General features: G+C 61.6%; 54 protein-coding genes (1 of these 54 cut by a window edge). 27 read left to right on the forward strand and 27 right to left on the reverse strand.

Annotation, left to right across the window (positions count from 1 at the left end):
* A partial coding sequence (locus JL39_RS32315; protein WP_210165754.1) for a hypothetical protein occupies positions 1-235 on the reverse strand: 235 nt, incomplete at its 3' end.
* 313 nt (positions 236-548) lie between these two features.
* Here JL39_RS32315 and JL39_RS25550 point away from each other — a divergent pair.
* The 7 genes from JL39_RS25550 (at position 549) to JL39_RS25575 (ending at position 4708) form a co-directional block, all read left to right on the forward strand.
* Entirely contained in the window at positions 549-815 is a 267-nt protein-coding gene (locus tag JL39_RS25550) for a hypothetical protein (RefSeq protein WP_081953037.1), read from the forward strand.
* An 84-nt stretch (positions 816-899) separates the two neighbouring features.
* Positions 900-1181, forward strand: coding sequence for a hypothetical protein (locus tag JL39_RS25555; protein ID WP_037157406.1), 282 nt, complete (start codon positions 900-902; stop codon positions 1179-1181).
* A gap of 479 nt (positions 1182-1660) precedes the next feature.
* A complete protein-coding gene (locus tag JL39_RS25560) occupies positions 1661-1951 on the forward strand; it encodes a hypothetical protein (protein WP_037157408.1) in 291 nt (96 codons plus the stop codon).
* A 319-nt stretch (positions 1952-2270) separates the two neighbouring features.
* A complete protein-coding gene (locus JL39_RS32020) occupies positions 2271-2441 on the forward strand; it encodes a hypothetical protein (RefSeq protein WP_161784803.1) in 171 nt (56 codons plus the stop codon).
* 88 nt (positions 2442-2529) lie between these two features.
* A complete protein-coding gene (gene amn / locus JL39_RS25565; protein WP_037157410.1) occupies positions 2530-4032 on the forward strand; it encodes an AMP nucleosidase in 1503 nt (500 codons plus the stop codon).
* Positions 4033-4091: 59 nt separating this feature from the next.
* On the forward strand, positions 4092-4322 hold the full coding sequence (locus JL39_RS25570; protein ID WP_037159635.1) for a type II toxin-antitoxin system VapB family antitoxin: 231 nt from the start codon (positions 4092-4094) through the stop codon (positions 4320-4322).
* Positions 4319-4708, forward strand: a complete 390-nt coding sequence (locus tag JL39_RS25575) for a PIN domain nuclease (protein ID WP_037157414.1) — start codon at positions 4319-4321, stop codon at positions 4706-4708. The genes JL39_RS25570 and JL39_RS25575 overlap by 4 nt, the downstream gene beginning before the upstream one ends.
* Here JL39_RS25575 and JL39_RS25580 read toward each other — a convergent pair whose 3' ends face one another.
* Positions 4709-5671 (reverse strand): lysylphosphatidylglycerol synthase transmembrane domain-containing protein, encoded by a 963-nt coding sequence (locus JL39_RS25580; RefSeq protein WP_037157416.1) that lies wholly within the window; start codon positions 5669-5671, stop codon positions 4709-4711.
* An 87-nt stretch (positions 5672-5758) separates the two neighbouring features.
* On the opposite strand from JL39_RS25580, the gene JL39_RS25585 reads away from it, so the two are divergent.
* Genes JL39_RS25585 through JL39_RS25595 form a run of 3 tightly spaced genes read left to right on the forward strand, consistent with a single transcriptional unit; the run spans position 5759 to position 9821 of the window.
* Positions 5759-6778, forward strand: coding sequence for a glycosyltransferase family 2 protein (locus JL39_RS25585; RefSeq protein WP_037157419.1), 1020 nt, complete (start codon positions 5759-5761; stop codon positions 6776-6778).
* On the forward strand, positions 6753-8297 hold the full coding sequence (locus tag JL39_RS25590) for a glycosyltransferase family 39 protein (protein WP_052183114.1): 1545 nt from the start codon (positions 6753-6755) through the stop codon (positions 8295-8297). Before JL39_RS25585 ends, JL39_RS25590 begins: the two co-directional genes overlap by 26 nt.
* Positions 8298-9821: a glycosyltransferase family 39 protein gene (locus JL39_RS25595; protein ID WP_052183115.1), complete on the forward strand. Its 1524-nt coding sequence runs from the start codon at positions 8298-8300 to the stop codon at positions 9819-9821.
* A 3-nt stretch (positions 9822-9824) separates the two neighbouring features.
* Here the strand turns inward: JL39_RS25595 and JL39_RS25600 are convergent, their stop codons facing one another.
* Positions 9825-11192, reverse strand: coding sequence for an aspartate aminotransferase family protein (locus JL39_RS25600; protein WP_037157422.1), 1368 nt, complete (start codon positions 11190-11192; stop codon positions 9825-9827).
* A gap of 83 nt (positions 11193-11275) precedes the next feature.
* On the opposite strand from JL39_RS25600, the gene JL39_RS25605 reads away from it, so the two are divergent.
* Complete coding sequence (locus tag JL39_RS25605) at positions 11276-12610, forward strand: glutamine synthetase family protein (RefSeq protein WP_037157425.1); 1335 nt, start codon at positions 11276-11278, stop codon at positions 12608-12610.
* Between the two features lie 4 nt (positions 12611-12614).
* Here the strand turns inward: JL39_RS25605 and JL39_RS31835 are convergent, their stop codons facing one another.
* On the reverse strand, positions 12615-13133 hold the full coding sequence (locus JL39_RS31835) for a hypothetical protein (protein WP_152601276.1): 519 nt from the start codon (positions 13131-13133) through the stop codon (positions 12615-12617).
* A gap of 233 nt (positions 13134-13366) precedes the next feature.
* Between JL39_RS31835 and JL39_RS30645 the strand changes: the two genes are divergently transcribed.
* The gene (locus tag JL39_RS30645; RefSeq protein WP_052183117.1) at positions 13367-15586 is read left to right on the forward strand and encodes a mechanosensitive ion channel family protein; all 2220 of its coding nucleotides are present in this window, start codon (positions 13367-13369) and stop codon (positions 15584-15586) included.
* 3 nt (positions 15587-15589) lie between these two features.
* On the opposite strand, the gene JL39_RS25620 is transcribed toward JL39_RS30645, so the two are convergent.
* On the reverse strand, positions 15590-16528 hold the full coding sequence (locus tag JL39_RS25620) for a diacylglycerol kinase family protein (RefSeq protein WP_037157428.1): 939 nt from the start codon (positions 16526-16528) through the stop codon (positions 15590-15592).
* 255 nt (positions 16529-16783) lie between these two features.
* Between JL39_RS25620 and JL39_RS25625 the strand changes: the two genes are divergently transcribed.
* The gene (locus JL39_RS25625; protein WP_037157431.1) at positions 16784-18025 is read left to right on the forward strand and encodes an MFS transporter; all 1242 of its coding nucleotides are present in this window, start codon (positions 16784-16786) and stop codon (positions 18023-18025) included.
* Between the two features lie 2 nt (positions 18026-18027).
* On the opposite strand, the gene JL39_RS25630 is transcribed toward JL39_RS25625, so the two are convergent.
* Entirely contained in the window at positions 18028-18423 is a 396-nt protein-coding gene (locus JL39_RS25630; RefSeq protein ID WP_037157434.1) for a helix-turn-helix domain-containing protein, read from the reverse strand.
* Between the two features lie 118 nt (positions 18424-18541).
* On the opposite strand from JL39_RS25630, the gene JL39_RS25635 reads away from it, so the two are divergent.
* Entirely contained in the window at positions 18542-19558 is a 1017-nt protein-coding gene (locus JL39_RS25635) for a zinc-binding alcohol dehydrogenase family protein (RefSeq protein ID WP_037157437.1), read from the forward strand.
* 64 nt (positions 19559-19622) lie between these two features.
* Here the strand turns inward: JL39_RS25635 and JL39_RS25640 are convergent, their stop codons facing one another.
* From JL39_RS25640 to JL39_RS25650, 3 genes are all read right to left on the reverse strand, one after another.
* The gene (locus tag JL39_RS25640) at positions 19623-20231 is read right to left on the reverse strand and encodes a L,D-transpeptidase (protein ID WP_037157440.1); all 609 of its coding nucleotides are present in this window, start codon (positions 20229-20231) and stop codon (positions 19623-19625) included.
* A 158-nt stretch (positions 20232-20389) separates the two neighbouring features.
* On the reverse strand, positions 20390-20905 hold the full coding sequence (locus tag JL39_RS25645) for an EF-hand domain-containing protein (protein WP_037157443.1): 516 nt from the start codon (positions 20903-20905) through the stop codon (positions 20390-20392).
* A gap of 201 nt (positions 20906-21106) precedes the next feature.
* Entirely contained in the window at positions 21107-22768 is a 1662-nt protein-coding gene (locus tag JL39_RS25650; protein ID WP_037157446.1) for an electron transfer flavoprotein-ubiquinone oxidoreductase, read from the reverse strand.
* Positions 22769-23041: 273 nt separating this feature from the next.
* Between JL39_RS25650 and JL39_RS25655 the strand changes: the two genes are divergently transcribed.
* The 3 genes from JL39_RS25655 to JL39_RS25665 all read left to right on the forward strand — a co-directional run bounded on the left by JL39_RS25655 (position 23042) and on the right by JL39_RS25665 (position 24674).
* Positions 23042-23830, forward strand: coding sequence for an SDR family oxidoreductase (locus tag JL39_RS25655; RefSeq protein WP_037157449.1), 789 nt, complete (start codon positions 23042-23044; stop codon positions 23828-23830).
* A gap of 208 nt (positions 23831-24038) precedes the next feature.
* Positions 24039-24383, forward strand: a complete 345-nt coding sequence (locus tag JL39_RS25660; RefSeq protein WP_037157452.1) for a hypothetical protein — start codon at positions 24039-24041, stop codon at positions 24381-24383.
* 87 nt (positions 24384-24470) lie between these two features.
* Complete coding sequence (locus JL39_RS25665; protein ID WP_037157456.1) at positions 24471-24674, forward strand: hypothetical protein; 204 nt, start codon at positions 24471-24473, stop codon at positions 24672-24674.
* A 38-nt stretch (positions 24675-24712) separates the two neighbouring features.
* Here JL39_RS25665 and JL39_RS25670 read toward each other — a convergent pair whose 3' ends face one another.
* Positions 24713-24910 carry a hypothetical protein gene (locus tag JL39_RS25670; RefSeq protein WP_037157459.1) on the reverse strand — a complete coding sequence of 66 codons (198 nt, stop codon included), beginning with the start codon at positions 24908-24910 and terminating at the stop codon, positions 24713-24715.
* Between the two features lie 261 nt (positions 24911-25171).
* Entirely contained in the window at positions 25172-25978 is an 807-nt protein-coding gene (gene blaOXA, locus JL39_RS25675; RefSeq protein WP_037157461.1) for a class D beta-lactamase, read from the reverse strand.
* A 104-nt stretch (positions 25979-26082) separates the two neighbouring features.
* On the opposite strand from blaOXA, the gene JL39_RS25680 reads away from it, so the two are divergent.
* Entirely contained in the window at positions 26083-26967 is an 885-nt protein-coding gene (locus tag JL39_RS25680; protein WP_037157464.1) for a LysR family transcriptional regulator, read from the forward strand.
* Here JL39_RS25680 and JL39_RS32675 read toward each other — a convergent pair.
* From JL39_RS32675 to JL39_RS32685, 3 genes are read right to left on the reverse strand one after another with little or no spacing between them, the layout of a single operon-like run.
* Positions 26964-28577, reverse strand: coding sequence for a type ISP restriction/modification enzyme (locus JL39_RS32675; protein WP_244446966.1), 1614 nt, complete (start codon positions 28575-28577; stop codon positions 26964-26966). The genes JL39_RS25680 and JL39_RS32675 overlap by 4 nt on opposite strands.
* Before the next feature lie 35 nt (positions 28578-28612).
* Entirely contained in the window at positions 28613-29221 is a 609-nt protein-coding gene (locus tag JL39_RS32680; RefSeq protein WP_348270572.1) for an N-6 DNA methylase, read from the reverse strand.
* Between the two features lie 15 nt (positions 29222-29236).
* The gene (locus JL39_RS32685; protein WP_244446967.1) at positions 29237-30067 is read right to left on the reverse strand and encodes a hypothetical protein; all 831 of its coding nucleotides are present in this window, start codon (positions 30065-30067) and stop codon (positions 29237-29239) included.
* Positions 30068-30293: 226 nt separating this feature from the next.
* On the opposite strand from JL39_RS32685, the gene JL39_RS25690 reads away from it, so the two are divergent.
* The 4 genes from JL39_RS25690 (at position 30294) to JL39_RS32025 (ending at position 33272) form a co-directional block, all read left to right on the forward strand.
* Positions 30294-31586, forward strand: a complete 1293-nt coding sequence (locus tag JL39_RS25690) for an Hsp70 family protein (RefSeq protein WP_037157467.1) — start codon at positions 30294-30296, stop codon at positions 31584-31586.
* Between the two features lie 256 nt (positions 31587-31842).
* Entirely contained in the window at positions 31843-32724 is an 882-nt protein-coding gene (locus JL39_RS25695) for a uracil-DNA glycosylase (protein ID WP_037157470.1), read from the forward strand.
* A gap of 181 nt (positions 32725-32905) precedes the next feature.
* Positions 32906-33097 (forward strand): hypothetical protein, encoded by a 192-nt coding sequence (locus JL39_RS25700; protein WP_037157473.1) that lies wholly within the window; start codon positions 32906-32908, stop codon positions 33095-33097.
* 22 nt (positions 33098-33119) lie between these two features.
* Positions 33120-33272 (forward strand): hypothetical protein, encoded by a 153-nt coding sequence (locus JL39_RS32025; RefSeq protein ID WP_161784804.1) that lies wholly within the window; start codon positions 33120-33122, stop codon positions 33270-33272.
* Positions 33273-33275: 3 nt separating this feature from the next.
* Here JL39_RS32025 and JL39_RS25705 read toward each other — a convergent pair whose 3' ends face one another.
* Positions 33276-34223, reverse strand: a complete 948-nt coding sequence (locus tag JL39_RS25705) for a DMT family transporter (protein WP_037157476.1) — start codon at positions 34221-34223, stop codon at positions 33276-33278.
* A gap of 301 nt (positions 34224-34524) precedes the next feature.
* Between JL39_RS25705 and pepN the strand changes: the two genes are divergently transcribed.
* Positions 34525-37173: an aminopeptidase N gene (gene pepN / locus JL39_RS25710; protein WP_037157481.1), complete on the forward strand. Its 2649-nt coding sequence runs from the start codon at positions 34525-34527 to the stop codon at positions 37171-37173.
* Positions 37174-37188: 15 nt separating this feature from the next.
* Here pepN and JL39_RS25715 read toward each other — a convergent pair whose 3' ends face one another.
* Positions 37189-37908, reverse strand: a complete 720-nt coding sequence (locus JL39_RS25715; protein ID WP_037157484.1) for a hypothetical protein — start codon at positions 37906-37908, stop codon at positions 37189-37191.
* 130 nt (positions 37909-38038) lie between these two features.
* Here JL39_RS25715 and JL39_RS25720 point away from each other — a divergent pair, with 130 nt between their 5' ends.
* Positions 38039-38503, forward strand: a complete 465-nt coding sequence (locus tag JL39_RS25720; RefSeq protein WP_200884006.1) for a helix-turn-helix domain-containing protein — start codon at positions 38039-38041, stop codon at positions 38501-38503.
* Positions 38504-38516: 13 nt separating this feature from the next.
* Here the strand turns inward: JL39_RS25720 and JL39_RS25725 are convergent, their stop codons facing one another.
* On the reverse strand, positions 38517-39068 hold the full coding sequence (locus JL39_RS25725) for a TetR-like C-terminal domain-containing protein (RefSeq protein WP_152601278.1): 552 nt from the start codon (positions 39066-39068) through the stop codon (positions 38517-38519).
* Positions 39069-39188: 120 nt separating this feature from the next.
* On the opposite strand from JL39_RS25725, the gene JL39_RS25730 reads away from it, so the two are divergent.
* From JL39_RS25730 to JL39_RS25740, 3 genes are all read left to right on the forward strand, one after another.
* Positions 39189-40388: an MFS transporter gene (locus JL39_RS25730; RefSeq protein WP_200884007.1), complete on the forward strand. Its 1200-nt coding sequence runs from the start codon at positions 39189-39191 to the stop codon at positions 40386-40388.
* Positions 40389-40738: 350 nt separating this feature from the next.
* On the forward strand, positions 40739-43078 hold the full coding sequence (locus JL39_RS25735) for an ATP-binding protein (protein ID WP_037157490.1): 2340 nt from the start codon (positions 40739-40741) through the stop codon (positions 43076-43078).
* A gap of 187 nt (positions 43079-43265) precedes the next feature.
* Entirely contained in the window at positions 43266-43706 is a 441-nt protein-coding gene (locus JL39_RS25740) for an HIT domain-containing protein (RefSeq protein WP_037157493.1), read from the forward strand.
* Here the strand turns inward: JL39_RS25740 and JL39_RS25745 are convergent.
* The 10 genes from JL39_RS25745 to JL39_RS25790 form a co-directional block, all read right to left on the reverse strand.
* Positions 43650-46613, reverse strand: coding sequence for a bifunctional [glutamine synthetase] adenylyltransferase/[glutamine synthetase]-adenylyl-L-tyrosine phosphorylase (locus JL39_RS25745; RefSeq protein WP_052183118.1), 2964 nt, complete (start codon positions 46611-46613; stop codon positions 43650-43652). The genes JL39_RS25740 and JL39_RS25745 overlap by 57 nt on opposite strands.
* 39 nt (positions 46614-46652) lie before the next feature.
* On the reverse strand, positions 46653-48044 hold the full coding sequence (locus JL39_RS25750) for an ATP-binding protein (protein ID WP_037159655.1): 1392 nt from the start codon (positions 48042-48044) through the stop codon (positions 46653-46655).
* A 21-nt stretch (positions 48045-48065) separates the two neighbouring features.
* The gene (locus JL39_RS25755) at positions 48066-48824 is read right to left on the reverse strand and encodes a response regulator transcription factor (protein WP_280107491.1); all 759 of its coding nucleotides are present in this window, start codon (positions 48822-48824) and stop codon (positions 48066-48068) included.
* A 74-nt stretch (positions 48825-48898) separates the two neighbouring features.
* Positions 48899-50473, reverse strand: coding sequence for a Do family serine endopeptidase (locus JL39_RS25760; protein ID WP_037157496.1), 1575 nt, complete (start codon positions 50471-50473; stop codon positions 48899-48901).
* Between the two features lie 149 nt (positions 50474-50622).
* Positions 50623-51078 carry a cytochrome c-type biogenesis protein gene (locus JL39_RS25765; RefSeq protein ID WP_037157499.1) on the reverse strand — a complete coding sequence of 152 codons (456 nt, stop codon included), beginning with the start codon at positions 51076-51078 and terminating at the stop codon, positions 50623-50625.
* Positions 51075-53063, reverse strand: a complete 1989-nt coding sequence (locus JL39_RS25770; protein ID WP_037157501.1) for a heme lyase CcmF/NrfE family subunit — start codon at positions 53061-53063, stop codon at positions 51075-51077. Before JL39_RS25770 ends, JL39_RS25765 begins: the two co-directional genes overlap by 4 nt.
* The gene (ccmE, locus tag JL39_RS25775; protein ID WP_037157504.1) at positions 53060-53530 is read right to left on the reverse strand and encodes a cytochrome c maturation protein CcmE; all 471 of its coding nucleotides are present in this window, start codon (positions 53528-53530) and stop codon (positions 53060-53062) included. Before ccmE ends, JL39_RS25770 begins: the two co-directional genes overlap by 4 nt.
* Positions 53527-54663, reverse strand: coding sequence for a c-type cytochrome biogenesis protein CcmI (gene ccmI / locus JL39_RS25780; protein ID WP_037157507.1), 1137 nt, complete (start codon positions 54661-54663; stop codon positions 53527-53529). Before ccmI ends, ccmE begins: the two co-directional genes overlap by 4 nt.
* A 154-nt stretch (positions 54664-54817) precedes the next feature.
* Positions 54818-55252, reverse strand: a complete 435-nt coding sequence (locus tag JL39_RS25785) for a membrane protein (RefSeq protein ID WP_037159662.1) — start codon at positions 55250-55252, stop codon at positions 54818-54820.
* 281 nt (positions 55253-55533) lie between these two features.
* Positions 55534-56664: the 3' portion of a HAMP domain-containing sensor histidine kinase gene (locus tag JL39_RS25790; protein ID WP_152601305.1), read on the reverse strand. 270 nt of this gene lie beyond the right edge of the window; the window shows 1131 of its 1401 coding nt (coding positions 271-1401); the start codon falls outside the window, past its right edge; the stop codon is at positions 55534-55536.

The raw sequence follows: 56664 nt of genomic DNA on the forward strand, positions 1-56664 counted from the left end.
CCCTCCGCCACTCCCTGAGAGGAATTGGAATGGCCGCACCACTGCCGGCGCGGCCATTCCCCGTTCCAGAACTCCAGACTTTGCCCGATTTTTTTGCCGGTGCATCGGTAAAGGGCACCGTGGCCGCAAAAACGGCATCGGTTGAAAGTCCACGAACTCCACCAATCCGGAACATCACAGTTTTGTGAAAACCTTGAATAGCACCGGCGCAATGATACCGCCGTACAAAAGACATAAAAAAGCCATATTTCGCTAAGGTCTACACGCCTAAGGCGCAATTCCTTACCATCCTTTTTATCATTTTGTTTTTCCAGACAATATTACCTTTCCAGAATGTAACCTAATCGGTTTATGCAGGGCGTCTGCGCAAAAATTAGCGCACTTAGCACTTTTAACGCGTATAAGAAGAATCGGATTTTTATCGTCAATGTTTCATTGACAGCAGTCGCCAAAATGGGGGGCTTTCAGATCGAACCGATCGGTCCGATATCATGGGTGCAAACAACAAAACTCTCATTTGAATTTTATGACGCTGAAAGGACATGACAATGAAGATCATTGCTTCCACCATTGCAGCTACTCTGATCGCTTCGGCTTCGTTTGCCGGTGCTGCTTTTGCTGGCAATGGCGACTACCATGAAGGCGTTTGGCCCGATCAAACGGTCCAGTCGGCCCACCAGATACAGTCCGACGGTTACGGTTATCCCGGTTCGATCTCCCGCGCCTATGGCGTCGACCAGCAGGGCGGCTGGGTGTTGGCAGAGGCAAGCCCGGATCGGGGCGACTATTACGAGGGCATCAACCGCCCGAACTGACTGCAGTTCATTCAAGACATCGAACAATGCCGCCGGCAAGGTCGCAAACTCAACGCCGGCGGACAACTCTGAAAGGATAAGACAATGACGAAGATCGCTTCTGCGTTCGCAGCCGTTCTCATCGCATCGGCTTCCTTTGCAAGCGTCGCTCTCGCCGGCGAGGGGGACTATTATGAGGGCCTTGACCGTAATGGCACCAGGGCCGCTCCTTCAACCGCTCCTTCCCGGGTCGACCGCTTCAGCACCGGCAGCATTACGAACAGCCGAACCTATTCGACCGGCATCGATTCCCGCCAGAGCACCGGCGACCTCCAGGCCCCTCCTGAGAGGGGCGACTACTATCCGGGCATCGTTCGCCCGGAATAAGGCCTTCCGACAGTCAGGGTTTGAAACGTGAGTGAAACCTGACTTCTGCGAAGGCCCCTGTGCCGCCGCCATCCGGGGACGTTCCCCCTGCCCCTGCCCCGGATGGCGGTTTGGCCTGTCATACATACGCAAATGCCAGCCACAGAGCGGCTGGCATTTGCAGTTCATTCAAGACACCGATCGGAAAACGGGTCGCAATCGTCTTCCGGTAAAGTGACAGCCGGACTCTGAAACCGGTTGTCGACTTCAAGATTAGGTGAAGCCCTCCAGCGAATCAATCACGAATAAATCCGCAAACCGTGATTTCCGGGCGGTTTTCCGTGGAAAATACTCACGTTTTCCGGGTCATCGCACCGGAAATCTGCAGCCTTTCCGTGTCGGTTTGTTGGAACGATCTCCCTCTCCATCGATTTGTACCTTCGTACGAGGCGATGCCGATATCGCTTCGCAATATGATGGGACCATGGAAAGGACAGGAAATGAAGACCTATCTGACCTCCGGTATTGTAGCTGCCCTCGTCGCTTCAGCAGCTTTCGTCGGTCCTGCCGGTGCCCAGGACTATGGCCAAGACTATAGCCAGGATTATATGATGACGGCTCCGCCCCAGGGCGACGCCCCGAACCTTGACGATACCTCCGTTGACAGAATGCCTACCGGCAGCATTCAGCCCGTCCGCCCCTGGGTAAGCAACGAAGGTGCGGATACGGACATAGATAATTCCCAGGATAGCGGCGATTTTTACAACGGCGTTATCCGTCCGCAGGACTAAGCATTTGATTCAAGATACCGAGCTCCGCGCAGGTCGCAGCCTTTGCGCGGAGTTCCCATAATGATAAAGCCGGTTTGAGACCGGCTTTATCATTATGGGTCGCGGTCCTGCCGCTCCCGCCGACAGCAATGCGTCCTCCAGGCCTCCTGTCCGCAACAAGGGTCGTGCGCTTCCTCGCCGATTGGCACGACATGCGTGGCAATCCTTCATGCGCCACGCCTTCGGTCCGTTAACGATGCTGAATTCCTGATGAACCGGTCTCTCAGGACGCGTTCAGTCTCCCGCCATTATCCTGCCTGCATTGGATCGGGAGTAGGCCATGTTCGTTCTTGCACGCCGCTTGACCATCGTGACGCTGATCATGACGATTTTCGCATTGTCCTTTGCCGCGCTTGTCGCGGAGCCGGGGCGCAGGGACCTGCGCGTGCATCTGGGCACGACGGCCCCGTGCTATCACTCCGCAACGCAGAACTGCGTCAAGGCGCTCTGACGGTAAACCGCGAAGAAGATCATGCGATCAACCATCGGCGAGCGCGTGACGTCGTTTGATTGTCAACGAGTTCCCACTATAATGGCGCATGAACACACGAATCTTTTCCATCTCCCCCCTTTCCTTCATCAGCCCGAGCCCGGCCGAACCGCGCGTTTTCGACAATGCCGTCGCGGCGGTCGATGCGCTCACCGAGCTCTATGAGCGCAATACGCGCTTCCTGATCGATGCATTCGATGCGCTCGCCAGGGGCGCGCCGGTGACCGGACGCTACCGCGCCTTCTATCCCCAGGTCAGAATCGAGACGACCTCCTTCGGGCACGCGGACTCCCGCCTCTCTTATGGGCATGTGGCCGCGCCCGGGATCTACACGACCACCATCACGCGTCCGAAGCTCTTCCGGCATTATCTCAAGGAACAGCTGGACCTCCTGATGCGCAACCATAGCGTTCCGGTCATCGTTTCGGAATCGGCGACACCTATCCCGCTGCATTTCGCCTTCGGCGAAAACGCCCATGTGGAGGCATCGGCAACCAGTTCGCTCGCCGACATCTCGCTGCGCGACATCTTCGACACGCCGGACCTCACCAACACCGACGACCTGATCGCCAATGGCGAATACGAGGCTCTGCCGGGAGAACCGGCGCCGCTTGCGCCCTTTACAGCGCAACGCATCGACTATTCACTCGCACGGCTGAGCCACTACACGGCAACCAATGCCGACCATTTCCAGAACTTCGTTCTCTTCACGAACTATCAGTTCTACATCGACGAGTTCGCCGCCTGGGCGCGCAAGCTGATGGCGGACGGGGGTGAGGGCTACACGGCCTTCGTCGAACCGGGCAACATCATCACGCCCGCCGGCAGCCACAAGCCGGAAACGGACGTAGTCGTACGCCTGCCGCAGATGCCAGCCTATCACCTGAAGAAGAAAGGGCATGCCGGGATCACGCTCGTCAATATCGGTGTCGGCCCCTCGAATGCCAAGACGATCACCGACCATATCGCTGTCCTTCGACCGCATGCCTGGCTGATGGTCGGCCATTGCGCCGGCTTGCGCAACAGTCAGCGGCTCGGCGACTACGTGCTCGCACACGCATACGTACGCGAAGACCACGTGCTCGACGACGACCTGCCGGTCTGGGTGCCGATCCCGGCGCTGGCCGAGGTGCAGCAGGCGCTGGAAAGCGCGGTCGAGGAAGTGACCGGCTACAAGGGTTTCGAGCTGAAGCGCATCATGCGGACCGGCACGGTCGCAACGATCGACAACCGCAACTGGGAACTGCGCGACCAGCGCGGCCCGGTGAAGCGGCTTTCACAATCGCGTGCCATCGCGCTCGACATGGAATCGGCAACGATCGCCGCGAACGGTTTCCGCTTCCGCGTGCCTTATGGGACGCTACTATGCGTCTCCGACCGGCCGCTGCATGGTGAACTGAAACTGCCCGGCATGGCGACGGCCTTCTACCGAACCCAGGTCAGCCAGCATCTGCAGATCGGCATACGCGCGGTACAAAAGCTCGCCGCCATGCCGATCGAGAGGCTGCATTCACGCAAGCTGAGAAGCTTCTACGAAACGGCGTTTCAGTGATGTTGTAAGCGAGGACGCCTTGGTGTATGATTTTTGAAATTCATACACATGAGATGGCTATGCGCACCAATATCGAAATCGATGACGCCTTGATCGCAGAGGCTATGGAATTGAGCGGCTTGCCGACGAAGAAAGCTGTTGTCGAAAAGGCGTTGCAGGACTTTGTCAGCCACCATAGCCGCAAGAAAGCGTGGGAGGAACTACGCGGGATGGGATGGGAAGGCGATCTCGACGCTATGCGTCGGGGCTGGAGTCCCGACACGGATGGTCATAAAGATGCTGCAGAATGATCGTTGTCGATAGCTCGGTTTGGATAGCCAGGCTCCGCAACATTGCAACAGCACAGACGGAAAAATTCGACGCATTGTCGGATATGAACGTGATCCTTCTGGGCGACATTATCCTGATGGAAGTGCTGCAAGGTACACAAAACGATCAACATGCCGCCAATGTTCGAAAACGCCTGGAGAAATTTGGCGTCATTACAATATTTTCACCGGATCTTGCCGTGAAGGCGGCAAGAAACTACCGACTGCTCAGAGCCCGTGGGAAAACCTTGAGCAAGACGGCCGACCTCATCATCGGCACTTACTGCATTGAGCATGGCCATAGCCTTTTGCATGCGGACAAGGACTTCCTGCCGATGGCAGAGCATCTAGGTCTGCAGATCGCCTGATCACCCAGTTTTCTTGGGTCTCGCCGCAAACAGCGACAGCGCCGTGCCGACGAGCGAGGAGACGATCACCAGAAGGTGGGTATTGACCGCGGCCCGGCCGAGCTCTTCCAGAGCCTCCCTGCCGGCATCGGCGCCGAAGGCGAGCGCGCCGGCCGTGATGCCGGCCGGATAGGTGCCGACGCCTGCCGGCGCATGCACCGGCAGCACGGAGGAAAGCTCGCCGCCGAGCGCACCGCCGAAGCCGGCGGCGATGGGCAAATCACCCAGAAGGCCCAGCACCCAGGCCAGCACAGCGATCTTCGTAAACCAGTTGATCAGCGTCGCGCCCCAGGCACGGGCAAAAGCCCAGGCATCGAACGGCAGGCCGGCTTCCACCTCTTCAACCAGTTTCTCTGCCCTGCTCGGCAGAAATTTCGCGGCCAATCGGAAAACCGGCTTGCGGATCGCAAAAGCCGCAGCCGGCAGGATCAGAAACAAGAGCCAGAGCCCCCAGGTCCAAGCCTTGCCGGTCTCAAGAGCGAACCCGGTGCCCGCGGCGGCCAAGAGCGCATGCAGGTCAAAAAGGCGCATGACGAAGAGCGCCGAGGTGCCGCGCGCCAGCGGCAGGCCGAACTCCCGCTTCATCAACAGCGGAAAGCTTGCCTCGCCGGTGCGGAACGGCAGCATGACATTTAAAAGGTTGTGGACCTGCACGAGCCTTAGAAGCGTGCCGAAATGCCCGCCGGTCTCCTTCGGGAAATAGTCGTAGATGCGCCAGGTGCGCAGCACATAGGTGCATAAAAGCAAGGCCAGAGCGATGAGGGCGGAAGTCCAGCCGGCGCCGTTCCAGAGCGACACGACGCCCTGCCAGCCCCAGACCCACTGGATGAACGCGGCATAGACAACGATGATCGCAACGGTTCCTAGCGTCATGGCGTGGCGAATTATCCATGCTCGGCGACTGGCAACCGGATAATTCTTCATATAGTAGGGTGCCCCATGTAAAAGTTCCGGGTTCCGGCAGCCTGACAGCATGCCGCGTCAAGCCCGAGGTTCTAGGAGAAACACAAGGTGCGTACAACAGCAGAGTCGGTCACAAGCCGCATCGAGGCGGCCGAACCGATCGAACTGTCCCTCGTCGTGCCGCTCTTCAACGAAGAGGAAAGCGTCGGACCGCTGATCGAGCGGATCGCAGCGGCAATGACCAGTTATCCCGCAAGCTGGGAGCTCATTCTCGTCGACGACGGCAGCACGGATGCGACGATCGCCAATGCGAAGAGCGCATTGAACCGCCCCGGCCTCGACCTGAAGATCGTGGCCCTGCAGCGCAATTTCGGCCAGACGGCAGCCATGCAGGCGGGCATCAACCAGGCACAGGGCCGGCTGATCGCCACGCTCGACGGCGACCTGCAGAACGATCCCAAGGATATTCCGGGGATGGTGGCCGAACTGGAGCGGCGCGAACTCGACCTGCTCGTCGGCTGGCGCAAGAACCGCCAGGACGGGCTTCTCCTGCGAAAAATCCCCTCCTGGATTGCAAACCGGCTGATCGGCCGCATTACCGGCGTACGCCTGCACGACTATGGCTGCAGCCTGAAGATCTATCGCGGCTCCGTCATCAAGCAGGTCAAGCTGATGGGCGAAATGCACCGGTTCATCCCCGCCTGGGTGGCTGGCGTCGTGCCGAGTTCGCGGATTGGCGAAATGCCGGTGACCCACCATGCGCGCCAGCACGGCGCCTCGAAATATGGCATTTCCCGCACGTTCCGGGTGATCCTCGACCTGCTCTCGGTGATGTTCTTCATGCGCTTCAAGGCGCGGCCGGGACATTTCTTCGGCTCGGTCGGCCTCGGCCTAGGCGCGCTGTCGGGCATCATCCTCGCCTATCTGTTCATCGACAAGTTCATCATGGGCAATGATATCGGCACGCGACCGCTGTTCATGATCGGCGTGATGCTGTTCCTATCGGCGGTACAGATGATCACCACCGGCATCCTCGCCGAGATGATCGCCCGTACCTACTACCGCGAAGACACGGCGGTCAGCTACATCATCAGGGAAGTCTATGAGGGCGATCAAGCGCATCAGTGACGCGCTTGCCCGCCGTCCCGACCTTATCCTCTGGCTGATCGCGGCCTATTACGTGCTCGCGATCGGCTTTCGGGTGCTGCGTTCCGAGGCGCTTGAAAGCGACGAAGCGGAACAGCTCTACCAGTCGCAATTCTTCCTGATGGGTTACGGGCGACAGCCTCCCCTCTACAACTGGCTGCAATACGGCGTCATCCAGCTTATCGGTCCGTCCATCTTTGCGATCTCGCTGGTCAAGAACCTGCTCCTCTTCTTCTGCTGCGTTCTCTACGGGTTCGCGGCCCGGCTGGTGCTGAAGGACCAGCGGCTCACGGCGATTGCGATGCTCGGGGTGATCGCCCTGCCGGCGGTCAGCATCCTCGCCCAGCGGGACCTGACCCACGCCGTAGCAACGCTCTTTGCCGTCGCGCTGTTCCTTTACGCCTTTCTTCGCACCCTGACACGCCCGAGCCTCGGCAACTATCTGCTCACCGGCGCGGCGGTCGGCATCGGCCTCATTGCCAAGTATAATTTCGTCATCGTGCCCGTCGCGGCGATCCTGGCGACCTTACCCGAACCCGATTTGCGCAAGCGCGTCTTCGACTGGCGTCTTATTCCGGCGCTTATCGTTGCAGCCCTCATATGTCTGCCGCACGGGCTCTGGGTGCTCGGCAATTTCACCGAGGCGACGGCAGGTACGATCAAGGTCATGCGGGACGACGCCACCGGGAATGCCGTCACTGATCGCCTCACCGGCCTCGGAACGCTGGTCATCTCGGTCCTGGGCGGCACGCTGCCGATCCTGGCCTTTTTCCTCATCGCCTTCCGCCGCCCGCTGCTCTCGACATGGCGGGCGACAAGCCCATGGACCCGCGTCATCGGCCGGACGATCTTCCTTTCGCTGATCTCAGTGGGGCTCATCGGCCTTGGCCTCGGCGCGACGACGATCAGCGAAAAGTGGCTCTCGCCCTTCCTGCTTCTCTTGCCGCTTTATCTCTGCCTGAAACTCGATGCAGCCGGCGCGGACACGACCGACGCGATTCCGCGGATGTTTCTTCCCGTTGCGGCCCTGGCGCTGGGATTCATCGCCTATATCTCGCTCGGCAACATGATAGGGCCACGCTTCGGCCAATATACCAAGGAGAATTTTCCGTCGGGTCCGTTCATCCGGGAGGTTCTGACGGAACAGCCCGGCACGAAGCCTGCCTATGTGATCGCCGATGATTCCTCCCTCGCCGCCAGCGCGCGGCTGGAACTGCCGGATGCGCGCGTATTGCTGCCGAGTTTCGAACAGACGCCGCCTCTGGACGAGGCCGAGAAAATTCTGCCGGGGCTTGTCATCTGGCGCGCGGTCCAAGGCAGTGGTGAAATTCCCGCCTATCTCAAGGCCTATATCGCCGGACAGGGAGGCGTGCCGGAAAATCTCTCACCTGCAACGCTGGCAGTCCCCTATCTGTTTTCCAACGGCCGGGACAGCGTGCTTTTCGGCTATGCCTGGGTGGGCGGAGCATCGCTTGATTCAACTTCATTCCGGAGAGACTAAGTGGGACCAGACCATGCGGAGACGGTAAGAGACGATGCAGTTCCCGGTAGCCGCGCCCTGCTGATCGTGCTCGCCGGCTATTTCCTGTTGAACTTTATCGTGCGGATGGCGCTGCCGCATTCTCTGGAGTTGGACGAGGCCGAACAGTCCTATTTTTCTCAATGGCTGCTGGCGGGATACAGTTCCCAACCGCCCCTCTACAACTGGCTGCAATATGCGGTCGTGCAAGTCTTCGGCCTTTCGCTGGTCACGCTGTCGCTGCTCAAGAACCTCCTGCTGTTTGCCTCCTACGGGTTCTATTGGCTGGCGGCGCGGCAGGTCCTGCGCGACAGGCAGCTTGCCGCCGTCGCGGCCCTCGGCTTGCTCACCATTCCGCAAGTGGCGTTCGAGGCACAACGCGACCTCAGCCACACGGTCGCGACCATCTTCGCCGCCTCACTGTTCCTCTACTGCTTCTTCCGGGCGCTCAACCGGCCCTCGATCGCCTCCTTCATCCTGCTCGGCATCGCCACGGGCATCGGCGGGATCGCCAAATACAATTTCATCGTATTGCCGATTGCGGCCTTCGCGGCGATCCTCAGCGATCGGCAATGGCGTTCGCGCCTTCTCGACTGGCGGGTCCTGCTTGCCGGCGCCGTGGCATTGCTGATCGTCTTGCCGCATGCGTTGTGGCTCGTCGATCATTTCGAGGCGACCAGCGGCCACACGATGCGCAAGCTTGTGGGCGACGACACCAATCCCATCGTTGCGATGTTGGAGGGCTTCGGTTCGCTTGCGCTTGCCTCGCTCGGTTTCGGCGCACTGACGACGGTCATCTTCGCAGCGGCCTATCGCGAGCGGCTGCGCGAGGTGATCCGGGCTCGAAACGACAGCACACGGCTTGTCGGCCGAATCCTGCTTTTCTCGCTCGCGTTGATCGTCCTGCTCATCCTGTTTGCCGGTGTCGAAAGAGTAAAGGACCGCTGGCTCACACCGATTCTGATCGTGCTACCGCTTTATTTCGTGGTGAAGATCGATGCCGCGGCGATCGGCCTGCAACCCGGCGTCAGGCGGATATGGGGAGTGGCTTTGGTTATCATGGCCCTCATCCCATCAATCCTCTTCGGCCGGGCTGCCGTGGCTCCGATCACCGGCACCTATCAATATTCCAATTATCCCTTTCAGGCGTTTTCGGAGGAAATCCGGCCGCTTACGGACACCGCTCCGACCCTGATCGTCGCGTCCGACGGGCAGTTTGCCGGAAACATGCGGTTCAATTTCCCCTCCACGCCGGTCACGACGCTCTCCACCCCGACCGATATCCGCTCGCTGCCGATGCCGCCCCACCGGCGCATCCTGTTCGTCTGGCGCAATTCCGACGGCAGCATGCCATCCGGCTTTCCCGCGGGCTTCGCGCAATATCTGCAGGAACGTGGCCTCGCCGGCACGGTGCCGCAAGCCAGGATCACCGCCCTTCCCTACAATAACGGGCGACCGGACGACCGATACCGGTTCGCGTACGCGGTGGTCGATATTCCCGGATAAGATCTATTCCCTCACCGTATCGCGCAGGTGATCGAGCGCGGCACGGAGCTTTTCGACCACCTCGTCGATCTCCAAGCGGCTGATGGTCAACGCCGGCGAGGCTAGCATGCGGTCGCCGGTGGCGCGCATGATGAGGCCGTTCTCGACGCAATGATTGCGGACCGTCGCACCGATATCGTCGGGTTTCGCATACCGCCGTCTTACCGCCTTGTCGGCCGCAAGCTGCAAGCCGCCGATCAGCCCGACGCTTTCGGCCTGCCCCACCACGTCATGATCTTCGAGGCTCTTCCAGGCCTCGGCGAAATACGGGCCAATGTCGTCGCGCACGCGCTCCACCAGCCCCTCCTCCTCGATGATGCGGATGTTCTCAAGCGCGGCAGCCGCCGAAACCGGATGACCGGAATAGGTGAAGCCATGGTAGAAATCGCCGAGTTCATTGACCATGACATCGGCGACCCGGTCGCTCACCAGCACGCCGCCGATCGGCAGGTAACCGGAGGAGAGACCTTTGGCGATCGGCGCGAGATCCGGCTCGACCCCGTAGTATTGGTGTCCGAACCAGGCGCCGAGACGACCAAAGCCGCAGATCACTTCGTCGACGACCAACAGGACATTGCGCGCCTTGCAGATACGGGCGATTTCCGGCCAATAGGTCTCGGGCGGAATGATGACGCCACCCGCTCCCTGGATCGGCTCGGCGACGAAGGCAGCAACGCGGTCCTCGCCGAGCTCGTCGATCTTTTCTTCCAGCTCACGGGCGACTTTCAGGCCGAATTCGGCAGGCGACAGATCGCCGCCTTCCGCATACCAATAGGGCTGGCCGATATGATGGATGCCCTCGATCGGCAGGTTGCCCTGCTCGTGCATCAGCTTCATGCCGCCGAGCGAAGCGCCCGCCACCGTCGAGCCGTGATAGCCGTTCTTTCTCGCAATGACCTCAGTCTTCTCCGGCTTTCCCAAGACTTTCCAATAGACCCGCGCCATGCGGAACCATGTATCGGTCGCTTCAGAGCCGGAATTGGTGAAGAAGACGCGCTTCAGCTTCTCGCCCGCATGCGAGGCGATCTTCTGGGCGAGCAGGGTCGCGGGCGGCGTCGTCGTGCCGAAAAACGTGTTGTAATAAGGCAGTTCCTGCATCTGCCGATAGGCAGCATCGGCGATCGATCTGCGGCCGTAGCCGACATTGACACACCACAGCCCGGCGAAGGCATCGAGATATTTCTTGCCGTTCGAGTCGTAGATATAGACGCCCTCGGCCCGCTCGATGATGCGCGTGCCCCTGGCGTTCAGTTCCTTCATGTCCGAAAACGGATGCAGATGGTGAGCGGCGTCGATCGTGGCGAGATTGGAAAGTGCAGGCCTGTCGTTCATGGGTATCTCTCTGCCTCAGATTGTGCCTCCGATTCTTATCGGCTACGAACGAAGCTCCGCAACACCCTTCAAAAGATATTCCCATGGCTGCAGAGACCGCCCCGCCCCATATCGAAATCCTCCTCGTCGGCATGAACGGCGATCTGCGCGGCAAACGCATCCCTGCGACCATGGAAAAGAAGATCTGGGACGGCGCCGTGCGTCTGCCGACCTCCACCCAGTCACTCGACATCTGGGGCGACGATAATGACGATATCACCGGCCTGTCGCTGACGATCGGCGACCCGGACGGCAACTGCATTCCTGATCAGCGCAGCCTGGTGCCTATGCCATGGGCGCCGGAGGGCTCCAGGCAGGTGCTTTCGACCATGCACGAGCTCACCGGCGAGCCGAGCTTCATGGACCCGCGCGGCATTCTCGCCTCTCTCCTGAAACGCTACGAAGAGCGCGGCCTCACGCCGGTGGTGGCGACCGAGCTCGAATTCTACGTGGTGCAGGACGACTGGCGCGAGACGGGAAAACCCCGGCCACCGGAGAAGCTGATGTATCGCGGCGAGCCGAACGGTTTCCAGCTCTACGACATGAGCGCCGTCGATGCGCTGGACGACTACCTGCAGACGGTCAGGACCTGGGCGAAGGCACAGGATCTGCCGGCGGACGCGACCACTGCCGAATTCGGTCCGGGCCAGTTCGAGATCAATCTTCTGCATCGCGCAGACGCGCTGGCGGCGGCCGACGACTGCATCTATCTGAAGCGCATCGCCGAGCAGGCGGCGATGAAGCACGGGCTCAAGTCCACCTGCATGGCGAAACCCTATGCGGATCAGGCGGGCTCCGGCCTGCATGTGCATGCGAGCATCGTCGATCGCGATGGCAACAATGTTCTGGATGCCAGGGGCGGCGATCCGGCGCGGCTGAAATCGGTCTCGGCCGGGATGCTGAACACCATGCGCGACGCGCAACTGATCTTCGCGCCGTTTGCCAATTCCTACCGCCGTTTCCAGCCGGGCTCGTTCGCGCCGGTCGATATCGACTGGGGTTTCGGGCATCGGGGAACCGCGATCCGCATTCCCGACAGGGATGGCCCGGCCGCCCGCATCGAGCATCGCGTCGCCGGCGCCGACGCCAATCCCTACCTGCTTCTGACGGCCATCCTCGGGGGCATGCTCATCGGGCTCGACGAAACGCTCGATCCCGGCCCTTCGACCGAACCCGGCAAGGAGCCGCCGGCAGGCACAAAAAGGCTGACGCACGATTTCTTGACCGCAGTGGAGGATTTTTCTGCGTCGCCCTTCATCAAGGACATCTTTGGCGAGCGCTACCAGAAGCTCTACGGCGATACCAAGCGCAAGGAAGCGATCACCTTCCTGCGCACCGTCAGCGACTTCGACTACCGGACCTATCTGCCGCGGATTTGAATCCTCAGTCCTCGGGTGATGCCAGGCAAGGATCGAGCATGATCCGCCGCGCGCCAAATCGTGCATAGCCGCCCGCGAAAAGGACGGGATCACCAATGTTGCGCCCTTCCTTGCTGTAGGTGACGCACATGACCTGAACGTCCTTCTCGTCACACATCACCAGGTATGCCAAAGTTCCGTCCCAATCCACCGCAACGAGCCTGCCGCTGATCGTCAGCGTGATGCGGTCGTCGGTCGGCGGCGCGTGATCGATCCAGTGTTTTATGGTCTCGCAGGTCGCAGGCCGGTCTGCATAGCCTTCGCCCATCCTGAACGGCCCATCCGGGTCTATCATCGTCTCCGCGAACGAAGCGGGAGGCAATCCGAACAGGAGCAGGGCGGCAATAGCGGCTCTGGCCGGAGCTTTACGGCACGACGAAAAAAACAAGCAGTTACTCCTTGATTGATCCCTTCGACTACCGATGCCGATTCGCGCAAATTTGAGGCCGACATCGGAGCGGCGTTTGCCACCGTTCCCGGCCATGCACAGCTTTGCCGGCGGCCACCCCAGAGGATCCGGTTTTCTTCCGGGAGACGGCAGCGTTATCCACATTCTCCAAGCCCAAACTTGCTGATATATTGGTCATTATTTCTATGTCGCACATAGTCCCCAGGGGTTGACGGGAAACCGGTTACACAATCTTTCTGCGGCGACCGGCGAAATAGGGTTGTCAGCCTTCCGGTGCGCTTTGCCCGGACGGCATCAGGGGACGTCGCATGGTGCAGGCAGGTGCATTTTTGAGAGTTTGCCGGATCGTGACGATCACGGTGTCGATGCTGTTGTGCGGAGCATCCGGCTCCCTCGCGCAGGAGAAACCGCTGACGCTGATCCTTCAGCAGAGCCAGAACGAGGCCGATATCAAGCGTGTCCTGGATATCGCCGCGCAGACCGGCCGTCCGGTGAGCGTGCAGGTCGAGAATGCGGAAGACGATCAGAAGGCCGGTTCCGCCGGACCGGCCATGGAACCCTCGCCGGAAATGGTCGCGACGAACATGGGCATGGCCTCCTGGGACACGCTTTCGAGCGCTGTGGTGCGGGGTTTCACGATCGCCGTTTCGGGGTTTTCCGGCTTTTCCACGGTGCTGGGCATGACCCGGAGCAACCTTGCTGCCGAGGGAAGCAATTACGGATGGCCCCTGTTCGTCGCCTTGCTGGCTATTGCCGCCGGCAGTGCCGCGGTAATGCTGTTGCGCTTCCTGGCCGCGAGTATCCTGCCTCGCAGGCATGAATCGCTAAGCGTTGCCGGAAAATTCCGGCGAGCGGCGTTGCGGGCGCTCGCCGATCTTCTTTCCATCGCCGTTTTCCTTGCATTAGCCAGATTTGTCCTGCTTGCGATGCTTGACCACGGCTCGATTTCCCTGCGCATCGCGAGGGGCGCGGTCACGGCCGTGCTGATTTCGACCATCTACGTCACGCTTGGCCGCTTCCTCTTCAAACCCACCGCGGCGAGCGATCCCCTCGTCAATATCGAGGGACCGAACTGGCATTTCCGAATGCTCGTCGCCTATGGGCTGATCGGCGCCGTCTTCGCAGAGACCATTCGCCTGTCGGTTTCGCTCGGGCTGAACACGGGCACCATGGAAGGGTGGCTCCTGATCGGCAATACGGCGCTTGCGATATTGAAGCTCGTCTGGTTCATCGGCGGACGGAAAGGTATTCGCGATGCGTTCATCGGCGCCAATCCGGGCTTCATCCGGCGCCTGGTCGGCAATCTTCTGCCGGACTTCTACGCATTGACGGCGGTGCTGATATGGATCACCGGCCTTATGGTCGCGGGCACGCCGGACAGCGCCCGCTGGAGTTTCGCGGCCGGGGCCACGCAAGTCCTCCTGCTGATCCTGCCGATCCTGGCGATGGGCGCCTATACGATCATGGACGAGTTTACCCGTCAGCATGAGCAGGCCGACGGCGCCGGACTATTGTCGTCGTTGTTGGCAAGCCTCCGGGTCGTCGTTTCCGGCGCAATCTGGATCGGCGGACTGCACTTGATCACGGCGTTGTGGCGCCCGCTGATGGCGGGAGAGGCGGCCGTCCTTGCCACCGACTGGATCGTCTGGCTCGAGCGCTTCAGCTTTGCCGTGGTGGCAAGCTGGGCCGTCTGCACGCTGATCTGGAAATATTTCGATTCGATCTCCCCATCCACGCAGATCGCGCTTCCGGGCCAGGAGGACGATCATGGCGAGAAGAAGATGACGAGCCGGTTGTCGACGGCCCTGCCCGTCGTCCGCAACCTGGCGCTCGGTGCCGTGCTTGCCGTTGGCGCCCTCCTGATCCTCAGCTCGCTCGGAATCGATGTCGCACCGCTTCTGGCCGGTTTTGGCGTCCTCGGCCTGGCGCTGTCCTTCGGTTCGCAGGCGCTGGTCAAGGATATCGTATCAGGCATCTTCTTCATCGCAGACGACGCCTTCCGTATCGGAGAATACATAGACACGGGCAAGCTGAAGGGCACCGTGGAGCAGATCACGGTGCGATCCATCCGATTGCGGCACCATAACGGGCCTATCCACACAATCCCGTTCGGACAGATCAGCTCCGTCACCAATTACAGCCGGGACTGGGGCACGATCAAGTTCGAGCTGCGCTTCGATCGCGAAGCCAACACCGAGACCATCCGGAAAGTGGCGAAGAAGGTGGGCCTGGCGATGCTCGAAGATCCGGAATTCGGGCCGGAATTCCTCGTTCCGCTCAAGATGCAAGGTGTCCAGGACATCACCGAAACGTCCATGATCGTCCGCTTCAAGTTCACCTCCCGTCCCGGAAATCCGAGCCTCATCAAGAGAGAAGGCATGAAACGGCTGATCGCCGCCTTCAAGGAGGCCGGCCTGGAATTTGCCTCGAATGCCGTGACGGTCCGGTCCAATGCAGCCAATCCGGCAGAAGCCGCCGCCGCCGCGCTCGCGCAGCAACCTGCCCCGGCTCCGGTCGTGGCGGCATAAGCCTCAGATACCGCTTCCTTGCTGCTCCACCTCCCCGCGGGGCAGAGGTTCATTGACCAGCACCTTCAGCTCGCCCGCATGGATTTTCAGGCGCACGTCGCGGTCCATCGGCAGAAGCTCGCCGTCGATGACGCAGCGGATATCATGGCGCTCGCGCGGGAAATGCAACTCCACCTCGGTCGCGGTCATGGCGGTGATGGCGACGTTCTCCTTGAACCGGCCGCGCAGGATATCGAAGGTGAGGCGCGCCACACCGGCGGGCTTCAGCGGGTCGGCGATATAAAAGCCGAGATGGCCGCGGGTGAGGTTGTCTGCATACATCAGCGGATCGGGACCAAATTCGTTATTGGACACCGAGATGGCCGAAACCTTGCGATGGCCAGTCTTGCCCTCGGCCTTGAACTCAACTTCGAACTCCGGCGGATTGAACATCACGCCGACTGCCGCCCGCACGCTCGCCCGCATCTTGCCCAGCCTGGAGCCAAAGGTCATGGAATTGCGGTAGCGCACCATGCGCGCGTGCATGCCGGCGGAGAACTGATGCACGAAACTTCTTCCGTTGGCGCTGGCAATATCGATATTTTCAGGCGTCGCGGCGGCCAGGGCATCGAGCGCCTGCCAGATATCGAGTGGCAGTTTCAGCGAGCGGGCGAAGAGATTCATTGTGCCCGCCGGCACCACCCCGAGCGCAATCCCGCTTCTCCAGGCAATGCCCGCCGCCGCGGAGATCGTGCCGTCGCCGCCGCCGGCGATCAGGCCCTCGATACCCGGCGTGGCCGCTGCCTTCTCCATAGTCTCCACAACTCTGTCGCCGGAGACCACATGGCATTCAATGTCGTGTCCCGCTCCTTCAAAAGTCCGGAGCGCATGGGCGCAGTATGCGTCCATATCGGTGGTTCGGAAGGTACCGCCATCGCGGTTGAAGACGGCAAACAGATTCATCTCATATCCTGGGCCGGGATCGGCGGCGGAACAACGGATCACCGAAGAAATGGTTGCGGACAAGAGGTTTATCAACACCACGCCGCCTCTCTGCGACGCACACACACAATCCCGTGATATGAGCGGAGGATCTACCGCAACGCACAATAGCATGCTAACTTTCAACACAGGTCGTTTCGATGACCGCTCGCCTCCAGAGCGGGTAGGTGTTTCCCACACCTCACCCGCGTCTTTTTTTCAAGCAGATTCATTTGCATGACCGACTCCGCCGCTTCTTTCGCTTCCGCACGCGACCGTTCGGAAACACGCGCCTCTGAGGCCGCTCCTGCCCTTTCACCGCTCGCGATCGCGCTGATCGAAATCGCGCTTGCGGTCGGCGGTTTCGGCATCGGCACCGGCGAATTCGCGATCATGGGCCTGTTGCCGGACGTGGCCGCCACCTACGATGTCAGCATCCCCATGGCGGGTTACGTCATCAGCGCCTATGCGCTCGGCGTGGTGGTCGGTGCGCCGATCATCGCTGCCCTTTCGGCGCGCATGCCCCGCCGAACCCTGCTTCTCTGCCTGATGGGCCTGTTCGCAGTGGGCAATATCCTGAGCGCGATCGCGCCGGATTTCTGGAGCTTCACGGCCCTGCGCTTCATCACGGACCTGCCGCACGGCGCCTATTTCGGCGTCGCCGCGCTCGTCGCCGCCTCCATGGTGCCCTTTCACAAACGTGCCCGCGCCGTGGGCCGCGTGATGCTGGGACTCACGGTCGCAACGCTGGTCGGCACACCGATCGCCACCTTCATGGGCCAGATGCTCAACTGGCGCACCGCATTCTTCCTCGTCGGCGGCATCGGGGCGGTAACAGTCGCCCTGCTCTGGTATTTCCAGCCGCGCGACCAGGTGCAGGAAGGCGCGAGCGTCAAGCGGGAACTCGGCGCCTTCGGCCGCCCGCAGGTCTGGCTGACGCTCGGCATTGCTGCCGTCGGCTTCGGCGGCATGTTCTCGGTCTTCAGCTATATCGCCTCGACGACCACCGTGACCGCCCGGATGCCGGTTGCCATGGTATCGATCGTGCTGGTGCTTTTCGGCATCGGCATGAACGTCGGCAACATTCTGGGCTCGCGGCTTGCAGACGTGTCGCTGAAAGGCACGATCGGCGGCGTGATGGTGTTCAACGTCATCGTCATGAGCACCTTCGGACTCTGGGCTCAGTACCCTGTCGTGCTCTGCCTCTGCGTTTTCCTGATCGGCTGCGGATTTGCGGCCGGCCCTGCCCTGCAGACGCGACTGATGGACGTCGCGGCGGATGCGCAGACGCTCGCCGCCGCCTCCAACCATTCGGCCTTCAACATCGCCAATGCGCTCGGCGCCTGGCTCGGCGGCCTCGTCATCGCCTGGGGCTGGGGTTTCGCCGCCACGGGTTATGTCGGTGCATTCCTGTCGCTGCTCGGCCTCGGCGTCTTCTTCGCGTCGGTCACACTGGAGAAGAAGAGCGGGACGGCCTGATCTCAGGCTGCCTTCGACGGCGTTTTCGCCTCCGGCATCACCATGTATTTCCGGCCGTTCTCGCAGATGACGTGCTCCTTGCCCCATAGACGCAACGCGGCGATGACCGGCTCCAGGCTGAGACCCAGCGGCGTCAGCTTGTAGTCCACGCGCGGCGGCACGACCGGAAACACGGTGCGTTCCACAAGCCCTGCCTCTTCCAGTTCACGCAACTGCTTGGTGAGCATGCGCTGCGTGACCGAAGGAATGCGGCGACGCAGTTCGTTGAAGCGCAGCGTTCCGTCTTCCAAGAGGTGGTAGAGGATCACACCCTTCCATTTGCCATCGAGGAAACTCAGCGTCGATTCCACCGGGCAGCCGGGGAAATTGTCGGTCAGCTTGGCACGTGGTTTCGACATGGCGACGATCCTTTCACGGTATACTTTTTGGCACTATACACCAAAAATGTGCATTCTTGCGCTCCTGAACCTTACGCGCCATCTAGTTTCCACGCAACGAAACCAAGGAGATTTTGAGATGCGCGCCGTCGGCTTCAACACACCCCAGCCCGTTACAGCCGAAACTTCCCTGCTCGATATCGAGCTGCCCGTGCCGGAAGCGAAGGGCCGAGACCTGCTGGTCGAGATCAAGGCGGTCTCCGTTAATCCCGTCGACACCAAGGTCCGCGCCTCGGCGACTGTCGAAGCCGGCCAATATCGGGTTCTCGGTTACGACGCGGCCGGCATCGTCAAAACCGTCGGGCCCGACGTCAAACTCTTCAAGCCGGGCGACGAAGTCTATTACGCCGGCGCAATCAACCGCCCGGGCACCAATGCGGAGTTCCATCTGGTCGACGAGCGGATTGTCGGTTTCAAGCCGAATACGCTGGGCTTCGAGGAAGCCGCTGCGCTGCCGCTGACGGCAATCACCGCCTATGAGGCGCTCTTTCATCGCATGAAGGTCGAGGACAAGGTGGCAGGCGCGTGGAATGCGGTTCTCATCATCGGCGGCGCCGGCGGGGTGGGTTCGATCGCCATCCAGCTCCTGCGCGAGCTTTCCGACGTTATCGTGATCGGCACCGGCTCACGGCCCCAGACCCAGCAGTGGATCAGGGAACTCGGCGCCCATCACGTGCTCGACCATTCGAAACCCATGGCGACGCAGCTTGCCGAGATGGCGATCGGCGCGCCCGCCTTCGTCTTCTCGACCACCCATACCGACCAGCACATCAAGGACATTATCGAGCTGATCGCGCCGCAGGGCCGGTTCTCACTGATCGACGACCCAAAGGAGCCGATGGACCTGCGCCCCTTCAAGAGTAAGGCGCTCTCCATCCACTGGGAGATGATGTTTGCCCGGCCCGTCTGGCAGACAGCGGACATGATCGAGCAGCACAAGCTTTTGAACCATGTCGCCGAACTGGTGGATGCGAAGAAGATCCGCACCACGCTTTCCGAGGTACTCGGCACGATCAGCGCCGCCAATCTCAAAAAGGCCCATGCGATGATCGAGAGCAACCGCACCAGGGGCAAGCTCGTGCTCTCCGGCTTCTGATCGCGCAGAAGCCCGCCGTGGCTGAAACGGCGGACTCTTGCCCGGCAGGCCTGCGGCCAGTCGATCAGGCCTGGATCACGACCACACGGGCACCGACCTTGACCCGTTCGTAAAGATCGATGACGTCGTGGTTCATCATGCGGATGCAGCCGCTCGACATGGCAAGACCGATCGATTCCGGCTGGTTCGTGCCGTGAATGCGGAAATGCGTGTCGTTGCCGTTGCGGTATAGATACATGGCGCGGGCGCCCAGCGGATTGTTCGGGCCGCCCGGCACGCCCCCGGCGAGCTTCCGGTAGCGGGCTTCCCGACGCTGCATGTTCAAGGTCGGCGTCCAGCTCGGCCATTCCGCCTTGCGTCCGACATAGGCGTTGCCTGCTAGCGCCAGACCGGCGCGGCCGACGCCGACGCCGTAACGGATCGCGCGACCTTCACCAAGGACATAAAAGGCGCGGCGAGCCGGCGTATCGACGACGACGGTTCCGGCGGGGTGCGCCGTTTCATAGGCCACTTCCTGGCGGCGAAGTTCCGGCTTGATCCTGTCGAGCGACACGGCCTTTAACGGGAATTCCTCGTTCGGCAAAGCCGCGTAATTCGCCTCTGGAACGGTGGAAGCGCAGCCGGCCAGCATCAGCGGCAGACCGACCAGAAAACCGCGACGGGAAATCGACATGAATGTGTCCTTGGTGCGTCGGAACGATGACCCAAGACTTAAGAATATTATGGTTAATAGACGTTTAATTCAGCCCGACGCGCCAGCAAACATCCTGCTCTTATCGCAAACCATGAAGAAACGGGGCACCGCAGTGCCCCGCGGTCCGCCGAGGTCGTTCAATTCCACTGCTGGCTACGCCATTCCCACGGCGTCACTTCTCCGTTCTTGTCGGCATCGGCCGCATCGTAATGGGCCTTGGCGCCGGCTATGAACTCGACCTGGGTCACGGTGCCGTTCTTGTCCTGATCCATTTCATCGAAACGCGTGAGCTTCGCCTTCTCGCGGGCAGCCTGCCGATCCTTGTTCCAGCCCATCTGCGGTCCCATCCGCACGGCCATGTATTCGTCCTTGCTCAGATCGCCATTGTCGTCAGCATCCATCGCGATGAAGACGTCCTCGGCGGCGGACGCAGCCTCCTCCGCAGTCACCTTGCCGTCTCCGTTCGCATCGATCATGGCGAATCGCCCGCGGCCAGGCGCGTGCATCATGGGGCCTGAACCCATGCCCATTCCCCAGCCCGGGCCACCGAAACCGCGCCCCCAGGGGCCGTCACCATAGGCTTGCGAATAGGCCGTACCGGCAAGGAGGCCTGTGCTCGCCACGACGACGATTGCTGTCAGTATCCGTTTCATCTCAGTTCTCCCTAGATCAACAGAACCGCGGCCCGACACCATGGACGACCGCATGCCGATGCTAGTCGGTTTGCGGGAACGGGCCTTGCGGCAGATCAAGGGAAAAGGCGGCCCGTTCCGGAGGCTGCGCAATTCGCCGGCGGGGACAGGCGGCGAGCCTGTCTTCCGCAGGGCAGCGGTCGCGAGAACTACCTGCGATGATCACATATTCTGGTAAAGCGGCCCTTCGCCGCCCTGGGGCGGGACCCAGTTGATGTTCTGGTTGGGGTCCTTGATGTCGCAGGTCTTGCAGTGGACGCAGTTCTGCGCGTTGATGACATAGGTCATCTCGCCATCCTTCTCCACCCATTCGTAGACGCCGGCCGGACAGTAACGCGCCGAAGGGCCGCCATAGACGTCGTGTTCGGAGCGCTTCTGCAGGTCCATGTCCTTGACCTTGAGGTGGACCGGTTGGTCCTCCTCATGGTTGGTGTTCGAGAGGAACACCGAGGACAAGCGGTCGAAGGTGAGCACCCCGTCCGGCTTCGGATAGTCGATCTTCTGATGCTTCGATGCGGGTTCCAGGCTCTCCGCATCCGTCTTGCCGTGCTTCAGCGTGCCGAACAAGGAGAAGCCGAAGAGCTGGTTCGTCCACATGTCCAGCCCGCCGAGCGCAATGCCGAGGCCCGTGCCGAACTTCGACCAGAGCGGCTTGACGTTCCTGACCCGCTTCAGGTCCGTGCCGATCGCGGTCTGCCGCCATTCGGTCTCGATCTCGATCGGCTCGTCATTGGCGCGGCCGGCGGCGATCGCCTCGGCGATCTTTTCGGCCGCCAGCATGCCGGACAGAACCGCATTGTGGCTGCCCTTGATGCGCGGCACGTTGACGAGACCGGCCGAACAGCCGATCAGCGCGCCGCCGGGGAAGGACAGTTTCGGTACCGACTGGTACCCTCCTTCCGTGATGGCGCGGGCGCCGTAGGAAAGACGCTTGGCGCCCTCGAACGTGGTGCGGATCGAAGGATGCGTCTTGAAGCGCTGGAACTCCTCGAAGGGGTAAAGCCAGGGGTTCTTGTAGTTGAGATGGACCACGAAACCGACGGCGACGAGATTGTCCTCCAGGTGATAGAGGAAGGAGCCGCCGCCGGTCTTCATGCCGAGCGGCCAGCCGAACGAATGCTGCACCAGGCCGGGCCTGTGGTTTTCCGGTTTCACCTGCCAGAGTTCCTTCAGGCCGATGCCGTATTTCTGCGGCTCGCGGCCGTCCTGCAGGCCGAAGCGGGCGATCAGCTGCTTGGCGAGCGAACCGCGCACGCCCTCGCCGATCAGCACGTATTTGCCGAGCAGTGCCATGCCGCGGGTATAGTTGGGGCCGGGCTCGCCGTTCCTCTCGATGCCCATGTCGCCGGTCGCCACCCCGATGACCGCGCCCTGTTCATCATAGAGCACTTCGGTCGCGGCAAAGCCCGGATAGATCTCGACGCCCAGTGCTTCCGCCTTTTCGGCGAGCCAGCGACAGACGTTTCCGAGCGAGACGATGTAGTTGCCGTGATTGTTCATCAGCGGCGGCATGGCGACGTTGGGCAGACGGATCGCGCCGGCAGGACCCAGGAACAGGAACTGGTCGTCGGTGACCGGCGTCTTGAAGGGATGGCCCTCCTCTTCCTGCCAGCCGGGCAGAAGCCTGTCGATGCCGATCGGATCGACCACCGCACCGGAGAGGATATGGGCGCCCACTTCCGACCCCTTTTCAAGCACCACGACCGTCAGATCCGGGTTGACCTGCTTCAGGCGGATCGCCGCCGCAAGCCCCGCCGGCCCCGCGCCCACGATCACCACGTCGAATTCCATGCTCTCCCGTTCGGGAAGTTCCTGTTCGTTCATATCCAACTCCGCTCGCCGGCCCCTCCCGGCGTCTGTTCAGGCACCTGTTGCGGCAGGCATCCTGTCTTGGCAAAAGCCGCCCCGCTTGTCGAGGCGGGAAAACGTCTTCAGCCTTGCCATTCGCGCAAATCGCCTTTCCGTTTCTTCAACTTACTTTTACGTTCACGTCAACTATAAGGCGCGAACCGAAGAAAGCAAGTTCGGCCTTTCGCGACCAAATGCCCCTGCTATAAAGGCCGACAGTCCGAAGACAGGAATGGAAGGAACAGCATCATGGATCTCGGTCTTACCGGCAAACGCGCTCTCGTGCTCGCCTCATCGCGCGGCCTCGGCCTCGGAATTGCGAAGGCGCTCGCGGCGGAAGGCGCGAACGTGCTGCTCGTCGGCCGCTCAGGCGACCGCCTCGCGGAGAACTGCAAGGCGATCAATGCCGAAGGCAAAGGCAAGGCCGAATGGGTCTGGGGGGATATTGCCGACGACAATTTCGTCGCAGCCATGGTGAATGCTGTCAGGGAGAAGCTTGGCGGTATCGACATCCTCGTCAACAACACCGGCGGCCCGACACCCGGCACGACGGAGGATATGACGGCCGACAAGCTCGACACCTTCTTCCAGTCCATGGTGCTGCGCGTCATCACGCTTACCAATGCGCTGCTACCGCAGATGAAGGAACAGGGTTTCGGCCGCATCCTGACGGTCGCTTCCTCCGGCGTCGTCGAACCGATTGCCAATCTCGCGCTTTCCAACACGCTGCGTTCGGCGCTGGTCGGCTGGAACAAGACGCTTGCGACGGAAGTGGCCAATTTCGGCATCACTGCCAACATGCTGCTTCCCGGGCGCATCCATACGGACCGTATCGATGAACTCGACGGTGCAAATGCAAAGCGCACCGGCAAGTCGCTCGAGGACGTGCGTGCCGCCTCGCTCAAGACGATCCCCGCCGGTCGTCTCGGCAAGGTGGAGGAATTCGCCGCCGCCGGCGCTTTCCTCTGCTCGGTTCCCGCAAGCTATGTCACCGGCACGACGCTGCGGGTCGATGGCGGCGCCTCGCGCTCGATCTGAGCATCGTCGTTCAATATTGATTCGAATTGAGGCCTTTCTCTTCGGAGGATCTCAATTCCCGTGACGTAGGAGACGAGCCGGCCCTGAAACCCACAGCATCGGCCCGAAAATCGGAATCGATTTTCGGAAAGCACGATGCGTAGATTCAAGGAGATAGAGCGTCCTTTGTGCGTCCATTCGGACGCACGGCGCTCTAGGGATCGCCGGCATGATCGAAAGCGTTCCGGAGGTATGCGAAGATTCTTCGCCGGACAGTTCTTCCGCGCCGCATGCGCCGGTCTCCGCCGCCGCGGCGATTGCGGAAATGCTTGCGGCGGGAGACATGCCGGGACGCGATGCCGGCGACCGGCCGGCGCGGCCGATTTCCGCGGCAGCCACGATCGCCAGACCGGCACCCCTTAACGCGAGGCCGCTCGGTGCCTTCGAGGATGCGGTCATCTTCAACCTGCTCGACAACCTCTCGCCTTCGAGCCGCATCGCCGGCTTCGTTCTGTCCGAAAGCGAGGAGCCGGCGCCAAGATCGCTGATCACGGCCTATTACGAAGACGCCTGATCGCCTTCCGATATCACGCAATCGCGTCTCGCGATCCGCCCGGCCCGGGCCTATGATCCGATGTTCCCTGACCCTCGGAGATTTCCCATGAAATTCGCACGACTGGCGCTTTCCGTGATCGGTGTCCTGCTGATTGCTCTCGGCCTTCTCTGGATCGGCCAGGGCAGCGGCATCTTTCCCTACCCGGCCCGGAGCTTCATGATCAACCAGACGCCCTGGCTCATCAACGGCGCGATCGCCGCCGTCATCGGGCTCCTCGCCATCGGGGGCGCACGGCGGTTTCTCCGATAGCGGCATAGATCCGCCTGTCGCGAGACGGTCAGCCGGGATCAGTCGCGATAATTCGACAACCACTTGACGCCCGCTGCGGCCACAGTGACGAACCCCATGAAGCCCGCCCAGGTTTCAACATAGACCGGTGGTGTGGCCGGCAACGTCCCTTCGATGTTGAAGTAGCCCAGGGTGAGCATGCCGGCGCACAGAACGAAAGCGAACGTCGCCCAAATCCATATCCGCAGGTATGACATTCATCTCCTCCTCCGCTGACGCGCGGCAGAAAAATAAACGAACGGCGGCGCCGGGAAAGTAAGCCAATCGACGTAAGTCCTTCAGGTGAAGCAAGGCGTGAGAGTAACCTTAACGAATAACCTGAATATCGAACTCCACTTGCATCGGCGGCCTCCGATGCCGTTTATGGTTGGCGCGCTGCAGCGCTGCCTAGGCGCTACGGGCGGTCGGGCCTGGGGGGCCCGGCCGCTTTCGGTTTTCAGCGCGAGAACTCTTCGAGATCAGAACCCCGCCGCCAGTTTCGGAAAGTCCTCGATCAGCCCGTCCCGCACCACGAAACTGATCGGTTCCTTCGGATACCGTTTGGTATCGACCAGCAGCCTTGCGAAGATGACGCGCCGTTCATCCTTCATCGCCCAGCCGACGAACCAGCCGAGCGGGCGGTCGCGATCCGTCTTGCCGGCCTTGTCGCGCAACCAGCCGGAACCGGTCTTGCCCTGGATGTCCCAGCCGTCGCCCGCTTCGAAATGCGGGGTGATGGCGAGCGTCATGTCGACGGCATGTTCGGAGATCGGCAGGCCGCCGGTCAGGAAACGGCGGATGAACTGCACCTGCTCGTCGGCCGAAATCTTCAGCGACGACATGAGCCAGGCTTCGGTCAGGCCGCCGGAGACATCGCGATTGCCGTAGCCGAAGCGCTGGATGTAATCGGCGAAGGCGCGTTTTCCGAGCTTGCGGGTCAGCTCCTGCGAATACCAGACGATCGAGTCCTTTTCCCAGATCAACGGATCGACATCTTTCTTCACCCGATCCGGCCCGCCGAACTTCGCCTGGTATTTCCAGCGCGGGTTTTCCGCATCGGTCAGGATGCCGGCGTCATATCCCATCATGGCCAAAGGAAGTTTGAAGGTCGATTGCGGATAAAAGCCCTGGTCGCAGGTGCCCTGACGATAAAGTGTCTCGCCGCTCTGCTCATCGATAATGACGGTGCAGCGGATCGGCTCCGCCGCCCCGGCCGACGCAAAATCGAGGAAAGCTGCGGTAATTCCAAGAGAAAATGCCAGAATAAGGGAATTTCTGAAAGCCATGGTCAAAGCTCCGGTTGATGGGACATGGTTTTCTAGGCCGGCTTGCGAGCCCCAATCAAACGATGATATCTGCGGCGAGCCATAAACTGAATTAGGGCATTGCCATGGTTAGGCCATATTTGCCGCTGAACGCGCTGCGCGCTTTCGAAGCCGCCGCAAGACATCTCTCCTTCACCCGGGCGGCGATCGAGCTCTGCGTCACGCAGGCTGCCGTCAGCCATCAGGTGAAGCTTCTGGAACAGCGACTCGGCGCGACGCTCTTCCGCCGCCTGCCGCGCGGGCTGATGATCACCGAGGAAGGACTGGCGCTCTTACCCTCGTTGCAGGAGAGTTTCGACCGCATGGCCGACATGCTGGAGCGGTTCGAGGGCGGGCATGTGCGCGAGGTGCTGAAGCTCGGAGCGGTCGGCACGCTGGCGGTCGGCTGGCTGTTGCCGCGTCTCCACGATTTTCGGGAAAGATATCCGTTCGTGGACCTCAGGCTTTCCACCAACAACAACCGTGTCGACATCGCCGCCGAAGGGCTCGACTACACGATCAAGTTCGGCAACGGCGCATGGCACGATATCGAGGCGGAGGCGCTGTTCGAGGCGCCGCTTTCCGTGCTCTGCATTCCGGCGATCGCAAAGCAGCTCATGTCGCCGGAGGACGTGACGCACCAGACGCTGCTCCGCTCCTACCGCGCCGACGAATGGCCGGGCTGGTTCGAGGCGGCGGGCGTCGCCTCGCCACCGATCCGGGGCATGGTGTTCGACAGTTCCGTGCTGATGATCGAGGCGGCCTTGCAGGGTGCCGGCGTGGCGCTCGCCCCGCCGCTGATGTTCTCCCGGCAGCTCAGCTCGGGCGCGCTCGAACAGCCTTTCGAGATCTACATTTCCAAAGGCAGCTATTGGCTGATCCGGCTGAAGTCGCGAAGCGTGACGCCGGCGATGGAAATGTTCCGCAACTGGCTTGCGGAACAGGCGGCGGAGACGCGGGGAACGGCCTAGGCGGCGTCCTCGGTCGCCCGGCGGGCGGATTTCATCGCCTCGGTGATCGCCACCGTCTCGACCGAAACGCGGGTGACGCGCATCAGGAGGTCGATGACCTTTTCCTTGTAATCGGCAAAACGGTAGGTGTTGAACTTTTCGCGGATGGTCGGGTCCTTCGGCGTCTTTTCCCGGTACTGGTCGAGGATCCATTCGAGCCCGGAGCGGTTGCCGAGCCGGTAGGTCCAGGCCTCCGCCGGGATGCCGGAAAGCTGGGTTTCGCTGTCGAGGCGGATGATGCCGCCCTCCCTGTCGGCCTTAAGGATCGCCTTCGGCGAAACGCCCGCCGCCCTCGCCTTCTCGTCCGGCGTATCCAGCCGGGCAAGCGGCCAGGGCTCGACGGTCTCGTAGCCGATATGCAGCTCCATCAGGCGTTTGCCCCAATCGGCCCATGCCCGGAAATCCGGATAGAAGGGAATGCGCGGAAACTCGCGCTTCAGGTTCAGCGCATATTTTTCGCGGTAGAGCGGATCGTGCAGCACGCCATAGACATAGTGAAAAATGTCTTCCTTCGAAATCTTCTCCGCCTTGCCGTAATGGCTCTGGAACTGTTTCAGGCCCCAGTCGGTGATGTTGTCGACCCGCTCGCCGGAGGATGTGTAGCGGTAGAGGGGGAGGCAACTTGCACCGGCTGCGGCACCGACAAGATGCATATCAACTGCGCACTCGCTGCCAGTCACCATGAACGGCTTCTGTGAGGTTGGATCAGTGAACACCAAGGCCCGGTTCGGACGCGCTCCATCTTCACCGAAGAGGGTCCGCGTCTGATTTAGCATTTCGATCAGCGGCGGGTAGAATACCAACTTCTGTTTGTCGAAGGGTCGATACAGGACCTCGATTTCCCGTGTTGCCTCCAGCGAAAGCCTGTCGCCACTGGACAGCGCCTTTTTCACGGAGCGCGTCCATTTGATGTCGCCTTCTTGAGAGCCCAATTCATCGAGGCTTCGTTGACCTGTCGTGATGGCACGCCGGTCTGCATCATAACGATCAACTAGGTATCCAACCTTATCGACCAGCGCCTTTGATGAGCGGTCGAACATCCATTCATCTCGATTGGTCACTAGGCCAAATGAAAAAAGGCGAAAAATTGCCTTTTCCTGCCCACGCGTCTTCGCAACCTTTGTCTTCTTATCCGCCACCGGGATCAATTCATCCCACTGGTTCTCCGCCAGATTGATCCAGTTCCCCTTTTTGTCCGGCTCGATCCTTTCGAACGCGAGCGTCGAGAGTTTCTGCGAACCCATAAACGCAAGCTTGTCCTCCGCCGTATCGAATTCCGGCCGGCGGGCGTAGAAGATCTTGCAGCCCTTCTGCTTGCGGCGCTTGACGAGAAAGGAAATGGCCACACCGGTCTGGATGCCGAAGACATTGTGCTTGGTGCCGGAAAGTTTCGGATTGGCGCGCACGTCGCCACCGAGATCGACCACGTAGATTTCGTGGAACTCGTCGGCCACCGTCTTGCGGAAGCCGTCGAAGGTGCGGCTGTCGATGAAGGAGCGGTTGGTGACGAAGGCGAGCACGCCGTCATCATGCATGCGGTCGGATGCCCAGCGGAGGAAGCGGGCATACATGTCAAAAAGTGCAATCTTGTTCTGTGCGGTGCTTTTCAGACCGTAGCTATCCCTAATTCGGTCATCGACCCGCTTATAAGGGCGGTTCGGGTTTCGCATATTGAAGTTTCTTGCCACGCATTATACGGCGGGTTGCCGATGATGACGGAAATCTTGCGCTTGTTCTGGCGGCGGACGCGCTCGACGTTCTCGTCCGAAAGCGCCGCGAACATGTCGTGCTGGTGGCCGGCGCGGATGCCGAGGCCCTCCACATTGTCCAGCGTGTCGACGAAGCAGAGGTTCGGATATTCGGCGAACTGGCCTGATATCGCCGCATAGGTCGCCTCGATGTTCAGGTTGGCGACGTAATAGGGCAGGATCGCCACCTCGTTGGCGTGCAGCTCGTTCTTGTATTTGTGGGCGAGCTTCCTCGGGTCGCCGCGGAAATATTCCAAGAGTTCGCAGATGAAGGTGCCGGTGCCCGTCGCCGGGTCGAGGATTTCCACGTGCTCGTCGACGAGGTTCCTGCCGAAATGCTTTTCGCAGAGCCAGTCGGCGCCCTCGATCATGAACTTGACGATCTCGTTCGGCGTATAGACGACGCCGAGGCGATCGGCCTTCTTCCTGTCGTAGACCTTGTAGAAATTCTCGTAGATCAGCTTCAGGAAGGTCTGCTTTTCCTAGTGGCTGGTGATCTGCGCGGCATTCGCCCGGATCGCCGCATAATAGGGTTCGAGCCCCTTCAGCGTGTCGCGCTTCACCGCGCCGGTGAAGAACTCCTCCTCCAGCGCGTAGAGTTCGTGGGCGATGTTGTTCTTCTTGTGGAAGTCGCTGTCGTTGAAGACGTGGGCAAAGATTTCCTCGGTCAGGATGTGCTGGATCAGCATTTCCCGGACATCCGCCTCGCCGAGCGTCGGGTTGATCGTCTCCTTGCAGGTTTCGAGGAAACGGGCGGCGGCGGCGCGGAAGGCGGCATTCTCCCGGTAGGCCGTGTCGATGCGCTGGCGCAGCGCCTCCAGCACGGTCGGCAGGTCGGCCTTGAACTTTTCCACCGCCTTGCGGAACTCGGCGATTTCCGGCCGCTCATAACGGAAGAACAGCGATACCAGCCGCAGCAGCCCGGCCGTATCGGTCATCGAGGCGCGGGTGACCTCCTGCCGGTTCTGGATCAGCACCGCAATTTCGGAATTCTCGAAGATGATATTGTCCTGCGGATAACCGCGGGCGAATTTCTTGCGGATCTCCTCGTCGAGGTCGTCCTTTGTGTCCTTCGCCTCCCAATAGCCGTGCGGCACGCGGATATCGTGCAGCACCGTGCCGTCAGGACGGACCGTCGTCTTCATCGTCGTCTCGACCGGATATTCCTCCAGGAAGACGAGCTTTTCGGAAGACGCCCAGGACTCCAGCAGCCGCCCGAAAGCCCGGCGGATGACCTGTTCGTTGGATAATCCCGAAAACTTCCTGAGCCGGTCGATCTCGGCAAGATATTGATTGATTAGCTGCTGGCTCATGTCACCCCCTGGAGCGGGGACATTAGAACGCGCCGGCTCCGAGCGAAAGCGCGAATTCTCGCACGGTACAACCGTTTTAAGCCCTGGTCCGGGGTTGCCATCCGCCTCCCCTTGTGCGATCACGCGCCCTCTCAAAAAATCCGGGGCGCGCAATCAAGCGCCCTTTTCGCGTTCGGGGCCTCCGGCTTCGGTTCAATGATCTTCGGTGGACAAAAGGAGCACGGCCATGGCACGGGCGCTCGGGCTTGATTTCGGCACGACGAATACGGTTCTGGCGCTTTCGGACGGCGCCGACGCCACGCATTCCATGCGCTTCACGAGCAGCGCCGGCGAGACCGACACGATGCGCACGGCGCTTTCCTTCATGAAGGACCCGGTGATGGGCGCACAGGCGTTGAAGGTCGAGGCGGGACAGGCGGCGATCCGCCAGTTCATCGACAATCCCGGCGACTGCCGCTTCCTGCAGTCGATCAAGACCTTTGCGGCGAGCGCCCTCTTCCAGGGCACGCTGATCTTCGCCCGCCGGCACGTCTTCGAGGACCTGATGGAGATTTTTCTGCGGCGGCTGAAGACCTATGCGGAGGAGAATTGGCCGAGCGACGTCTCGCGGGTCATCGCCGGAAGGCCGGTGCATTTCGCCGGGGCCAATCCGGACGCGAAGCTCGCCACCGAGCGCTACAACGCGGCGCTGACAAGGCTCGGCTTTCCGGAAATCCACTACGTCTACGAGCCGGTCGCGGCGGCCTATTACTTCGCGCAGACGCTGAAATCCGACGCGACCGTGCTGGTCGCGGACTTCGGCGGCGGCACGACCGACTATTCGCTGATCCGCTTCGAGCGCAAGGCCGGCAAGCTGATGGCAACCCCGATCGGCCATTCGGGCGTCGGCGTCGCGGGCGACCATTTCGACTACCGGATGATCGACAATCTCGTGGCGCCCGAGATCGGCAAGGGCACGTTCTTCAAGAGCTTCGACAAGGTGCTGGAAGTGCCCGCCGGCTACTACGCCAATTTCGGCCGCTGGAACCAGTTGTCGATCTTCAAGACCACGCGCGAATTCACCGATCTCAAATCGCTGGTGCGCTCGGCGCTCGATCCGGACAAGCTGGAGCTGTTCATCGACCTCGTCGAGCATGACGAGGGCTATCCGCTCTACCAGGCAATCTCCGCCACCAAGATGGCGCTGTCGGGCGCGGAAGAGGCGGAATTCCATTTCCCGCCGCTTGGGCGTGCGGGCCGGAAGACGGTGAAACGTGCCGATTTCGAAAGCTGGATCGCCGACGACCTGACGCGCATCGAAGGCGCGCTCGACGAGGTGATGGAGAAAACCGGCACGGTGCCGGGAGAGATCGACAAGGTGTTCCTGACCGGCGGCACGTCCTTCGTGCCGGCCGTGCGGCGCATCTTCACCCGGAGATTCGATGCCGGCAAGATCGAGAGCGGCGGCGAGCTGCTGTCGATCGCCCACGGCCTGGCGCTGATCGGCGAAAGCGACAACGTCGCACAATGGGCGGCGTGAGAGGGGCCGGAAGGTTTATCCTCCCTCATCTGTCGGGAATGCCCCTCATCCGGCTGCCGCCACCTTCTCCCCGCTCGGGCGGGGAGAAGGGATATGCCGCACCGGCGTCCCAAAACTCCAGTTGCGATCTGGGCACATCCCCTCTCCCCGCATGCGGGGAGAGGGTTAGGGTGAGGGGCAAATTCCCATACGGGACTGCTGCGCCGTCATCCGAAACCGGTTCCCCCTCCCCGGCGACATGCTATAGGGTAGTCCCATGAACGCCACACAAACCCTCGACGCCCAGGAGCTTGCCGCCCTTCTGCATTTCTATGCGGATTCGGGCGTCGAATGGCTCGTCGAGGATGAACCGGTCGATCGTTTCGCCCAGTTCGCAGCGCAGAAGGCCGCGCAGGCGGAGGCGAAAATGCCGGCATCGGCCCGCCAGCCGCAGCCGGTACAGAACGACCCGGCCCCCACGTCCCGAACGAGTGGCGCTTCCCCAGCTCCAAATCGCGCCGCCGCACGGCCTGCAGCCCCCGCCCCATCGGTCGCCGTTCCCGATAGCGAGGCGGTGGCCTCGGCCCGATTCGCGGCCGAAAGCGCCCGCTCGCTCGCCGAACTGAAGACGGCGCTCGAAGCCTTTACCGGCTGCAACCTGAAGAACGGCGCCCGCTCCACCGTCTTCGCCAGCGGCGACCCCTCTTCCGGCATCATGGTGATCGGGCCGACGCCGAATGCCGACGACGACCGCGACGGCCTGCCCTTCTCCGGCCGGCAGGGCCAGTTGCTGGACAGGATGCTCGGCGCGATCGGGCTTGCGCGCGAGGCCGTATTGCTCACCAACATCATTCCCTGGCGTCCGCCGGGCAACCGCATGCCTTCCGATGCCGAGCTCGAAATCTGCCGGCCCTTCCTCGAACGGCAGGTGGCGCTCGCCGAGCCGAAACTGTTGTTGCTGCTCGGCAACTTCCCGGCCCGCTTCTTCTTCGGCGCCAATGGCACGATCCATTCGCTGCGCGGAGAATGGCGCGACATCACCTTCGGGGGAATCGATGCGGCGGCGATCGCGACGCTGCATCCGCAGGAGCTTCTTGCAGCACCCGCCAACAAGGCGCTTGCCTGGCAGGACCTTCTGACCTTCAAAAAGCGGCTTTGAGGCCATCGACTGCCCGCATTTCGGGCAGAAGCTTGCGGAATTGCCACAAGATTACAAAAATATGAAAAACGCCATGCGCCTGACGCATGGCAGTGCGGCGTTCTGCTGCATTGCAGAATCAATGTTGCGCTGCAATATTGGCATCATGTCTTGGGAGGAACAGGTTTAAGGAACCAAGGCAATGACGACGCGCTTCCGCCCGATCCATTCGGGCTTCGAAACCCTCCGGATCGCAGGCCTTCAGCCGCGCTCGACGCAGGGTTATCACCGTTTCGGCTCAGCGACGAACGAGCAGATGACGTCCCGCGCGATGGCGCGCCCGACCGGCATCACGCGTCCGGCTGCCGTCTTCGCCGATTTCCGCGAACGCTGATAGCCAGGACAAGGAAGCAGCCATGACGGCCATCCTCCACCCGATCCGCACGTTGCGCGAAAATCTCTCCGATATCAGCGCAGCAGTGAACGCCTCGCGCGAATTCAGCCGCGCGGGTGCCGCCCGGTACGGCTCCGAAAAGATCAACCCGGTCACGGCCGCCATCCCGCTCTGATTTTCAGGTGCCCGCCCCTGGCGGCGATGCCTTGCGCGCCGCCTTCCGCTCCAGCCCGAGCTGGTGTTCGCGGTAGATGATGAAAATTCCCGCCGAGACGGTGATCGCCGTGCCGATGAGCATGCTGACCGTCGGCACATCCCCGAACAGCACATAGGCAATGCCGATCCCGAGCAGGATCGACGTGTATTCGAACGGCGCGACCGTCGAGACGTCGGCATTGCGGTAGCCCTCGGTCAGAAGAACCTGTCCCACTCCGCCGCAGAAGCCGGCGCCGATCAGGAAGAGCTTTTCCGACGTGGACAGTTCCACCCAGCCGAAGGGCAGGCTGACCAGCGAAAACACCGCCCCGCTCAGCGAGAAGAAAAGCACGATCGTCGCCGTTTTCTCTGTGCGCACGAGCTGGCGTGTCTGTATCATCGCAAACCCGGCCAGCACTGCCGATATGATGACGGAGACCGCGCCGATCGCCTGTTCGGACTCCATGCCGCCCTGTTCGAACATGGTCAGCTTCGGCCAAGAAATGATGACCACGCCGATCATGCCGATCAGAACCGCGGTCCACCGATAGACCCGCACCGTCTCCTTCAGGAAGATTGCGGCAAAGACGACGGCGAGCAGCGGCGTGGAATAGCCGATCGCGATCGCATCCGGCATGGGCAGATGCACCAGTCCATAGAACCCAAAACCCATGGAGAGAATGCCGAGAAAACCACGCTTCAGGTGCCCGAACGGGCTGTCCGTGCGAAATGCGCCCCGCAATTCGCCCTCGAATGCGAGGTAGGCCACGATGGGCACGATTGCGAAGGCGGAACGGTAAAAGGTGATCTGGCCGGCTGGAATATCAGGCCCCGCGGATTTGATGCAGGTCTGCATCATCACGAAAATCACCACGGAGGAGACTTTGAACATGATCCCCCGAAGGGGATTCAAGGCATCGGCGGCGGCCATCAACAACTCATTGAAATCTTAGGCCGCATCGAAAACGGAGCCTGCAATGAAAAGGAGGGGATTCAGTTTGTCGGCAGAGTAACGGAAAAGCGCTGTGCGCGGGATCAAAACTGATGATGGGTTGATCAATATCCGTGACCTGATGAAATATACCGAAACAAAATGAGGTTTAATTTAGCCAAAGTTTCAACAATCGTTTAGCATTGCATGCAAGTATGCGCGCGGCGTCGGGCAAAAGCCAGTGAACGGGAGCATTCATCACTCCCAATGCCATTTTTGAAGAGCCGGTTCAGGAAGCAACATGCGAACAGATACGGGCCAGATCGTTCATCTGGCAGATTACCGCCCCACCGATTTCGTCCTGGAACGCGTCGATCTGACTTTCGAGCTCGACCCGACCAACACCAAGGTGGAGGCGCGACTGATCTTCCACCGGCGCGAAGGTGTCGATCCCTCTGTACCCCTCGTCCTCGACGGCGACGAACTCACCCTTTCCGGGCTGTTGATTGATCAATCCGAAGCGCCAGCCAGCCGGTATGACGCGACGCCGGAAAGCCTGACGATCCGCGATCTGCCGGCCGAAACACCCTTCGAGGTCACCGTCACCACCTTCATCAATCCGGAAGCCAACAGCCAGTTGATGGGGCTCTACCGCACCAGCGGCGTCTATTGCACCCAGTGCGAGGCCGAAGGCTTCCGCCGCATCACCTATTTCCCGGACCGTCCCGACGTTCTTGCGCCCTATACGATCACCATCATCGCCGACAAGGCGGCCAATCCGGTGATGCTGTCGAACGGCAATTTCCTCGGTGGCGGCGATTACGACGAAGGCCGGCATTTCGCCGCCTGGTTCGATCCGCATCCGAAGCCTGCCTATCTGTTCGCGCTGGTGGCGGGCGACCTCGGCGTGGTCGAGGACACGTTCACCACCATGTCGGGCCGCGACGTCAAGCTCCGGATCTACGTGGAGCACGGCAAGGAGCCGCGCGCCGCTTACGCCATGGATGCGCTCAAACGCTCGATGAAGTGGGACGAGGAACGCTTCGGCCGCGAATACGATCTCGACATCTTCATGATCGTCGCCGTCTCCGACTTCAACATGGGGGCCATGGAAAACAAGGGCCTCAACGTCTTCAACGACAAATACGTGCTCGCCGACCCCGAGACCGCAACCGATCAGGACTACGCCAATATCGAAGCGATCATCGCGCATGAATATTTCCACAACTGGACCGGCAACCGCATCACCTGCCGCGACTGGTTCCAGCTCTGCCTCAAGGAAGGGCTGACGGTTTATCGCGATCACGAGTTCTCGGCCGACCAGCGCTCGCGCCCGGTCAAGCGCGTCGCCGAAGTGCGCCACCTGAAGTCGGAGCAGTTCCCCGAGGATGCAGGCCCGCTCGCCCATCCCGTCCGCCCGACGAAATATCGCGAAATCAACAATTTCTATACGACGACAGTCTACGAAAAGGGCTCGGAAGTCACCCGCATGATCGCGACCCTGCTCGGGAGCAAGGATTTCAAGGCGGGCATGGACCTCTATTTCGAGCGCCATGACGGTCAGGCGGTCACTGTCGAGGACTATCTGAAGTGCTTCGAGGATGCGAGCGGTCGCGATCTTGAGCAATTCTCGCTCTGGTATCATCAGGCAGGTACGCCGCTCGTTACGGCTTCGAGCAGCTACGACCAGAAAAAGGGGGCATTTACGCTGTCTCTGGAGCAGATGCTTCCGGCCACGCCCGGCCAGTCGAACAAGGAGCCGATGCACATTCCGCTGTCCCTGGCACTGATCCTCGACAATGGCCAGATTGCAGCGCCGACAGCCATCAAGGGCGGCGAAATGACCGGCGATGTTCTGCATCTTACAGAGCGCAAGCAGACCTTCACGTTCTCCGGCATCTCGTCCCGACCAGTTCTGTCGCTCAACCGCTCGTTCTCGGCGCCGATCAACCTGCATTTCGACCAGACGCCGGCCGATCTTGCCCATATCGCCCGCCATGACACCGACCTCTTCGCCCGCTGGCAGGCCCTCACCGACCTTGCGATGCCGAACCTCATGCAGGCGGCACGCGACGCCCGCGAGGGCAGGGAGATCACCTGCGATCCGGCGCTCACCGCAGCCCTTCTCGAAGCCGCCGGTGACGAGGCGCTGGAGCCCGCATTCCGCGCGCAGGTGCTGACGCTGCCGAGCGAGGCCGATATCGCCCGCGAACTCGGCGGCAACAACGACCCGGACGCGATCCATGCCGGAAGGCATGCGATCCTTTCGGCGATCGCCAGAGAGGGGAACAAGACCTTCCTGCGCCTCTTCGATGAGATGAAGATTGCAGGTCCCTATGCGCCGGATGCCGCAAGCGCGGGCAAGCGGGCGTTGAGGAACAGCGCGCTTGCCTACCTGACCTATGCGGAAGGGACACCCGCCCGCGCGGCGCAAGCCTTCGCCGCTGCCGACAACATGACCGATGTGGCGCAGGCGCTGACGCTGCTCGCCCACCGGTTCCCGGACTCTGCGGAAGCGCAAGGCGCGCTCGATACGTTCCTGAAGCGGTTCGACGGCAATGCGCTCGTCATCGACAAGTGGTTCTCGATCCAGGCGACGATTCCGGGCGCGGGCGCACTCGCCCGGGTCAAGGCCTTGATGGAGAACCCGCGCTTCGTATCGACCAATCCGAACCGCGTACGCTCGCTGATCGGCACTTTCGCCTTTGGCAATCCGACCGGCTTCAACCGACCGGATGGCGAGGGCTACCGGTTCCTCGCCGAGCAGATCCTTTCGATCGACCCGAAGAACCCGCAGCTTGCCGCCCGCATCCTCACTTCGATGCGGTCCTGGCGGTCGCTGGAGCCGCAGCGTGCGGACCATGCCCGCTCGGCGCTGGCAACCATCGAACGGGCCGAAACACTGTCGACCGACGTGCGCGACATCGTCGAACGCATGCTGAAAGGGTGAACCTGCGGCGCCAGGCTATTCCACATCGATGCCGTTGATGTCGATGGCGACCGCGACCCGGTCGAGGACGGGCCGGTTATCGGGGCCGATGGAATAGACGCGGCGCCTGGTGGGGAAGACGAGCCCCCCGAAGGTCCTGGGTTCGGTCGCATAGTTGGCGCTGGACGTTCCGCCCATGATCTCGACGCTGTAGTCATGCCGGCGCAAGATTCCGGCTGCATCGAAGTAAAAGATCTGCTCGGTGGAATGGCTGGCGACATCCGGCGGGAAGGTGACCCTCAGCCGTCGCCACGTCTCCCCTTGCTCATCCCAAGGCTCCATTTCATCGAGAATGAAACCGGGCAGCCCCAACAGGAACGGCGTCGTCAGATATGTCCACATCGCATATCCCGAAAAATAAGCGAGGTGCTGTGCGTCCCAGGGGGTCTGGATCACGTGCCCCTCGAAAGCCGACCGCGGGCGCTCCCGTTCTTCGAGAACCTCGTTCCGATCACCGAGGATGGCCGTGCGGGCAGGCTCATATTGGCTGTGATGACCCGGCTCGATGAACGGCGAAAACTCGGCATGCTGGCGATGCGGATCGATCGAAACGGCGACGTCCGACAGGACGCCCGGCCACCCTTTGAGATGCCACATCGCTCCCGCGACAGAAATCCTGGCCGTCAGCTTCCTGACTTCGCGCCAACGCTCCCACCCGCCATGCGCCGCAACGGCAAATTCCAGCAAATCGCTCATGCCCGTCTTCTCCTTTTAACAGCAAACCCGCGGATTCCGGTTTAATTTTGAAACCTGTCGACACATAATCCCATTTGGTTTAAATTTGCAACCAATCTTGCATGGTACTGCAAGTATCCTGGAGACGCAGATGAAGGGCAGGAAAACCAATTTGGAAGGAGCGGATTGCGGCATTGCACGCAGTCTTCAGATCGTTGGAGACTGGTGGACGCTTCTGATCGTTCGGGACGCCTTCCGCGGGCATCAGCGTTTCGGGGAGTTTCAAAAGAATCTCGGCCTCGCCAAAAACATCCTGTCGGCGCGGTTGAAAAAACTCGTCCAGGAAGGAATCTTCACCATCGAGGCTCACACGAATTCCCCATCGAGCCCGCGCTACATCCTGACGCCTAAAGGTGAGAAGCTCTACACCCTGCTTGTCGCGCTGTGGCAATGGGGAGAGGAAAACTGTTTTGAACCGGGTGAACTGGAGACCGAAATGGTGGACACGATCGATGGCGCACCGATCGAGAGGTTGCAAGTCAAGGCGGCCGACGGACGTCTTCTAGGCCCCCGCGATTTCCGCCTCGCCTCCAGGCCGTCGTCGGTGGGAGCGTAAGGGGCAGGTAGGATCACTTTCCGAAAAATCGCGCGACGAGCGCCCGGCAGTAGTCGGGCGTCAACTCCCTATCACCGAACAGGATGTGATAGACAATCGGTGCCACCACAAAATCGACAGCCTCGCCGAGATCGAAAGGCGTTTCGCCCCGTGCAGAGGCCCTTTCCCGCAGGGTCTCCAGATGATGATAGGTATATTGGCAGCATTTTACCGGAGCATTGCCTTCCAGGCTTCCGAGCACGTCCGCGAGCAGTGCGCGTCCTACTCTTGAGGACATTTCCTCCGCATATTGCAGGATGAAGGCTTCGAAATCGGAAGTCATCGCTCCCGTATCTTCAGGATCGGCGACCGGTCGCATGCGGTCGACAGCTACATCCGCCAGAAGTTCAGAAAGATCACCCCAGCGGCGATAGATGGTCGACGGAGTGACGCCCGACTTGTCGGCGATCATCGGCACGGTGATCTCGCCCCGGTCCATGTTCTTCAGCAGTTCCTGAACCGTGCGATGCACCGCCTCCTGGATCCGCGCGCTACGCCCGCCCTGCCGCAACATCTCCCTCGCCACTTTTCTTCTCCTTGCCGGCATTCCGCCGGAAAATCGTTCTTATTAATGCAAAGATATTGCATTAGTGCGGAAATGCAACTAAATGCCGTTAACGCTAAAGATTTGCGTTTAGGTGAACCTATGAGCAGTATCCTCCCCTCTGCAACGTCTCCATCCGCTTTCCGGATGACGGTCTACAGCTTCACATTCGCGGTGCTGATTTCGGTCTGCAGCAGTGCGCCAACTCCGCTCTATCACCTCTATCAGGAACTTTTTGACCTCTCGCCAGCGATGATCACACTGATCTTCGGGTCCTATGCCTTCGCGCTCCTTGCCGCGCTTCTGACGTTCGGCGGACTTTCCGATTACGTGGGGCGCAAGCCGCTGATCCTCGCTGCCCTCGTCATCAACGCTACCGCGCTGGTGATCTTCATGCTGGCCGAATCCGGCGCCATGCTGATGGCCGGCCGCATCGTCCAGGGCATCGCGACCGGCCTCGCCTTTCCGACTTTCGGCGCCACGATCCTCGACACCGACAAACGGCACGGGCCGATCCTCAACAGCATAACGGCCTTTCTCGGTCTGATGATCGGCACGCTTGCGGCCGGGACGCTCGTGGCCTTCGCGCCTGCGCCGACATATCTCATCTACGCGATCCTGTTCGTCGCGACCATCGCCGGCACTATCGCGCTCGCCTTCATGCCTGAAACCATCACCAGACGACCTGGCGCGCTCGCCGCAATGCGGCCGCGCATCAGCGTGCCACCCCGTGCCCGCGGAGCGCTCATCAAGGTCACGCCGGTCAATGTTGCCAGCTGGGCGCTTGCCGGCTTCTACCTCTCGCTTATGCCGACGCTGGTCGCGGTCGCGACCGGCATTACCTCGCCTTTCGTCGGCGGCGCAGTCGTCGCCACCTCCATGCTCAGCGCCACGGTCTCTGTCTTCGTTTTTCGCGCGCTCGCGCCGCAACGGGTTCTGTTCTCGGCTACGACCGGGCTGATGATCGGCGTTCTGATCACGCTGCTCGGCGTGGAGGAACGAGCCGTCGGGCTTCTCTTTCTCGGTACGGCGGTCGCTGGTCTCGGTCTTGGATCGATCTTTTCAAACATCCTGAAGATCGTTCTGCCGCTCGCTGAAAGCCATGAACGGGCCGGCCTGTTTTCCGCCTTCCTGGTGGAAAGTTATCTCGCCTTTGCGGTTCCCGCTATCATCGCCGGCCTTGCCGCACCGGCACTGGGTCTCTCCGCAACGGCCTACATCTATGGCGCGGTCGTCATCCTGCTTGCCGCGATTTCCATCGCGGCCACCCGCACCGGCCTCATCGAAAACCCGGCTGTCTGACCCGACGGCCGGCTCTTTCATCCGAAGAGGGACTATACTGGTTCCTCACCGGCCAGCCTTTTTGTTCGACGAGATCGTCGGCGCCATATTGGCCGGCCTGCTTCCGGTCGCGCTCAATGCCTATGACAAGGGCTGATCGCTCCGCCCCGCGCAAGTGATTTACCGCTCCTTTTGACAGGCAACCATACAGCGAACCGCCCGGCCGGCATGGGTCTCGTCCGATTCGCAATTGAATCAAAGTGTTAAAAAAATATTAGCAACCCTCTGGACACGAAGAATCACTAGTGATTCATTAGGTTAGATTCGGGCGAGCGGCGCCTCGAATCACACGAGGGACCACAATGAGGACGATGTCGGGCGTGCAGCGGGCAACCGCGGCCGAGGGGCGGCTGCGTTTCAAATTTCCGAGCTTCGCAGGTTTGGGGCGCATCTCTCCGGAGGAGGTGCGGCTTTCCGTCAAGCCCATCTCGCGGCAGTTGCCGCGGGTGGAACTGGTTCTGAAGCGTTCCATCCCCCTGCTCATCGTCGCCTTCCTCTCCGTCGTCGCAGCCTCGCGCGTTCTCGGCATCGTGGCGGAATACGGGCGGATGGAAGATTCCGCCCGGCAGTCGACGGCGCTGATGGCCGCCGCGGCTCGCGCTGCCTTCTCCGGCGAACCGGCCTTTTCCAGCCGTGACCGGGCCACGGCGGAAATGCGCCTCGGCTCCTTCCTGCCGCAGCAACAGCTGAAATCCGACACCTTCCTTCTCCTTGTCGACGAAGCCGGGCGTGTCTTTGGCGGATCGGGCGAGATCGCGGCCTATATCGGGCGGCGCCTCACATCCGTGCTGCCGGAAACCGCCGCGTTGCGCCGTTTCGGCGGCGACGATGGTGTGATCGAAACCTATTTCGGGGAAATTCCCCATTATGCGGCGATCCAGCCGCTCGGCAGCGAAGGAGCGCTCATCGTCGCAGCCCAATCGCTCGACGGCATTCATCGCTTCTGGCGGCGGGAAGTATCGCTCAACGTCACGCTTTTCACCGGCATTTCGGCGATCCTGCTCATCATCCTCTACGCCTACTACATGCAGGTCAAACGCGCCCGTGACGCCGACGATATCTTCGTCGAATCCAATCTGCGTATCGAAACCGCGCTGTCGCGAGGCCGCTGCGGGCTTTGGGATTTCGACGTCACCAACAAGCGCCTCTTCTGGTCCGGCTCCATGTACGAGATGCTCGGCCTGCCGCCCGGCAGCAATGTCATCTCCTTTGCCGACGCAGCACGGATGATGCATCCGAGCGACGGCAATATCTGCACGCTTGCCCGGGCCATAAGCCGCGGCAATGCCCGGCAGGTGGACCAGGTCTTTCGCATGCGCCACGCTGCGGGCCACTATGTCTGGATGCGCGCCCGCGCCCAGGTGGTGAAGACCGCCGCCGGCCGGACCCACGTCATCGGCATCGCCATGGACGTGACCGAGCAGCATCGTCTCGCCCAGCGATATGCCGAAGCCGACCAGCGGCTCGCGGACGCGATCGAATGCACGTCGGAAGCCTTCGTTCTGTGGGACAAGAACGACCGGCTCGTGATGTGCAACACCCATTTCCAACAGGCTTACGGGCTGCCGGATAGTGTGCTGGTGCCGGGCACCGAACGTGCCTCCGTCAACGCAGCGGCCGCCCGGCCGGTCATCGAGCGGCGCGTCGCCGACCCGGACGGCAGCGGCCTTTCCCGCACGACGGAAGTGCAGCTTGCCGACGAACGCTGGCTGCAGATCAACGAACGACGCACCCGTGACGGTGGCCTCGTCTCGGTCGGCACCGATATCACGCTCCTGAAGCGCCACCAGGAGCGGCTGCGCGACAGCGAGCGCCGGCTGATGGCGACGATCGGAGACCTTTCCTCTTCGCAAAAGAAGCTGGAGCGCCAGAAAGCCGAGCTTTCGATCGCCAATGCCAATTACCAGGCGGAAAAGGAGCGCGCCGAGGCCGCCAACAAGGCGAAGTCCGATTTCCTCGCCAACATGTCGCATGAACTCAGAACGCCGCTCAATGCCATCCTCGGCTTTTCGGAAATCCTGATGAACGGCATGTTCGGGCCGCTCGGTTCGCCGAAATATTCGGAATATTCCAAGGATATCTACGACAGCGGCAAGCATCTCCTGAACGTCATCAACGACATCCTCGACATGTCGAAGATCGAGGCGGGCCACATGCGCATCCAGTGCGAGGCGGTCGACCTGAAATCGCTGATCGAAGAAAGCCTGCGTCTGACCTCCATCTCGGCTCAGGACAAGGCGATCATCATCCGCCAGCGCCTGTGCGACAGCCTCGACATGGCCGGCGACCGGCGCGCGCTGAAACAGGTGCTGCTGAACCTCCTCTCCAACGCCGTCAAGTTCACCAACGAGGGTGGCAAGGTCGAATTGCGCGCCCGCAGGCTTGGAAAGGGCACGGTGCTGACCATTGCCGATACGGGCATCGGCATCCCGAAGGAATCGCTCAGCAAGATCGGCCAGCCCTTCGAGCAGGTGCAGAGCCAGTATGCCAAGAGCAAGGGCGGCTCAGGGCTCGGGCTTGCCATCTCCCGCTCGCTGATTTCGCTCCACGGCGGCACGATGCGCATCCGTTCCCAGGTCGGCAGGGGAACCGTGGTTTCGCTGCATATCCCCGACCGGCCGCTCCAGGCGGCACGGAAACGGTCGGCGTGAGACTCACATAATCCTCGATATGGCGGACGTGCGGCGTCCGTGCATCAGGCTATGTTGCAGGTTGTGGCTCAAAAGAATTCAGGGGCAACCGTGCGGAAGCGAATCCGTCTTAACGCCACCTGTTATCTGTCTGTTGTGGACTCCAGCTAACATTACAGCAAGACAAGGAATTGAAGCGAGGGGGAGTATGTCGCCAGAATGTCCGTTCTGCGTGGCAAACCGAAGCGGGAAGGACCAGCCCGTTTTCGCCAACGAAACCTGCTTCTTCCTCAAAAGTACAGATGAGGTTCTCCAGCATTCTGGCATGATCATCCCCTTCAGGCACGTCAACTCGCCATTCGATCTCACTCCTGCCGAGTGGATCGACACCTTTGATCTCCTGATTAGAGCCAAAGCCCATTTGGACCAGATAGAGCCTAGCGGCTTCAACTTGGGATGGAATGTAGGGCACGCAGCAGGGCAGGCAGTCGATCACGTGCATCTGCATGTAATTGCGCGCTTCGCCGACGAACCGCTCACAGGTCAAGGCATACGCTATCACCTCAAGCAGTTGAAGAACCGCCGACAATCGTCACTTGACGGCCCGGGGAGTAACAGTCCTCCCGAACACCTCCCGCACCGCCTTTGAAAGCCTCTTGATCTCCCCTTCCAGCGTCCCGATGTCCGGGCAGCCCCCTGCCCGGCAGACACGCTCCAGGAGACCTGCCGGCGCGTCTTTGGGATCGAAGGGACCGTCAACGCAGAGCCTTATGATCTGGGAAAGCTCGGTGAAGAGGCGCAGCGCTTCGAGGCAAGCGTCGAGATCGCCGGGCGGCATCAGCTTGCTGCCCAGCGTCTTCAGTGCCTCGGCCGTACTGAAGCCATAGGTATCGATGGCGACGCCGCTCGCCGGCGCGATGAGGCGCAGATATTGCGCAATGAACTCGATGTCGATCAGACCGCCGGGGATGAGCTTGAAATCCCAGATGTCGCGCGGCGGCTTTTCCTTTTCGATCAGCGCGCGCATCTCGGCCACATCCTTGGCGATCTTGCCGACGCCCCGCCTGGCCGAAAGCACTTCGCCGATCACATCCCTCGCCTCGTTCACAAGGCTTTCATCGCCGCAGACGAGACGGGCACGCGTCAGCGCCATATGTTCCCAGGTCCAGGCTTCCTCGCGCTGATACTTGCTGAAAGCGTTGATGCGCGTGGCAACAGGCCCCTTGTTGCCCGACGGCCTCAGACGGAGATCGACCTCGAAGATCACGCCTTCCGCCATGGGTGCGGAAAGTGCAGCGATCAGCCGTTGCGTGATGCGGGTGAAATAACGGGTGGAATCGATGGGCTTCGGCCCCTCGCTTTCCATTGCGTCTCCGTCGTAGTCATAGAGAAGGATGAGGTCGACGTCGGAACCGGCGGTGAGCTCGAAACTGCCGAGCTTGCCCATCCCCATCACCGCGACACGCCCGCCGGGATAGGCGCCATGCGTGGCCGTAATTTCCGCAGTGACCGCCTTCAGCGCGGCCTCGATCAGGAGATCGGCAAGATGAGTGAAGGCGCACGCCGCCTCGACGCCTGAGATCGCTCCGGTGAGCAGCCTGATCCCGATCAGGAAACGCTGTTCGGCAGCGAAGATGCGCAGCCGGTCGAGCAGTTCCTCGTAAGCCCTTGCACCGCCGATGAAGGTCGTCAGCCGCTGCGAGAGATATCCCCGGGTCGGCAGCTCGGCCATCAGGCCGGGGTCCAGCATGCCGTCGAAGACATGCGGCTTGGAGGCGACGATATCCGCCAGCCTTGGTGCCGACGACATGATCGTGACGATCAGTGCCAATAGCGGCGGGTTGTTGCCGATCAACGAGAAGAGCTGGATTCCGGCCGGCAGGCCTTTGAGAAAATGATCGAAGCGCAGCAATGCCTCGTCGGCCCGCTTGCTTTCCCCAAATGCCTTGAGCAGCGCCGGCATGAGCTCCGTCAGCCGCTCGCGCGCCTCGACAGATTGCGTGGCGCGGTATCGGCCGTAATGCCAGGTGCGGATGACGCGGGACATGTCGGCCGGCCGTTCGAAGCCGAGCGAAGCGAGCGTCTCAAGTGTGCCGGGATCATCCTGCTGTCCCGTGAAGACGAGGTTGCCGTCACCGCCCGAAAGCTTCGCCTCCTGTTCGAAGAGCCGTGCGTAGCGTCTTTCGACCGTCCGCAGCACCTCTTCCAGCCTGGCCGAAAAGCTCGCCGCATCGGCAAAGCCCAGCATGAAGGCGATGCGCTTCAACTCGGCATCCGTCTCCGGCAGGTTATGGGTCTGCTCGTCATGCACCATCTGGATGCGGTGCTCGACATCCCGCAGGAACCAGTAGCATCCGGTGAGTTCCGCGGCGATCTCCGGCGCGATCCAGTTCGCCTCGGCAAGGGCGGCAAGCGCCGCCTCCGTCTCCCGGGCGCGCAGCGGCGGCATGCGGCCGCCGGCGATCAATTGCTGGGTCTGGGCGAAGAACTCGATCTCGCGGATGCCGCCGCGGCCGAGCTTCACGTCATGGCCCTTCACGGCGATCGCGCCATGCCCCTTGTGGACATGGATCTGCCGCTTGATCGAATGGATGTCGGCGATCGCCGCGTAGTCGAGATATTTGCGGAAGACGAAGGGGATCAGAAGCCGCAGGAAATTGTCGCCGGCAGCAATGTCGCCCGCAACCGGCCGGGCCTTGATGAAGGCCGCCCGCTCCCAGTTCTGCCCCCTGCCCTCGTAATAGATCAGCGCCGCATCGAGCGAGACGGCAAGCGGCGTCGAACCGGGGTCGGGGCGCAGGCGCAGATCGGTGCGGAAGACATAGCCGTCCGCCGTGCGCTCCTGCAGGATGCGGATCAGCCGCCGCATCATCCGCCCGTAGATTTCCGAAGCGTCGAACGGATCGTTCAGGATGCCCGCTTCCGGATCGTAAAAGACGACGATGTCGATGTCGGAAGAATAGTTGAGCTCGCGGCCGCCGAGCTTGCCCATGCCGAGCACAATAAGGCCCGAGCCCTTGCTCGGTTCAGCAGGATCGGCAAGCTTCAGCTTGCCGCTCTCATGGCCGGCGAGCAAAAGATGGTCGATTGTTGCCGCGACGGAAGCATCGGCAAAGGCGCTCAGCCAGCGGGTCGTGTCCCGAGCGGAAAAGATGCGCGCAAGATCGGCGAGCGCGACCAGAAAACTCAAACCCCGCCGAGCCGTCCTGAGTGTCGTCATCACCTCGTTTTCCGAGGGTGCCTTGCCGTCTTTCGGACGCCATGAATTGCGCGCCGAATCGATCAGTTGTTCCAAAGCCGGCTCAAGCGGCTCACCTATCGCTGTAGCGAGAAACGCGGGAGAAATGACGGCCGTGTCGCGCAGATAGGGCGAAAGCGTGAAGGCTGCGGCGATGAAATTCCTGAGCGGGCTTTCCTTCGCGAGCAGATCGGCAACCGCCGGCTCGGTCTTGCCCATATCCTTCAAGGCGGCCGTCGCCGCCTTCAACTCCGCCTGGTTCAGCGGGCGTATCACATCCGCCTTGACCGCATCGAGCCGGCTCAGTTTTCCCGACACCGAAATCCTCCTCGAATCTCTCCCTCGCTCTATACCCACTTAGGGCTTCGGGACCGGAAAGACCATGGTGACGGTCAGGCCGGGCGCTTCCGTATTCTCCTTGTGCGTGGAGGAAAGTTCGAGCGAACCACCATGCAGTTCCATCACCGCCTCGACGAGCGAAAGGCCAAGCCCGGTGCCCGGCTTGGAGCGGCTTTCGTCAAGACGGACGAACCGCTTCAGCACCTCGTCGCGCTTTTCGGGCGGAATGCCCGGCCCGTTATCGCAGACAGAGAGCCGAAACGTGCCGTCTTTTTTTGCAAGCTTCACGCCGACCTTCGGCTCGCCCTTGCCTCCGGCGGCATATTTGATCGCGTTGTCGAGCAGATTAAAGATCGCCTGACCGATGAGCTCGCGGTTGCCGCGCACGATGAGGCCCGGCTCCAGCGCGGTCGTGAGAGAAAGGCCCGCCTCCTCCGCCACCGGCTCATAGAGCTCGGCGCTGTCGGCGGAAATCGCCGAAAGATCGACGTCGGACATTTCCGCGGCGATCGACCCGGCTTCCACGCGAGAAATCATCAGCAATGCATTGAAAGTTCGGATGAGCTGGTCGGATTCCGCGATGATGCCTTCCAGGGCGGAGCGGCGCACGTCCTCGCGCTTCTCGGCCAGCGCATCGGCCGCCTTGTTGCGCAGCCGCGTCAGCGGTGTCTTCAGGTCATGGGCGATGTTGTCCGAGACCTGACGCAGGCCTTCGTTGAGTTTCTCGATGCGGCCGAGCATGGCGTTCAGCGAATCCGACAGCCTGTCGAATTCGTCGCCGGATTTTCCGACCGGCAGGCGCTGGGAAAGGTCGCCGGCCATGATCTTCTGGCTTGCCGCCGACATGCGGTCAATGCGCTTCAGCGCGTTGCGGCCGATACCGAACCAGATCACCAGCGCGCCGAAGCCCATGATCGCCAACGCCACCATCAAGGCCCGCCGCACGAGACCGCGGAACCGGTTCGGATCCCCCAGATCGCGGCCCACCATGACCCGGAGGCCATTGTCGAGGAGCAGCACATTGGCCACGGCCAAGTGCCTCCGCGAACCGGCGGCCTCCGAATAAGGTTCGTAGCTGAAAGGAAATTTAGTCCAACCCTGCTCGTCAAGCACGCCCGGCTGCACGGAGGCGACATTGCCCGCCAGCATCTCGCCGTTCGGACCGGCGATCACATAAAGATTGGCACCCGGCTGGCGTGCGCGGCGCTCCATCATCCGCAGCAGAAGATTGATGCCACCGCGCTCATAGGCGCGCTCGATATCCTGCACCTCCTCCTGTAATGTCTGACGCGTCTGCTGCGCGAGCAGCCGTTCGGACATCGCCGTCACGTAAAAGACGAGAAAAGCGGCGCATAGTGCGAAGAGCAGAATATAGAGCGCCGACAGCCGCACGGCTGTCGAGCGAAACATCAGGCGGGCACGTGCGAGCAATTAGGCCTCGTCCTTGATCATGTAGCCGGCGCCGCGGATCGTCTTCAGAAGCGGCTTGTCAAAGTCCTTCTCGATCTTCGAGCGAAGCCGCGAGACATGCACGTCGATGACGTTGGTCTGCGGGTCGAAATGATAGTCCCAGACGTTTTCGAGCAGCATGGTGCGGGTGACGACCTGGCCGGCATTCTTCATCAGATATTCGAGCAGGCGGAATTCGCGCGGCTGCAAAAGCACTTCCTTGCCGGCGCGCTTCACTTCGTGGGAAAGGCGGTCGAGTTCCAGGTCGCCAACGCGGTAGACCATGTCCTGTTCGGGCGTGCCTTTCCGACGTCCCAGCACTTCCACCCGGGCAAGCAGTTCGGAAAAGGCATAGGGCTTCGGCAGGTAGTCGTCGCCGCCGGCGCGCAATCCCGTCACGCGGTCATCCACCTGGCCGAGGGCGGAGAGGATCAGCACGGGGGTGTTGATGCCACGCTTGCGAAGCTCGCTGATGACCGACAGACCGTCGCGGCGCGGCAGCATGCGGTCAATCACCAGCACGTCGTAGGAATTTTCCGTGCCCATGAAGAGGCCGCTTTCGCCGTCGCTTGCATGGTCAACCACGATCCCGGCCTCGCGAAAGGCCTTGGTCATGTAGGCAGCCGCCTCCAGGTCGTCTTCGATCACCAGAATCTTCATGTGCGGAACAATAGCGTCACCGCCCGTTTTTGCACCATTGGATTCGGCAGTTTCGGCAGAATAACGGACGCTCGTCTCCATCTCTTTTCCCTTCCAAAGGAAAAGGGCGCCGGCCGTTGCCGGCGGCGCCCCGCTTCAATACGACCAAAAAGGGATTAGCCCTGATCGATCGGCAGGGCGATGAAGCGGCTGTTGCCGCTGCCTTCGACCTGGAACAGCGCACGGGTGCGGCCGTCCTTGCGGGCCTCCTCGATCACCTTGCCGATATCGGCGGCACTCTCCACCTTGCGATTGTTGACCGAGACGATCTTTTCGCCGCTCTTCAGGCCGCGGGCGGCAGCCTCGGAGTCAGGATCCACCTCCGTCACCGAGAGGCCGGAACCGTCCTCGGCCGGGGCAACGGTGATGCCGAGATCGGCAAGCGCCTTCTCGCTGGACGGGGCCGGAGCGTCGGGCTGCTTCGGTTCGGCGGCGGCAGCTTCGTCGCTTGCGAGGTTGCCGAGCGTGACCGGGATCGTCTGGGCCTTGCCGTCACGCCACAGTTCGACATCGACCTTGGTGTTCGGACCGAAGGCCGCGACGCGTTTGGCGAGGTCACGGGCATCCTTGATCGGCTGGCCGTTGACGGCGGTGATGACGTCGCCTTCCTTGATGCCGGCCTTCTGGCCCGGCGAACCTTCCTGCGGGGCGACGACGAGGGCGCCGGAGGCTTCCTTGAGGCCAAGCGATTCGGCAATGTCCTGATTGACCGGCTGGATCTGGACGCCGAGCCAGCCACGCTCCACCTTGCCGTCCTTGATCAGGTCGTCGACGACGTCCTTGGCCACCGAGGCGGGGATTGCAAACGCGATGCCGACATTGCCGCCGGAAGGCGAGAAGATCGCCGTGTTGATACCGACCACTTCGCCCGAAAGGTTGAAAGTCGGGCCACCCGAATTGCCACGGTTCACGGCCGCGTCGACCTGGATGTAGTCGTCATAGGGACCGGAGCCGATGTCACGACCGCGGGCCGAGACGATGCCGGCCGTTACCGTGCCGCCAAGGCCGAACGGGTTGCCGACGGCGACGACCCAGTCACCGACGCGCACCTTCGAATCGTCCGCGAAGCTGACATAGGTGAACTTGCGGCTGGAGGCGTCGACCTTCAAGACCGCGAGGTCGGTGCGGCTGTCCTTGCCGACGAGCTTGGCTTCAAGCTCGGTACCGTCGTTCATGACGACCGTGTAGGCCGAACCGTCGGAGACGACGTGGTTGTTGGTCACGAGATACCCGTCTTCGGAAATGAAGAAGCCGGACCCCTGGGCGGTCGGGCGAAGACGGTGCGGGCGGTTGCTGTCCGGGCCGCGCGGGCCGCCCCGTTCGGCGCGGTCCTGGTCGCGGTCGCCGGGGCCGCCCGGCATCTGGCCGCCGAATTCGCGGAAGAAGCGTTTCAGCGGATGATCGTCCGGAAGCTGGTCGAAACCGCGGCCGCCGAAATTGAAGGAGAAATTGCTGCTGTCGTCGGAAGCGACCTGCGTGTCGGACTGGACACGGACGGAAACGACGGCGGGCGAAACGGCGGAGACGACGTCCGCAAAGCTCGGTGCCTGCGGCGCGGTGACGCTGACCGGAGCCGCGAAGGACTGCACGACCTGAGCCGGGATGCCGCTCGACAGCATGACCGCTGCAAGACCAGCCACGGTGGAGGCCTTCAAAACGGTCTTCAGGGAGGGACGTCCGATATTGCGCATCTTTAGAGTTACCTTCTTTTCTTCAGTCGTGATGTTGGCCGGAGGTCTGGCCAGGCGGTGGATGACGAAGATATAGGCGGCAACACGTTAACTGCACGTGGCGGACGAATGAAATATTGGTAATGTTCGCCCTTGGCTGTGTCAGGCGGCTATTTTTTCAGGAACTCTTCGAGTTTCGACTGCTCCTCCGGCGTCAGCGCCGCAACCGTCCGCTGGCTGGGACGCGTGCGGACGAAAACGAAAATCGCAATGGCGCCAATGAGAAGCAGCAGGATCGGCGTTGCCCAGAGGATCATTGTCTTGGTGCTGAAGCGCGGCTTCAAAAGCACGAACTCGCCGTAGCGCGATACGACGTAGTCGATCACTTGGCTGTCCGTATCGCCGTTGCTCAAACGCTCGCGCACCAGCACGCGCAGGTCGCGGGCAAGCTCAGCATTCGAATCGTCGATCGACTGGTTCTGGCAGACCATGCAGCGCAGTTGCGCCGAGAGGTTCCTCGCCCGCTGTTCGAGAACGGGATTGGAGAGAACCTCGTCCGGATTGACGGCAAAGGCTGGCAGCGCATTCAGAAACAGGAAAAGCGCGATGAAAAGCCTGCGCATCACTCCGCTGCCTCCAGTGCCGGTTTCACCGGCTTCGCCTTCCGCCTTGGAGCCCCGACCCGAAGCCTGCGGTCCGACAGCGACACGAAGCCGCCGAACATCATGATCAGCGCGCCGCCCCAGATGCACAGGATGAACGGCTTCCACCAGATGCGCACGACGATGCCGCCGCCTTCCATCGGATCACCGAGCGAGACATAGAGTTGGCTGAGCCCGAAAGTCAGGATGCCCGCCTCGGTCGTCGGCATGCGCCGGGCCGTATAAAGCCGCTTCGACGACCAGGTATCCGCAACCTGGACGCCACCGCGGCTGACCGTGAAATGCCCGCGTTGCTCCGTGAAGTTCGGGCCGACCGCGTCTCGCATGCCGTCGAAGGTCAGCGAATAACCGCCGGCATCGACAGAAGCGCCGGGTTTCATCTCGACCACCGTTTCGGTGCCGAAGGTCGTCGCGGCGAAAATCCCCAGAACCGTCACGCCGAGGCCGAAATGGGCGATCGCCGTGCCGAAGACGGAACGCGGCAGGCCAGCAAGCCGCCGTAGACCGACCGACAACCCGACCTTCGAAAAATTGCCTCTATACCAGAGATCGGCGAGCGCGCCGAACATGCCCCAGAAGCCAAGCGCGAGCCCGAAGATCGCCATCACCGGACCGCCGTTGTGAACGTAATAGAAGGCAAGGCCTGCGAACAACGCCAGCGCGGCAAAGATCCAGAGCCTCTGCAGCGCGCCGAGCAGGTCGCCCCGCTTCCAGGCGAGCATCGGCCCGAAGGGCACCACGACCAGAAGCGGCAGCATCAAAAGCCCGAAGGTCATGTTGAAGAAGGGCGCGCCAACCGAGATTTTTTCGCCGGTCAGCGTTTCGAGCACCAGCGGATAGAGCGTGCCGGTCAGCACGGTTGCGGTCGCGACCGTCAGGATCAGGTTGTTCAGCACCAGAGCGCCCTCGCGCGAGATCGGCGCGAAAATCCCGCCCGCTTTCAGCATCGGCGCCCGCCAGGCAAACAGCGTGAAAGCGCCGCCGATGAAGATCGCCAGGATGCAAAGGATGAAGATGCCGCGCGTCGGATCGGTCGCGAACGCATGCACGGAGGTCAAAACGCCGGAGCGGACGAGGAAGGTGCCGAGCAGCGACAGCGAGAATGTCATGATCGCCAGAAGCACGGTCCAAATCTTCAGCGCCTCGCGCTTTTCCATGACAAGCGCGGAGTGGAGCAACGCCGTGCCGGCGAGCCAGGGCATGAACGAGGCGTTCTCGACCGGGTCCCAGAACCACCAGCCGCCCCAGCCGAGCTCATAATAGGCCCAGTACGAACCCATGGCGATGCCGGCCGTGAGGAAGGTCCAGGCGGCGAGCGTCCAGGGCCTGACCCAGCGCGCCCAGGCGGCATCGATGCGCCCTTCCATCAGGGCCGCTACGGCGAAGGAGAAACAGACGGAAAAGCCGACATAACCGAGATAGAGAAGCGGCGGATGCACCGCGAGCCCGAAATCCTGCAGCACCGGATTGAGGTCCTGCCCCTCGGCAGGGGCGGGATCGAGGCGCAGGAACGGGTTCGAGGTCAGCAGGATGAAGAGCAGAAAAGCGCCGGCGATCCAGGCCTGCACGGCGAGCACATTGGCTTTCAGACTGTCCGGAAGGTTCCGCCCGAAGACCGCCACCAGCGCGCTGAAAAAAGTCAGGATCAGCAGCCAGAGCATCATCGAGCCTTCGTGATTGCCCCAGACACCGGAATATTTGTAGATCAGCGGCATCAGCGAATGGGAATTCTCCCAGACGTTCTTCACCGAAAAATCCGAGACCACATAGGCCCAGGTCAGCGCAATGAACGACAGGGCGACGAGCGCGAAGACCGTCAGCGTCCCGGTTGTGCCGAGCGCCATCATCGCCGTGTCGCCACGCCGGGCTCCAATCGCCGGCAGGACCGAAACAATCAGGGCAGTGGCAAGCGCGAGCACAAGCGCGTAGTGGCCGATCTCGATGATCATCGGGTCGCCGCCTCCTTGCCCTCTTTACCTTGGCCCTCGTTCCATACGCCATCGGCTTTCAGCCGGTCGGCGACTTCCTTCGGCATGTAGTTCTCGTCATGCTTGGCAAGCACGCTGTCGGCAACGAAACTATGCGTCACCGCGTCGAAGGTTCCCTCGGTCACCACGCCCTGCCCTTCGCGGAAGAGGTCCGGCAGGATGCCCGTATAGGTGACGGGCACGTCGCCCGTGCCGTCCGTCACGGTGAAACTCACCGTCGAACCCTGGCCGCGCTTTACGGAACCTTCCGCCACCAGCCCGCCGAGCCGAATACGCGTGCCCGGCTTGACCTCCGTCTTGGCGAGGTCGGCGGGCATGAAGAAATAGGCGACCGACTGGCTGAAGGCGAACATGACGAGCAGCACGGCGACGATGATGAAGCTCATGCCGCCGGCGATCACCGCAAGCCGTTTCTGTTTGCGCGTCATTGGGTCGTTCCTTCCACGGCGAGCCCCATCTCGTTCGCCAGCGCCACCAGTTCGCCGGAGGATGGAAACTGTTTAAGCCCGCTCTTCAGCGCTTCCTGGGCTTTCTCCTTGTCGCCAAGCACGGTATAGGAGCGTACCAGTCTCAGCCAGCCTTCGAGATTGTTCGGATCCTCTTTCAGCCGCGCCGCAAGGCTGTCCACCATGCCGCGGATCATCGCCTGCCGGTCGTCCTGCGACATGGTCCCGGCTGCGGCCATGTCTTCCTGCGTCGGATTGCCCGGCGCCTGCGCCGTACTCTGATCGGGCGCGACCGTGCCGCCATTCTTGGCAATATGCTGGTTCACGAGCTCGAGCCATGGCGCGCCGGCCGGCGAATCCTTGGCGATCGCCTCGAACACGCTCCGCGCCTCCGCCGCCCGCCCCGCCTGTTCGAGCCCGAGACCGACATAGAAGCGCGACCGCGGATTATCCGGTTCGAGCCTCACCGCCTCTTCGAACGCAGAACGTGCATCCTCCGTGACGATGCCGTCATTGGACGCCACCAGCGTCTCGCCGAGACCGGCCAACCGGGTTGCGCTGGGGCCAAGCAGGCGGATCGCATTGCGATAAGCCATTTCGGCGTCACCCAGCCGCATGGAGCGGAAGTAGATCGGCGCGAGCAGATCCCAGCCCGCCCCGTCGTTCGGGTTCTGGGCGAGATGGCGTTCCGCCTTGGCTACGAGCAGGGCGACATTGTTGCCGGGATTGGCGAGGCGCGCTTCGAGCGGCTGGTCCGGAAGCCCGGGGCTGCCAAGCGTCAAGTAAAGACAGAGACCGACGACCGGCAGCACGAGCGTTACCATGGAGGTCACGAGGGCATATTTCCCCGTCTTTGCCGCGCCTTCCTGCCTATCCGCATTCGCCCCCGCCGCGGCAAGCAGCCGGCGGCCTATCTCGGCGCGGGCATATTCGGCCTCCTGGGGCTCGATCAGACCCTGGGCGCGATCCCGCTCCAGCTCGTTCAGCTGATCGCGATAAACCTCGACCTCACCGGTACGATCGGCAGGCGCCACCTTGCCGCCGCGGGCGAAGGGCGCGATCAGCACTGCCGCAACGGCTGCCGTCAGAAGCGCGAGGATAATCCACAAAACCATAATGGCCCATTACTGCAACGGCGCTAGCTTTCCAACTGCGGCGCCGGCGTTGACGCGAATTTGAGGCGTTTCGCCGCAAGTCGCGGCATTCATATGGTGTCTGAAGCCGTATCCGGCCATGACATAAGTCAAAGCGTCGCAGACGTATCAAACTTCACGTTAACGGCGTCCACGTCCCGTCGGAATTGCGGCATGCCGCACCGCGTGCCGTCACGTCGCGTCCGTCGGCGGTTACAGTATGACGATATTGACGGCAATTCTGCGTTCCGACCTGATAAGGAGCATTGGCGACCACCTGGCCGTTTGCGTCATCTCCCTTCCAGGGTACGGTCTGGCCGACGGCGGCTCCTTCCAAAGCCCGGTATTCCGCCTCCAGGGCGCGTGAACGGTCGCTCGCCGAAAGCGTCACACCCGTGCGGCCGACGATACCGCCCTGCAACGCGGAAATATAGGAGGCGGACGCGGAAGGCTTCGGCGAAAGAAGGCCACGCGGTCCACCCATCCCGCTACGTGACGCTGTACCGCAGCCGGCAAGCATGCCCGCTACAAGAAACAATGAAACGGCATTTCGGAGTTTCGGGGATCGCATCTTGTCAAAAACCGGGTCGCGAGTTGTCTTTGCTCGGTCATCTCTGCCGAAATTGCTTCCGTCTCGGCATGGCATCATTATGGCGCTACTCGAAAAACACATGGATCCGATAATGGCTCAATCCTCGCATATCAGCAGGCTGCAGCAATGACGCTGTTTCCGGAAAAGATATAGCAGGCGATCCATCCGTCCATAACCGGAGGAACGGATCAATCCCATGTTGCCCTTCCGCCACATCTGCTCCGGTGTTGTCATGGCTCGCCTCGCAGCCTTCGTCGGGTTCACGCCACACTCTTCGTCACGCCCGGCAGGAGAAGCCGGGCCATCAATCCCCCGCGCGGTCCGCGCGTCAGCTCGAACATACCCTGATATTCACTGGTGATCTCGCGCACGATCGACAGACCCAGACCTGCACCCGGCTTGCTCTCATCGAGCCGCGTACCGCGCTTCATCGCTTCGCGGATCTGGTCGGGTTCGAGCCCTGGCCCGTCATCCTCCACCGTCATCTCGACCCAGGTGCGCCGCAGCGCATCCCCGTCCTGTTGCGGCCCGGAGGCCGGCGTTGCGGTGATCCAGACACCCGTCTCGCAGAAGCGCGCGGCGTTTTCGAGCAGATTGCCGATCGTCTCCTCCACATCCTGCTGCTCCATGGCAAGTGCTGCGCCTGGCGGTGAGACGGAAAGATGGAATTCCTTGTCCGGATTGAGCCGGCGCATGACTCGGACCAGACGCTCCAGCGCCGGCTCGATATCCGTGCGGGCGAGCAGGGATTCGCGCTGGGCGGCGATGCGCGCGCGGCTGAGATAGGATTGCACCTGTGCCTGCATGGCTTCGGCCTGCGAACGCACGAGTTCGGACTGCGGCTTGTCAAGCAAGCGCGCTTCGTTGAGCAGCACGGCGATCGGCGTTTTCAGCGAATGGGCGAGGTTGCCAACCTGCATGCGCGCCCGCTCGACAAGGCGGCGGTTGCTTTCGATCAGCGCATTGATGTCATTGGCAAGCGGCATGATCTCGCGCGGGAACTCGCCCTCCAGCCGCTCCGCCTCCCCGCGCCGCACCCTTTCGAGCGTCCGGCGGGCCCCGTCGAGCGGCAGCAAGCCATAGAGGATGGCGAGGCCGTTCACGACGAGACTGCCCAGGCCGAAGACGGCGAGCGCGATATAGAGGCTGCGGGTAAAGGCCTGGATATCCTCCTCGACGACCGCCAGATTGCCCGACACGCGGAAGCGGGCAGCCCGCCCCTCGCCGTCCAGGACAACCTCGGTTTCCGCAACGAGAACATGGTTCCCGAAGGCGTCAGTTGCAGGATAGAAGCGCTCGTAGCGGTTGTTGAAGGGTACCGCCAGGATCGAGGGCACGCTGATGTTCGAAGTGCCGAGAGAGGAGGAGGATAGCGGCCTTGCCGCAAAGGT

Origin of the sequence: Rhizobium sp. YS-1r (assembly GCF_000757525.1) — a bacterium.
GTDB lineage: Bacteria > Pseudomonadota > Alphaproteobacteria > Rhizobiales > Rhizobiaceae > Neorhizobium > Neorhizobium petrolearium.

Coding starts and splice junctions, on each gene's coding strand:
- JL39_RS25550 (WP_081953037.1), top strand. CDS start 549: ATGAAGATCATTGCTTCCACCATTGCAGCTACTCTGATCGCTTCGGCT.
- JL39_RS25555 (WP_037157406.1), top strand. CDS start 900: ATGACGAAGATCGCTTCTGCGTTCGCAGCCGTTCTCATCGCATCGGCT.
- JL39_RS25560 (WP_037157408.1), top strand. CDS start 1,661: ATGAAGACCTATCTGACCTCCGGTATTGTAGCTGCCCTCGTCGCTTCA.
- JL39_RS32020 (WP_161784803.1), top strand. CDS start 2,271: ATGTTCGTTCTTGCACGCCGCTTGACCATCGTGACGCTGATCATGACG.
- amn (WP_037157410.1), top strand. CDS start 2,530: ATGAACACACGAATCTTTTCCATCTCCCCCCTTTCCTTCATCAGCCCG.
- JL39_RS25570 (WP_037159635.1), top strand. CDS start 4,092: ATGCGCACCAATATCGAAATCGATGACGCCTTGATCGCAGAGGCTATG.
- JL39_RS25575 (WP_037157414.1), top strand. CDS start 4,319: ATGATCGTTGTCGATAGCTCGGTTTGGATAGCCAGGCTCCGCAACATT.
- JL39_RS25580 (WP_037157416.1), bottom strand. CDS start 5,671: ATGAAGAATTATCCGGTTGCCAGTCGCCGAGCATGGATAATTCGCCAC.
- JL39_RS25590 (WP_052183114.1), top strand. CDS start 6,753: ATGAGGGCGATCAAGCGCATCAGTGACGCGCTTGCCCGCCGTCCCGAC.
- JL39_RS25600 (WP_037157422.1), bottom strand. CDS start 11,192: ATGAACGACAGGCCTGCACTTTCCAATCTCGCCACGATCGACGCCGCT.
- JL39_RS25605 (WP_037157425.1), top strand. CDS start 11,276: ATGGCTGCAGAGACCGCCCCGCCCCATATCGAAATCCTCCTCGTCGGC.
- JL39_RS31835 (WP_152601276.1), bottom strand. CDS start 13,133: ATGGCCGGGAACGGTGGCAAACGCCGCTCCGATGTCGGCCTCAAATTT.
- JL39_RS30645 (WP_052183117.1), top strand. CDS start 13,367: ATGGTGCAGGCAGGTGCATTTTTGAGAGTTTGCCGGATCGTGACGATC.
- JL39_RS25620 (WP_037157428.1), bottom strand. CDS start 16,528: ATGAATCTGTTTGCCGTCTTCAACCGCGATGGCGGTACCTTCCGAACC.
- JL39_RS25625 (WP_037157431.1), top strand. CDS start 16,784: ATGACCGACTCCGCCGCTTCTTTCGCTTCCGCACGCGACCGTTCGGAA.
- JL39_RS25630 (WP_037157434.1), bottom strand. CDS start 18,423: ATGTCGAAACCACGTGCCAAGCTGACCGACAATTTCCCCGGCTGCCCG.
- JL39_RS25635 (WP_037157437.1), top strand. CDS start 18,542: ATGCGCGCCGTCGGCTTCAACACACCCCAGCCCGTTACAGCCGAAACT.
- JL39_RS25640 (WP_037157440.1), bottom strand. CDS start 20,231: ATGTCGATTTCCCGTCGCGGTTTTCTGGTCGGTCTGCCGCTGATGCTG.
- JL39_RS25645 (WP_037157443.1), bottom strand. CDS start 20,905: ATGAAACGGATACTGACAGCAATCGTCGTCGTGGCGAGCACAGGCCTC.
- JL39_RS25650 (WP_037157446.1), bottom strand. CDS start 22,768: ATGAACGAACAGGAACTTCCCGAACGGGAGAGCATGGAATTCGACGTG.
- JL39_RS25655 (WP_037157449.1), top strand. CDS start 23,042: ATGGATCTCGGTCTTACCGGCAAACGCGCTCTCGTGCTCGCCTCATCG.
- JL39_RS25660 (WP_037157452.1), top strand. CDS start 24,039: ATGATCGAAAGCGTTCCGGAGGTATGCGAAGATTCTTCGCCGGACAGT.
- JL39_RS25665 (WP_037157456.1), top strand. CDS start 24,471: ATGAAATTCGCACGACTGGCGCTTTCCGTGATCGGTGTCCTGCTGATT.
- JL39_RS25670 (WP_037157459.1), bottom strand. CDS start 24,910: ATGTCATACCTGCGGATATGGATTTGGGCGACGTTCGCTTTCGTTCTG.
- blaOXA (WP_037157461.1), bottom strand. CDS start 25,978: ATGGCTTTCAGAAATTCCCTTATTCTGGCATTTTCTCTTGGAATTACC.
- JL39_RS25680 (WP_037157464.1), top strand. CDS start 26,083: ATGGTTAGGCCATATTTGCCGCTGAACGCGCTGCGCGCTTTCGAAGCC.
- JL39_RS32675 (WP_244446966.1), bottom strand. CDS start 28,577: ATGTATGCCCGCTTCCTCCGCTGGGCATCCGACCGCATGCATGATGAC.
- JL39_RS32685 (WP_244446967.1), bottom strand. CDS start 30,067: ATGAGCCAGCAGCTAATCAATCAATATCTTGCCGAGATCGACCGGCTC.
- JL39_RS25690 (WP_037157467.1), top strand. CDS start 30,294: ATGGCACGGGCGCTCGGGCTTGATTTCGGCACGACGAATACGGTTCTG.
- JL39_RS25695 (WP_037157470.1), top strand. CDS start 31,843: ATGAACGCCACACAAACCCTCGACGCCCAGGAGCTTGCCGCCCTTCTG.
- JL39_RS25700 (WP_037157473.1), top strand. CDS start 32,906: ATGACGACGCGCTTCCGCCCGATCCATTCGGGCTTCGAAACCCTCCGG.
- JL39_RS32025 (WP_161784804.1), top strand. CDS start 33,120: ATGACGGCCATCCTCCACCCGATCCGCACGTTGCGCGAAAATCTCTCC.
- JL39_RS25705 (WP_037157476.1), bottom strand. CDS start 34,223: ATGGCCGCCGCCGATGCCTTGAATCCCCTTCGGGGGATCATGTTCAAA.
- pepN (WP_037157481.1), top strand. CDS start 34,525: ATGCGAACAGATACGGGCCAGATCGTTCATCTGGCAGATTACCGCCCC.
- JL39_RS25715 (WP_037157484.1), bottom strand. CDS start 37,908: ATGAGCGATTTGCTGGAATTTGCCGTTGCGGCGCATGGCGGGTGGGAG.
- JL39_RS25720 (WP_200884006.1), top strand. CDS start 38,039: ATGAAGGGCAGGAAAACCAATTTGGAAGGAGCGGATTGCGGCATTGCA.
- JL39_RS25730 (WP_200884007.1), top strand. CDS start 39,189: ATGAGCAGTATCCTCCCCTCTGCAACGTCTCCATCCGCTTTCCGGATG.
- JL39_RS25735 (WP_037157490.1), top strand. CDS start 40,739: ATGTCGGGCGTGCAGCGGGCAACCGCGGCCGAGGGGCGGCTGCGTTTC.
- JL39_RS25740 (WP_037157493.1), top strand. CDS start 43,266: ATGTCGCCAGAATGTCCGTTCTGCGTGGCAAACCGAAGCGGGAAGGAC.
- JL39_RS25750 (WP_037159655.1), bottom strand. CDS start 48,044: ATGTTTCGCTCGACAGCCGTGCGGCTGTCGGCGCTCTATATTCTGCTC.
- JL39_RS25755 (WP_280107491.1), bottom strand. CDS start 48,824: ATGGAGACGAGCGTCCGTTATTCTGCCGAAACTGCCGAATCCAATGGT.
- JL39_RS25760 (WP_037157496.1), bottom strand. CDS start 50,473: ATGCGCAATATCGGACGTCCCTCCCTGAAGACCGTTTTGAAGGCCTCC.
- JL39_RS25770 (WP_037157501.1), bottom strand. CDS start 53,063: ATGATCATCGAGATCGGCCACTACGCGCTTGTGCTCGCGCTTGCCACT.
- ccmE (WP_037157504.1), bottom strand. CDS start 53,530: ATGACGCGCAAACAGAAACGGCTTGCGGTGATCGCCGGCGGCATGAGC.
- ccmI (WP_037157507.1), bottom strand. CDS start 54,663: ATGGTTTTGTGGATTATCCTCGCGCTTCTGACGGCAGCCGTTGCGGCA.
- JL39_RS25785 (WP_037159662.1), bottom strand. CDS start 55,252: ATGCGATCCCCGAAACTCCGAAATGCCGTTTCATTGTTTCTTGTAGCG.